At 38.0% G+C, this 57,671-nt stretch carries 53 protein-coding genes, 1 tRNA gene and 1 pseudogene (2 of these 55 cut by a window edge); 25 read left to right on the top strand and 30 right to left on the bottom strand.

The features are described 5' to 3' along the window. A protein-coding gene (locus ACLLO5_RS08420) for a hypothetical protein (RefSeq protein WP_413175011.1) crosses the window boundary here: on the bottom strand, positions 1-1,151 show its 5' portion. It extends 409 nt beyond the left edge of the window; the window shows 1,151 of its 1,560 coding nt (coding positions 1-1,151); its start codon is at positions 1,149-1,151; its stop codon lies beyond the left edge, outside the window. Positions 1,152-1,323: 172 nt separating this feature from the next. Here ACLLO5_RS08420 and ACLLO5_RS08415 point away from each other — a divergent pair, with 172 nt between their 5' ends. Beyond that, positions 1,324-1,752 (top strand): hypothetical protein, encoded by a 429-nt coding sequence (locus ACLLO5_RS08415; protein WP_413175010.1) that lies wholly within the window; start codon positions 1,324-1,326, stop codon positions 1,750-1,752. Here ACLLO5_RS08415 and ACLLO5_RS08410 read toward each other — a convergent pair. Next, positions 1,727-2,218, bottom strand: coding sequence for a hypothetical protein (locus ACLLO5_RS08410; RefSeq protein ID WP_413175009.1), 492 nt, complete (start codon positions 2,216-2,218; stop codon positions 1,727-1,729). The two genes, ACLLO5_RS08415 and ACLLO5_RS08410, sit on opposite strands and share 26 nt — an antisense overlap. 193 nt (positions 2,219-2,411) lie before the next feature. Continuing rightward, a complete protein-coding gene (locus tag ACLLO5_RS08405) occupies positions 2,412-2,636 on the bottom strand; it encodes a type II toxin-antitoxin system HicB family antitoxin (RefSeq protein ID WP_413175008.1) in 225 nt (74 codons plus the stop codon). A gap of 301 nt (positions 2,637-2,937) precedes the next feature. On the opposite strand from ACLLO5_RS08405, the gene ACLLO5_RS08400 reads away from it, so the two are divergent. Both ACLLO5_RS08400 and ACLLO5_RS08395 read left to right on the top strand, forming a co-directional pair. Then, a complete protein-coding gene (locus ACLLO5_RS08400; RefSeq protein ID WP_413175007.1) occupies positions 2,938-3,189 on the top strand; it encodes a type II toxin-antitoxin system Phd/YefM family antitoxin in 252 nt (83 codons plus the stop codon). Further along, positions 3,182-3,457: a type II toxin-antitoxin system RelE family toxin gene (locus ACLLO5_RS08395; RefSeq protein ID WP_413175006.1), complete on the top strand. Its 276-nt coding sequence runs from the start codon at positions 3,182-3,184 to the stop codon at positions 3,455-3,457. The genes ACLLO5_RS08400 and ACLLO5_RS08395 overlap by 8 nt, the downstream gene beginning before the upstream one ends. Positions 3,458-3,526: 69 nt before the next feature. On the opposite strand, the gene ACLLO5_RS08390 is transcribed toward ACLLO5_RS08395, so the two are convergent. Continuing rightward, positions 3,527-6,694: an efflux RND transporter permease subunit gene (locus ACLLO5_RS08390; RefSeq protein WP_413175005.1), complete on the bottom strand. Its 3,168-nt coding sequence runs from the start codon at positions 6,692-6,694 to the stop codon at positions 3,527-3,529. Between the two features lie 61 nt (positions 6,695-6,755). Continuing rightward, the gene (locus tag ACLLO5_RS08385) at positions 6,756-8,090 is read right to left on the bottom strand and encodes an efflux RND transporter periplasmic adaptor subunit (RefSeq protein WP_413175004.1); all 1,335 of its coding nucleotides are present in this window, start codon (positions 8,088-8,090) and stop codon (positions 6,756-6,758) included. 559 nt (positions 8,091-8,649) lie between these two features. Between ACLLO5_RS08385 and ACLLO5_RS08380 the strand changes: the two genes are divergently transcribed. Continuing rightward, the gene (locus ACLLO5_RS08380; RefSeq protein ID WP_413175003.1) at positions 8,650-11,643 is read left to right on the top strand and encodes a PAS domain S-box protein; all 2,994 of its coding nucleotides are present in this window, start codon (positions 8,650-8,652) and stop codon (positions 11,641-11,643) included. A 176-nt stretch (positions 11,644-11,819) separates the two neighbouring features. Beyond that, positions 11,820-13,298, top strand: coding sequence for a site-2 protease family protein (locus tag ACLLO5_RS08375; RefSeq protein ID WP_413175002.1), 1,479 nt, complete (start codon positions 11,820-11,822; stop codon positions 13,296-13,298). 148 nt (positions 13,299-13,446) lie between these two features. Here the strand turns inward: ACLLO5_RS08375 and ACLLO5_RS08370 are convergent, their stop codons facing one another. Then, positions 13,447-14,601, bottom strand: a complete 1,155-nt coding sequence (locus tag ACLLO5_RS08370) for a glycoside hydrolase family 10 protein (protein WP_413175001.1) — start codon at positions 14,599-14,601, stop codon at positions 13,447-13,449. 279 nt (positions 14,602-14,880) lie between these two features. Here ACLLO5_RS08370 and ACLLO5_RS08365 point away from each other — a divergent pair, with 279 nt between their 5' ends. From ACLLO5_RS08365 to ACLLO5_RS08355, 3 genes are all read left to right on the top strand, one after another. Then, positions 14,881-15,261: a hypothetical protein gene (locus ACLLO5_RS08365; RefSeq protein WP_413175000.1), complete on the top strand. Its 381-nt coding sequence runs from the start codon at positions 14,881-14,883 to the stop codon at positions 15,259-15,261. 708 nt (positions 15,262-15,969) lie between these two features. Continuing rightward, positions 15,970-16,293: a hypothetical protein gene (locus tag ACLLO5_RS08360; protein WP_413174999.1), complete on the top strand. Its 324-nt coding sequence runs from the start codon at positions 15,970-15,972 to the stop codon at positions 16,291-16,293. Positions 16,294-16,498: 205 nt separating this feature from the next. After that, on the top strand, positions 16,499-16,729 hold the full coding sequence (locus ACLLO5_RS08355) for a hypothetical protein (RefSeq protein ID WP_413174998.1): 231 nt from the start codon (positions 16,499-16,501) through the stop codon (positions 16,727-16,729). 196 nt (positions 16,730-16,925) lie between these two features. Here the strand turns inward: ACLLO5_RS08355 and ACLLO5_RS08350 are convergent, their stop codons facing one another. The 3 genes from ACLLO5_RS08350 to ACLLO5_RS08340 form a co-directional block, all read right to left on the bottom strand. Further along, positions 16,926-18,095 (bottom strand): helix-turn-helix domain-containing protein, encoded by a 1,170-nt coding sequence (locus ACLLO5_RS08350; RefSeq protein ID WP_413174997.1) that lies wholly within the window; start codon positions 18,093-18,095, stop codon positions 16,926-16,928. 361 nt (positions 18,096-18,456) lie between these two features. Continuing rightward, positions 18,457-18,672: a hypothetical protein gene (locus tag ACLLO5_RS08345; RefSeq protein WP_413174996.1), complete on the bottom strand. Its 216-nt coding sequence runs from the start codon at positions 18,670-18,672 to the stop codon at positions 18,457-18,459. Positions 18,673-18,726: 54 nt separating this feature from the next. Further along, a complete protein-coding gene (locus tag ACLLO5_RS08340; RefSeq protein WP_413174995.1) occupies positions 18,727-19,944 on the bottom strand; it encodes a glycosyltransferase family 4 protein in 1,218 nt (405 codons plus the stop codon). Positions 19,945-20,181: 237 nt separating this feature from the next. Between ACLLO5_RS08340 and ACLLO5_RS08335 the strand changes: the two genes are divergently transcribed. The 5 genes from ACLLO5_RS08335 to ACLLO5_RS08315 all read left to right on the top strand — a co-directional run bounded on the left by ACLLO5_RS08335 (position 20,182) and on the right by ACLLO5_RS08315 (position 27,858). Further along, the gene (locus ACLLO5_RS08335; protein ID WP_413174994.1) at positions 20,182-21,171 is read left to right on the top strand and encodes a glycosyltransferase family 2 protein; all 990 of its coding nucleotides are present in this window, start codon (positions 20,182-20,184) and stop codon (positions 21,169-21,171) included. A gap of 181 nt (positions 21,172-21,352) precedes the next feature. Next, entirely contained in the window at positions 21,353-22,204 is an 852-nt protein-coding gene (locus ACLLO5_RS08330) for a transcription factor RcaD (RefSeq protein ID WP_413174993.1), read from the top strand. An 11-nt stretch (positions 22,205-22,215) separates the two neighbouring features. Then, positions 22,216-24,249 carry an ATP-binding protein gene (locus ACLLO5_RS08325; protein WP_413174992.1) on the top strand — a complete coding sequence of 678 codons (2,034 nt, stop codon included), beginning with the start codon at positions 22,216-22,218 and terminating at the stop codon, positions 24,247-24,249. A gap of 29 nt (positions 24,250-24,278) precedes the next feature. Then, a complete protein-coding gene (locus ACLLO5_RS08320; RefSeq protein WP_413174991.1) occupies positions 24,279-26,816 on the top strand; it encodes a DNA translocase FtsK in 2,538 nt (845 codons plus the stop codon). A gap of 157 nt (positions 26,817-26,973) precedes the next feature. Further along, the gene (locus tag ACLLO5_RS08315; protein WP_413174990.1) at positions 26,974-27,858 is read left to right on the top strand and encodes a ParA family protein; all 885 of its coding nucleotides are present in this window, start codon (positions 26,974-26,976) and stop codon (positions 27,856-27,858) included. A gap of 186 nt (positions 27,859-28,044) precedes the next feature. On the opposite strand, the gene bioF is transcribed toward ACLLO5_RS08315, so the two are convergent. Genes bioF through ACLLO5_RS08300 form a run of 3 tightly spaced genes read right to left on the bottom strand, consistent with a single transcriptional unit; the run spans position 28,045 to position 30,635 of the window. Further along, positions 28,045-29,214 (bottom strand): 8-amino-7-oxononanoate synthase, encoded by a 1,170-nt coding sequence (bioF, locus tag ACLLO5_RS08310; RefSeq protein ID WP_413174989.1) that lies wholly within the window; start codon positions 29,212-29,214, stop codon positions 28,045-28,047. A 27-nt stretch (positions 29,215-29,241) separates the two neighbouring features. Continuing rightward, positions 29,242-29,880 carry a Holliday junction branch migration protein RuvA gene (ruvA, locus tag ACLLO5_RS08305; protein ID WP_413174988.1) on the bottom strand — a complete coding sequence of 213 codons (639 nt, stop codon included), beginning with the start codon at positions 29,878-29,880 and terminating at the stop codon, positions 29,242-29,244. After that, positions 29,877-30,635 carry a sucrose-phosphate phosphatase gene (locus tag ACLLO5_RS08300; protein ID WP_413174987.1) on the bottom strand — a complete coding sequence of 253 codons (759 nt, stop codon included), beginning with the start codon at positions 30,633-30,635 and terminating at the stop codon, positions 29,877-29,879. Before ACLLO5_RS08300 ends, ruvA begins: the two co-directional genes overlap by 4 nt. Positions 30,636-30,785: 150 nt before the next feature. Here ACLLO5_RS08300 and ACLLO5_RS08295 point away from each other — a divergent pair, with 150 nt between their 5' ends. Further along, complete coding sequence (locus tag ACLLO5_RS08295; protein ID WP_413174986.1) at positions 30,786-31,331, top strand: DUF1622 domain-containing protein; 546 nt, start codon at positions 30,786-30,788, stop codon at positions 31,329-31,331. 172 nt (positions 31,332-31,503) lie between these two features. Here ACLLO5_RS08295 and ACLLO5_RS08290 read toward each other — a convergent pair whose 3' ends face one another. From ACLLO5_RS08290 to ACLLO5_RS08270, 5 genes and pseudogenes are all read right to left on the bottom strand, one after another. Then, positions 31,504-32,121, bottom strand: a complete 618-nt coding sequence (locus ACLLO5_RS08290) for a hypothetical protein (protein ID WP_413174985.1) — start codon at positions 32,119-32,121, stop codon at positions 31,504-31,506. Between the two features lie 400 nt (positions 32,122-32,521). Next, a pseudogene (locus ACLLO5_RS08285) lies at positions 32,522-32,677 on the bottom strand (CsbD family protein); the annotation flags it as partial. Positions 32,678-33,067: 390 nt separating this feature from the next. After that, positions 33,068-33,250: a CsbD family protein gene (locus tag ACLLO5_RS08280; protein ID WP_413174984.1), complete on the bottom strand. Its 183-nt coding sequence runs from the start codon at positions 33,248-33,250 to the stop codon at positions 33,068-33,070. A 482-nt stretch (positions 33,251-33,732) separates the two neighbouring features. After that, positions 33,733-34,455 carry a dienelactone hydrolase family protein gene (locus ACLLO5_RS08275; RefSeq protein WP_413174983.1) on the bottom strand — a complete coding sequence of 241 codons (723 nt, stop codon included), beginning with the start codon at positions 34,453-34,455 and terminating at the stop codon, positions 33,733-33,735. 127 nt (positions 34,456-34,582) lie between these two features. Then, positions 34,583-35,227 (bottom strand): phosphoribosyltransferase, encoded by a 645-nt coding sequence (locus ACLLO5_RS08270; RefSeq protein ID WP_413174982.1) that lies wholly within the window; start codon positions 35,225-35,227, stop codon positions 34,583-34,585. Positions 35,228-35,550: 323 nt separating this feature from the next. On the opposite strand from ACLLO5_RS08270, the gene ACLLO5_RS08265 reads away from it, so the two are divergent. The 3 genes from ACLLO5_RS08265 to ACLLO5_RS08255 all read left to right on the top strand — a co-directional run bounded on the left by ACLLO5_RS08265 (position 35,551) and on the right by ACLLO5_RS08255 (position 37,799). After that, entirely contained in the window at positions 35,551-36,063 is a 513-nt protein-coding gene (locus tag ACLLO5_RS08265) for a universal stress protein (RefSeq protein WP_413174981.1), read from the top strand. Between the two features lie 346 nt (positions 36,064-36,409). Beyond that, the gene (locus ACLLO5_RS08260; protein ID WP_413174980.1) at positions 36,410-37,096 is read left to right on the top strand and encodes an NYN domain-containing protein; all 687 of its coding nucleotides are present in this window, start codon (positions 36,410-36,412) and stop codon (positions 37,094-37,096) included. A 427-nt stretch (positions 37,097-37,523) separates the two neighbouring features. After that, positions 37,524-37,799, top strand: coding sequence for a hypothetical protein (locus ACLLO5_RS08255; protein WP_413174979.1), 276 nt, complete (start codon positions 37,524-37,526; stop codon positions 37,797-37,799). A gap of 301 nt (positions 37,800-38,100) precedes the next feature. Here ACLLO5_RS08255 and ACLLO5_RS08250 read toward each other — a convergent pair whose 3' ends face one another. The 7 genes from ACLLO5_RS08250 to ACLLO5_RS08220 all read right to left on the bottom strand — a co-directional run bounded on the left by ACLLO5_RS08250 (position 38,101) and on the right by ACLLO5_RS08220 (position 44,835). After that, the gene (locus ACLLO5_RS08250) at positions 38,101-39,342 is read right to left on the bottom strand and encodes an HhoA/HhoB/HtrA family serine endopeptidase (protein WP_413174978.1); all 1,242 of its coding nucleotides are present in this window, start codon (positions 39,340-39,342) and stop codon (positions 38,101-38,103) included. Between the two features lie 251 nt (positions 39,343-39,593). Further along, positions 39,594-39,670: transfer RNA gene (locus ACLLO5_RS08245), tRNA-Met, on the bottom strand. Between the two features lie 53 nt (positions 39,671-39,723). Then, a complete protein-coding gene (locus ACLLO5_RS08240) occupies positions 39,724-40,677 on the bottom strand; it encodes an asparaginase (RefSeq protein ID WP_413174977.1) in 954 nt (317 codons plus the stop codon). A 159-nt stretch (positions 40,678-40,836) separates the two neighbouring features. Beyond that, positions 40,837-41,337 carry a CGLD27 family protein gene (locus tag ACLLO5_RS08235; RefSeq protein WP_413174976.1) on the bottom strand — a complete coding sequence of 167 codons (501 nt, stop codon included), beginning with the start codon at positions 41,335-41,337 and terminating at the stop codon, positions 40,837-40,839. Beyond that, positions 41,334-41,789, bottom strand: a complete 456-nt coding sequence (rsfS, locus tag ACLLO5_RS08230) for a ribosome silencing factor (RefSeq protein WP_413174975.1) — start codon at positions 41,787-41,789, stop codon at positions 41,334-41,336. The genes ACLLO5_RS08235 and rsfS overlap by 4 nt, the downstream gene beginning before the upstream one ends. A 294-nt stretch (positions 41,790-42,083) precedes the next feature. Beyond that, on the bottom strand, positions 42,084-43,373 hold the full coding sequence (locus ACLLO5_RS08225) for a glycosyltransferase family 4 protein (protein WP_413174974.1): 1,290 nt from the start codon (positions 43,371-43,373) through the stop codon (positions 42,084-42,086). Positions 43,374-43,785: 412 nt separating this feature from the next. Beyond that, the gene (locus ACLLO5_RS08220) at positions 43,786-44,835 is read right to left on the bottom strand and encodes an anti-sigma factor antagonist (protein ID WP_413174973.1); all 1,050 of its coding nucleotides are present in this window, start codon (positions 44,833-44,835) and stop codon (positions 43,786-43,788) included. 334 nt (positions 44,836-45,169) lie between these two features. Here ACLLO5_RS08220 and ACLLO5_RS08215 point away from each other — a divergent pair, with 334 nt between their 5' ends. After that, positions 45,170-45,967, top strand: a complete 798-nt coding sequence (locus tag ACLLO5_RS08215; protein ID WP_413174972.1) for a 7-carboxy-7-deazaguanine synthase QueE — start codon at positions 45,170-45,172, stop codon at positions 45,965-45,967. 246 nt (positions 45,968-46,213) lie between these two features. On the opposite strand, the gene ACLLO5_RS08210 is transcribed toward ACLLO5_RS08215, so the two are convergent. Together ACLLO5_RS08210 and ACLLO5_RS08205 are read right to left on the bottom strand one after the other, a co-directional pair. Next, a complete protein-coding gene (locus ACLLO5_RS08210; RefSeq protein ID WP_413174971.1) occupies positions 46,214-46,858 on the bottom strand; it encodes a DUF3318 domain-containing protein in 645 nt (214 codons plus the stop codon). Between the two features lie 78 nt (positions 46,859-46,936). Beyond that, positions 46,937-47,494, bottom strand: coding sequence for a hypothetical protein (locus ACLLO5_RS08205; RefSeq protein ID WP_413176037.1), 558 nt, complete (start codon positions 47,492-47,494; stop codon positions 46,937-46,939). A gap of 413 nt (positions 47,495-47,907) precedes the next feature. Here ACLLO5_RS08205 and ACLLO5_RS08200 point away from each other — a divergent pair, with 413 nt between their 5' ends. The 4 genes from ACLLO5_RS08200 (at position 47,908) to ACLLO5_RS08185 (ending at position 51,897) form a co-directional block, all read left to right on the top strand. Further along, on the top strand, positions 47,908-48,975 hold the full coding sequence (locus tag ACLLO5_RS08200; protein ID WP_413174970.1) for an amino acid ABC transporter substrate-binding protein: 1,068 nt from the start codon (positions 47,908-47,910) through the stop codon (positions 48,973-48,975). A gap of 64 nt (positions 48,976-49,039) precedes the next feature. Continuing rightward, entirely contained in the window at positions 49,040-49,966 is a 927-nt protein-coding gene (locus ACLLO5_RS08195; protein ID WP_413174969.1) for an amino acid ABC transporter permease, read from the top strand. A gap of 20 nt (positions 49,967-49,986) precedes the next feature. Further along, entirely contained in the window at positions 49,987-51,009 is a 1,023-nt protein-coding gene (locus tag ACLLO5_RS08190; protein WP_413174968.1) for an amino acid ABC transporter permease, read from the top strand. 147 nt (positions 51,010-51,156) lie between these two features. After that, positions 51,157-51,897, top strand: a complete 741-nt coding sequence (locus ACLLO5_RS08185) for an amino acid ABC transporter ATP-binding protein (RefSeq protein ID WP_413174967.1) — start codon at positions 51,157-51,159, stop codon at positions 51,895-51,897. Between the two features lie 54 nt (positions 51,898-51,951). Here ACLLO5_RS08185 and ACLLO5_RS08180 read toward each other — a convergent pair whose 3' ends face one another. Continuing rightward, the gene (locus ACLLO5_RS08180) at positions 51,952-52,464 is read right to left on the bottom strand and encodes a hypothetical protein (RefSeq protein ID WP_413174966.1); all 513 of its coding nucleotides are present in this window, start codon (positions 52,462-52,464) and stop codon (positions 51,952-51,954) included. Between the two features lie 209 nt (positions 52,465-52,673). On the opposite strand from ACLLO5_RS08180, the gene ACLLO5_RS08175 reads away from it, so the two are divergent. Further along, on the top strand, positions 52,674-54,044 hold the full coding sequence (locus ACLLO5_RS08175) for a YcjF family protein (protein ID WP_413176036.1): 1,371 nt from the start codon (positions 52,674-52,676) through the stop codon (positions 54,042-54,044). A gap of 179 nt (positions 54,045-54,223) precedes the next feature. Continuing rightward, positions 54,224-54,430 carry a hypothetical protein gene (locus ACLLO5_RS08170; protein ID WP_413174965.1) on the top strand — a complete coding sequence of 69 codons (207 nt, stop codon included), beginning with the start codon at positions 54,224-54,226 and terminating at the stop codon, positions 54,428-54,430. A 195-nt stretch (positions 54,431-54,625) separates the two neighbouring features. On the opposite strand, the gene ACLLO5_RS08165 is transcribed toward ACLLO5_RS08170, so the two are convergent. Genes ACLLO5_RS08165 through ACLLO5_RS08155 form a run of 3 tightly spaced genes read right to left on the bottom strand, consistent with a single transcriptional unit; the run spans position 54,626 to position 57,256 of the window. Next, complete coding sequence (locus ACLLO5_RS08165; RefSeq protein ID WP_413174964.1) at positions 54,626-56,317, bottom strand: KGGVGR-motif variant AAA ATPase; 1,692 nt, start codon at positions 56,315-56,317, stop codon at positions 54,626-54,628. Beyond that, positions 56,314-56,829 carry a helix-turn-helix domain-containing protein gene (locus ACLLO5_RS08160; RefSeq protein ID WP_413174963.1) on the bottom strand — a complete coding sequence of 172 codons (516 nt, stop codon included), beginning with the start codon at positions 56,827-56,829 and terminating at the stop codon, positions 56,314-56,316. The genes ACLLO5_RS08165 and ACLLO5_RS08160 overlap by 4 nt, the downstream gene beginning before the upstream one ends. Further along, entirely contained in the window at positions 56,819-57,256 is a 438-nt protein-coding gene (locus tag ACLLO5_RS08155) for a type II toxin-antitoxin system RelE/ParE family toxin (protein ID WP_413174962.1), read from the bottom strand. Before ACLLO5_RS08155 ends, ACLLO5_RS08160 begins: the two co-directional genes overlap by 11 nt. A gap of 328 nt (positions 57,257-57,584) precedes the next feature. Between ACLLO5_RS08155 and ACLLO5_RS08150 the strand changes: the two genes are divergently transcribed. Continuing rightward, positions 57,585-57,671 carry the 5' end (the start) of a DNA cytosine methyltransferase gene (locus tag ACLLO5_RS08150; RefSeq protein WP_413174961.1) on the top strand. 1,095 nt of this gene lie beyond the right edge of the window, so 87 of the gene's 1,182 nt are visible here — the first part of the coding sequence; its start codon is at positions 57,585-57,587; its stop codon lies off the right edge, out of view.

The raw sequence follows: 57,671 nt of genomic DNA, 5'->3' as shown, positions 1-57,671 counted from the left end.
TTTGGATTTTGTTCTGATATTTTTTTAATTTTTCTGATTGACTCTTCTCGTACACATTCCGAAAATCTTAGAAAGACACTAAGAAATCTTAGTGAAACAGAAAGTGATTCTTCATAAATTGATTCTAGAGAGTTTCGGTCTAGTGAGCCAAGTCTATTCCTTAAAATCTGTCCACATACTTCAATTGCTCGGAATACTTTGTTCACCTTCACCATGAAGTTTTCTAAATCTTCATCATTATATATAGGACTATTATCATCTTCATGTTGATCAATAATATCTTTCTGCTTATCACTTTTTAATCGTTCTTGTTTTGCATCACGATTCTCTAAAACAAGGTCAGGTATTTCTTTAACAAAATCTTGCAAAAAAGATAGAGAACCTGCTTCTAATGTTACTTCTAGTTCATCAGAAAAAATATCCATGACAGAAAGTAAAATCTCGTCAAGAATCCACGGATCTTTGGAATGGTGCGTAAGAAACAGAACTATGTTGGATGCCTTCTCAAGATGAATTGTATTTACTAGATGTTTGATTTTATTTTTAGCTTCCTCTCCTCGGTGAAGAAAGTCTGCCAATTTTTTTGCTGCAAAGAAGTAAAATAGATAACGATCACGAAACTTGATACCACTCTCTGATCTTTGCAGAATACGTGAATTGACCAAATCAGTAATTATTTTTTCTTGATCAACTGGAAGAAATTTCTTTGAGTATTCTTTAAAAAATGCCTCTAAGCCTGAATCATCAAGACTTTCGGAGGGAGATTCTAAAATTGCCCCTCCAAGTTCTGATAAAACATTAAGGTATCTTTCAATATCAGATTGTTTTACATGAACACGCTCTAGGTGTTGATATATTAAATACTGATAACAGTGACCGTAAGCAGTTAGTTCCAGTCTTTGTGTGGTCATTAGCTCGAAAGACTGAAGAAGCATCAAGATGTGGAATGGTTTTGCTGGAACAACATTTTTGCGTACCAAGGAGTCCACATGAAGCCTTAATTCATCTGTCTTTGCCCAAATCTGCTGATCGTCTGTTTCTTCAGTTAACTCTAATGCGACCCATTTCTCAATTAATTTAGCACGATGAACATTACCGAAAGGGAGAATTTCCAACTTCTTATAATCATCAAGCTCCGGAAAATCCGGCAAAATAAATCTAAAGGAATCAACTGTAATTAGAATAGTACGAGAAAAAATCGAATCAAGATTTGTTATGAGTTTACTTTTTCCTTTCTTATTAATTGTGCTTGCTGATATATCATCTACAATACATACAAGATTATCTCTTTGAAGGAATTCTTCCGGAGATAGAGATTTATATGTGGACGAAACTAGCTTTGGAATTTGTTCCTTGATACTAGAACTTTTTATATTTGCTCCATCAAGAAATAACGGTAAAAATCCAGCAGAAAGAGCATCTTGGAATATTTTTTTGCCAAGAGTAGTTTTGCCTGACTGCTCATCTCCTAAAATAAGGATATGGCTATCATCTTTTAATAATTTTTCAGAGGAAAAACTAGATGGTAATTTTTCTAACGATTCGTTTATGACTTTTAATGTGGGGAAGACAAATAAATCATTTAGAGAAATACATTCACGACCTCGATGTGCAAACTTTATTCCAGTGTCGTCAAGAAACTCTTTGAATCCATTTGTTAATTCTATATTTGGACTAGAAAGACTACTTAGCTTACTAAATTCTTGCTCAGGAAAAGTTAAGGAAGTTATTTTTTTTTTATTCCTGGAATGAGTTTAATAAAAGTCGGGAAATTTTTACGCAAGAATTCTTCTGTATCTAGTTCCGCTTCGTAAGAAATTCCTACAAAAGGGGGGATTGAAGAAATTACTCCTTTGAGTTTTGCTGCTGCTGATTTACCTGGTTGATTCAGTTTATCTCTAATTTCTATCAAAAGATTAAGAACTGCATCGGGATAAGTAGATGCGCCTACCTCAATTTTACCAACTTGGTTCACAATTTCTGCAACTACAACCTGTGCTTCTTGTTCTGAAATTTCAATAGATTCTGATTGCTGTGATATAAGTTCCCAGTATTCTCGCTCGTATGGCTGCATATCTGATTTCAAGTCGGCGATCTGCAACTTAATTCTCTCCTTGTCTTCACGGGGAGTCGTTGTTAAAGTCAATTCTTTATCTGAAAGCTGTTGACGATAACGGGTCAGCATTTTTTCAACGTGGCTCAGGCGATCGCTTGACATCTCTAAACTCCAAAACTTTAAAGACAAATTTTCAGTCTCTAATTATACCATATTTAGTTCATGATGCGTGTAGGATTTTTATAGAAATTGCAATAATTTTTACAGGAAGGTTTAGATTCAATTTGATCAGAACAATCTAAGTATATACTTAGAAAATCCTTGAAGCGCAACCCAACCTACATCAATGTAAAAATTACGCCACTTTCAAAGACTTTCCTAAAACTTGCGGTTCGGGAAGCGGTTCACCATCTGCTAAACATGACTCAATCAGCATTTCTAACACTTCCTGACCATTTTTTAAAGCTTCTTCGTAAGTTTCCCCATGAGTACAAGGCTGCATTACATTAGTAAAATCAGGCAATAAAACTACATAACATTGATCTTCTTCAGACCATTGAATAATGATTGTATATTTCATTCTTTTGGTTTCTCCTGTTCGTCTGCTTCGATCTTCTTTAGTTCTTTCAGTGCTTCCGTTACCTTTTTGTTGTAGCATTTTTAACGCTTTTAACGCGATCGCCCTTCTTTTCTCTTCTTCTTTGTATCTTTGCTCCTTTGCGCCTACTCTTCAAGATAGCGAAATGCGATCGCACGAAACAAAAGCAACAGACACTCACCCATCAAAATGCAATATCTAAAAATTTAAATTTTGTACAATTTGCGTAAAATAGACAAAAAATATATAATTTGATCTAACCCTATCAACTTTGTGAGGCACTATGTCTGTCATCAGTGCAAGTGAAGCGCGTGCTAACTTTCCCGATATTATGAACCGTGCTGAATATCGCGGGGAAAGAATATTAATTCAGCGTCATGGTAAACCTGCGGTAGCAATAATTAGCATTGAGGATTTAAAACTACTAGAAGCAATAGAAGATGCTATTGATTCTGCTAAATTGCGCCGTGCAATTGAAGAAAACGAAGGATTTACCACCATAGAAGAAATCATAGCCAAATGTCCCAATGAGTGAACGTTATACTTTGAGAATTGCGAAAACAGCAGAAAAAGACTTATTAGACTTACAAGCAAAACAGTATAAACAAGTTGTATCGAAAATTCTCTCACTCCAGGGTAATCCTCGTCCTCAAGACTATGCAGCTTTAAAAGGTTATCAAGGGGGTTATCGTATTGATCAAGGCGAGTACAGAATTTTGTACACCATTGATGACGATAATAAATTAGTTGATGTTTTTCGGGTGGGTAAACGCAATGATGATGAAGTTTATAAAAACCTGTAACTTCATCAAGCGAAACTTACCCCCCTATTCTACCTTGTAACCCTTTTTTTCTCCTTTGCGTTGTCAATCTTATTTATACAAAACCTGCTCATCCTCACTAACATCCAAAAGCGGATACTTCCGAACAGGTTGGAAACGCTCACGAATTTTGCCAATAATAATATACAGAATTGGCACAATAAACAAACTTAAAAAAGTCGCCACAAACATCCCACCAAACACCGCCGTACCCAGAGATTGACGACTACCAGCACCTGCACCAGTAGCAACAGCTAAAGGAAAAATACCCAACAGAGTAGAAATAGCCGTCATCAAAATTGGACGTAAACGACCTTGTGCAGCTTCCACAGCGGCTTTAGTAATTGATAAACCCTGTTGTTCTCGTAATTGGTTCGCAAATTCCACAATCAAAATCGCGTTTTTACTTGCCAAACCAATCAACATTACTAACCCAACTTGGCAAAAAACATCATTACTTAAACCCCGTAAAGATTGCGATGCTAAAGCCCCCATAATAGCTAAAGGAACTGACAGCATAATAATCAAAGGATCAACATAATTTTCATACTGAGCAGCTAACACCAAGAATACAAAAATCAAACCCAAACCAAAAATGATTGGTGCTTGTCCACCTGATTCTTTTTCTTCCGCCACAATACCCGACCATTCATAACCCATACTTGTGGGTAAAATCTCCTTAGCTAGTTTTTCCATAGCCATGCTTGCTTGTCCAGAACTAAAACCAGAAGCAGGAGAACCGTTAATTTCAATGGAACGGAATAAATTGTAATGATTAATAGTTTGCGCTCCCGTAGTCGAGGTCAATTTCACCAAACTACTCAAAGGAATCATCTGATCATTTTCCGAACGCACATACAAGGAATTGATATCATTTGGATTAGCACGAAATTGAGAATCTGCTTGAATATATACCCGGTAAGTGCGAGAGAGAAAATTAAAATCATTGACATATCTTGAACCCACATAAGTTTGTAGAGTTCTAAAAATATCGTCAATTTTAACTTGTAGAGATTTAGCTTTATTGCGGTCTACTTCAATGAGAATTTGCGGTGTGTTAGCTTTAAAAGTGCTAAATACAGCCTGTAATCCAGGAGTTTGATTACCCCGCATCATAAATTGACCGACGACTTCCAGCATGGAATTTAAACTATTTGTTCCCGCTACATCTTGTAACTGAAACTGAAAACCACTAAAACTACCTAAACCGCGAATTGTAGGGGGATTAACTGGGAAAACACTAGCTTCAGTAATGCTGGAAAATGTTTGTCTTAATTGACCAATTATGGCTTGGACAGACTGATTAGGTTTTTTCCGTTCATCCCAAGATTTGAGGGTACTGAAAATTACGCCGCTATTAGCACTATTACCACTAAAACTAAAACCACCAATGGCAAAAGTTCCTGTAACTTCTGGTATGTTCAGAATTTTCTTTTCCACCTCACTCATGACATTACTAGTGTATTTAAGTGAAGAACCTTCTGGTGCTTGAATAATGGTGATGAAATAACCTTGGTCTTCGTCAGGTAGAAAAGATGTTGGGACGTTTAAATAAAGCCAACCTGTGAACCCAATTAAAGCAATAAATACAACTAAGACAATAGCTTTAACTCTTGTTAATAATCTTAAACTGCTTGCATATCCCCGCCGCATGGCTTCTAAAAAGCCGTTGATGATACCGAAAACAAAACCAAAAATACCTCTAGGTGGAGGACTTTGACGTAACAATAAAGCAGCAAGAGAAGGTGTGAGAGTTAGGGCTAAAAAAGTGGAAATAGCAATAGAAAAAGCAATGGTCAGAGCAAATTGTTTATAAATTTGTCCTGTTGAACCAGGGAAAAAAGCCACAGGTACAAACACAGCCATTAATACCAAGGACGTGGCAATTACCGCCCCAGTGAGTTCAGTCATGGCTAAATAGGAAGCCTTACGGGGATGAATACCTTTTTCTTGAATTAAACGGGAGATATTTTCTACTACAATAATTGCGTCATCAACTACCATTCCTGTTGCTAGGGTTAATCCAAACATCGTTAAAGTGTTGATGGAAAAATTAAAGACTTTAACGAATGCGAAAGTACCAATTAAGGATAGGGGAATAGTGATGACAGGAATTAAAGTGGTACGCCAATCTTGTAAGAAAATAAAAATTACGAGAATAACTAGACCAATGGCTTCTAAAAGAGTCTTAATAACTTCTTTTAAAGACCCTTCTACAATACTAGTGGTATCAAATGCCACATCATATTTCATTCCTGGTGGAAAGCTTTGGGAAAGTCGCATCATTTCCTTTTTCACAGATCTAGCAACGTTCAAAACATTGCTTCCAGGTGTAGCTAATATCCCTATACCTACACCTTCTTCACCCTTAAATCTCAGAAATGAACTATAGTTTTGAGCGCCCAGTTCTGCTCTACCCACATCTTTCAATTTAATCAAACTACCATCAGTCGCAGTTTTAATCACTAAATTGTCAAATTCCTGCGGTTCTGTCAGCCGACTAATTGCCCTCAAGTCAATTTGATACATTTGACCTTCTGGGGCTGGTTGTTGTCCAATTTGCCCCACACCCACCTGTAAATTTTGCTCATTGAGAGCATCAACAACATCATTGGTGGTTAAATTGCGACTAGCCAATTTATTTGGATCAAGCCATAAACGCATCGCATAACGACGTTCTCCAAAAATTCGCGCCTCACTGACACCTTTAATCCGTTTGAGGGCATCAGCTATATATAAATCAGCGTAATTACTTAAGAAGACGTTATCAAATTCTTTGTTTTCACTGTACAAACCCATGCCCAACAGGATGTTGTTAGACTGCTTGTTGACTGTCACTCCCGTTTGCTTAACTGCATCTGGTAACTGAGGTTCAGCCAAAGAAACACGGTTTTGGACATCAACTGCGGCAATATCTTTATCACGTGAAGCATCAAATGTAACTGTAATGGTGCTAGTGCCATCATTACTACTGCTCGAAGTCATATACTTAATGCCTTCGATGCCATTAATTTGCCGTTCAAGAATAGAGGTGACAGTGCTTTCTACCACTTCTGCACTAGCACCAACATAGTTAGAAGTGACAATAATTTGAGTCGGACTAATTTCTGGATATTGTGCTGTAGGTAAGGTGGGAATACTAATTACTCCTACCAGCAAAATGATAATAGCGCAGACACTGGTAAATACCGGTCGCTTAATAAAGAAATTAACAAACATAAATAGGGAATAGGGTATGGAGAATACGGAATAAGGTATAGGATATAGGGTCTGTTACCTGTCACCTATCACCTGTCACCTCATTTTCAGGAATTATTGGTAGCCCATTTCGGAGGTTTTGTATTCCTGAAGTTATGAGTTTTTCATCTGCTTTCAATCCTGCAATTACTTGGTAATTATTACCTTTAATATCCCCTAACTTCACTTGCTTTTGTTTAGCTATTAATTGGGAATTGCCTTGAGGGGATTTTTCTGTTTGGGCTACAAATACAAAATTTTCTCCTGCTATTCTAGATACGGCTGTAGTAGGAATAAGAATCCCTGAACGCTGATCCCAAATCACTTTTGCTCGAATTAATTGATCTGCTCGCAACTGACCTGCGGAATTATCATAAAGTGCTTTAACGAGTATAGATTGAGAGTTATTGTTGATATTTGGAGAGATAAAAAATATTTTGGTAGTAGCCAAGGTTTGACCTTGGGCATTCATTAGTTCTACTGGTAGTCCCTGACGTAATTGGGGTCCTTTTTCCAATGGAATAGGGATTTTTACTTCTAAAGGTCGATTTTGGGTAATAGTAGCTAATGGTGTAGAAATATTGACTACATCACCTATTTTCACAGGAATATCGCCAACTGTACCACTAAAGGGCGCAATTATTTTATAATACTGAAGTTGAACTTGTTGTTGTCTAATATTTGCATCAGCTTGTTCTAAGGATTTTTCCGCTTGAGATATGCTGGCTTTTTGGGCTTGAATCCGAGAATTTATGGCATTGAGTTCGGCTTTAGCTGTTTCTAGTTTATTTGAATACAAATCTTTTGTTTGACGAGCTACAGCCCCTTGATTAGCTAATTCAGAATAGCGATTGTAATCTTGTTGGTTTAAGCGTAGATCAGCAACTTTACCGAGTTTTTCTGCTTCCAAAGATTGGAGGGTAGCACGGGTATTTTCTAGTTGTGCTTTTGCTATTTGAGCAGCAGCAGATAAACTATTAACTGCGGCTTGTTGCTGTCTAGCATCTATTTGCATTATGGCGGCACCATTTGATACTGAATCGCCTGATCTTACAAATATCTGGGTTACTTGACCTTGAATTCTGGGTTGGAGATTAACTGATTGCCTGGATTCTAAATTAGCAATATACTCTGTAGTATCTTCGACTGTACCTGTTTGTACTGTTGATAATTTGACTTTTATCGCTAGGGGTTGAGTATTAGCTAATGCTGGACTTGGTTTTTCAGGTGTCAGTAAACGCCAAGTTATAGCTCCTCCGCCCCCAATGATTAGGACGATAGCTATCAATAATCTCATCCACCGTTGTGATTTGGGGGGTGGCTCAAATGATGGCTGGGGAATATCTGGAAAATCAGTTTTAGACTCAGGGGATGTCATGGTTGATAGGAAGGAATTTACAGGGATGAATAGTTAAAATTCTATCTGAATATGTTGATTTTGATTTGGAAATTACCCATTGAGCATGAGGCATTTAAAACCATTATGTGTTAGTATATCTAAATATACAGATTTTATCATTTTTACCAATCTATCAAAAGGTCAATTATACATAATTTTTTATACATTTTAATCACAGGATGATATGTAAATTAGTTGAGATCATCCGAAATGTGTAAGAATATAGATAATTACTTAAAAATCTGACTTATTAAGATTGGTATTCTTTGCCTTTTTTGCATTAGTGGCGATTAGCAAAAATAAATATTCAGTTGAAAAAGATTCAAAAGCCGATGCAATAAGCTTTTTTAGTTTCAGCCTTAATGGTTTGGTGCGATCGCACAAATATTACTCTATTATTACCCTATTAATCGGCTAACCTTATAAAAGGATCTTGATTGAGTTTCTCCATGAAATAATTCTGAGTAGCATACTTATGGAGAAAAAGTAATTCTGCATCCTGCATCCTGTCTTCTGAACTCCCGAACTTATCAAGACTATGACTTGTGAGCTTATCACCGTAAATAAAGACACTTATGACTGTCTACAACAGGAACTAGTCACACTACGTCAAGCTGTAGACAGTTTGAGTCAGGCTCAGTTATCAACTCCTGTGAGGTATAATTATGAACAAATGGGTTTATTTCTGGAATATACACCAGCTGCGATCGCAATATTTGATCGCCAGATGCATTATCTACTAGCAAGTCGTCGCTGGCGAGAAGACTATGGATTAGGAGATCAAGAAATTATAGGCCGTAGTCATTATGAAATTTTGCCCCATCTTCCCCAACATTGGCGAGAAATTCACCAACGCTGTTTAAAAGGTGCATTTGAACAATGCCAAGAAGATAAATTTTTTCGTACTGATGGAACAATTGAATGGGTGAAATGGGAAATACATCCTTGGTATCAAGATACCAATCAAATTGGTGGAATTATCATGTTTACAGAGGTAATTACCACACGCAAAAGAGCAGAAATAGCTTTAGCAGAAAGTGAAAGACGTTTACGAGATATTGCTACTAATCTTCCAGGGGCAATTTTTCAATTCACCAACCGCAATGACATTTGGACAGTAGACTATATTAGTGATTTTATCTGGGAACTGGCAGGAATTACAGCTAGTGAAATGATGCAAAATCTTGATACTTTTATTGCTCTTATCCACCCAGAAGATTTTAATAATTATGTTAATTCGGTAATTGAAGCTATCCAAAACTCTACTCCTTGGCACTATAAAGGAAGACTAGTAAAATCTAATGGAGAAATACGTTGGTGGCAAGGAGATTCAACACCAACCAAAAATGAACAAGGGGAAATTATTTTTTGTGGAGTCCTTTTAGATATCACTGCTCGTCAACAGGCAGAAGAAGCATTAAAAAAACTAAATGAAGAGTTAGAAACTAAAATCGAAGAACGTACAGTTGCTTTATATCAAAGCGAAGCTCGGTTACAAAGATTAGCAGACAATGTACCAGGCATGATGTATGAATTTCGTTTATCAACCAATGGCGAAATGTCCTTTCCATACGTATCATCAGGATGTCGAGAACTTTTAGAATTAGAACCAGAACAAATTCAACAAGATGGATTAATAATATTTAATTCGGTTCATTCTCATGATATTAGCGACATCAATTCCACATTTTTTCACTCTGCTCAAACCCTAGATAATTATGAATCTGAGTGGCGAATTAAAACATCTTCCATTCATCAAAAATGGGTGAAAGCTATTGCTAGACCAGAGCGTCAAACCGATAATTCAGTCCTTTGGTATGGCTGTTTATTTGACATTAGCGAACGCAAACAAGCAGAAGCACAATTACAGGAAAAAGAAGAATTTCTCCGCAGTATTTATGAAGGCGTTGCCCAAATCATATTTGTAATTGATATTGTAGAAAATGGCGATTTTTCTTTTGCAGGTTGGAATTCTTCAGGAGAAAAATTAACAGGTATAAGTCAAGCAGAAATTATTGGCAAAAAGCCAGAATATTTATATGGAGAAGTAGAAGGAGCAGCAGTACGTCAACGCTATCAAACTTGTATCGAATCTGGTACAAGTATGAGCTATGAAGAATTTCTGACGATTAACAATGAACCGAATTGGTGGCTAACCACACTCAATCCCCTCACAGATAGTTGCGGTAATACTTATCGCATCGTGGGAACAAGCATAAATATTACCGAGCGCAAAAAAGCAGAAGCAGCACTCCGAGAAAGCCAGAACTTTGTTCAACGTATTGCTCAATCTTCTCCCAATATTCTATATATTTTTGATTTAGAAAAACAATGCAATGTTTACGCAAATAAAGAAATTACTAATTTACTTGGCTACTCCCAGCAAGAAATTCTAGAAATGGGAGAAAATTTAATTTCTATTATTACTCATCCAGAAGATAAACCAAAGATATTAGAGCATTTTCAAAAATTCATCAATGCTCAAGATGGAGAAATTTTAGAGATTGAATATCGGGTTAGACAAGCAAATGGTCAATGGTGTTGGTTATATAGTCGAGACACAGTTTTTAATCGTAGTCCCGATGGTCAAGTCAAGCAAATTTTAGGCGTATCTACAAATATTACAGAACTCAAAAATTCAAAAATCATTTTACAACAACAAACCAAAAACCTAGAAAATGCTCTTAGGGATCTTAAGCAGACACAAATCAAACTGATTCATAGTGAAAAAATGTCATGTCTTGGTAATATGGTAGCGGGTATTGCTCATGAAATTAACAATCCCGTTAACTTTATTCATGGAAATATTGCACCAGCCAATGAATATGTTACAGATTTGTTAAGCCTGGTTGAATTATATCAAGAATACTTGCCTGAACCACCAGAGGAAATTCAAGACAAAATTGCAGATATCGAATTAGATTTTTTAAAATTAGATTTAGTAAAACTCCTGAATTCTATGAATTTGGGAACTGAGCGGATTCGAGAAATTGTTCTATCATTACGAAATTTCTCTCGCTTGGATGAAGCAGAAATCAAATTAGCTAATATTCATGAAGGCATAGATAGTACCTTAATGATTTTGCATAATCGTCTGAAAGCAAAGCCAAATTTCTTAGAAATTGCAGTAATTAAAAATTATTGTGACTTGCCATTAATTGAATGTTATCCTGGTCAACTAAATCAAGTATTTATGAACATTTTGAGTAATGCTATTGATGCTTTAGAAGATGTAAGTCTAGTTAATCGAAAAAGAGAAATTCATATTATTACTGAAAAGAGTAATAATGACCGATTAGCTATTCGCATCAGGGATAACGGTTCAGGAATCTCCCCAGAAATTATGCCCAAGTTATTTGAACCATTTTTTACAACTAAAGATGTAGGTAAAGGTACAGGTTTGGGACTGTCTATTAGTTACCAAATTATAGTAGAGAAACATCACGGTAATTTATGTTGTCACTCGACCCTGGGAGAAGGAACGGAATTTGTGATGGAAATTCCCATGACTCAGCCAGCAGCAAGTAAATAATTTGCTAATTTGACCGCTTATTATACCATAAAACATTATATTTGTCAATTTAGGTCAATAACTCCCAATAAAAGCATTATTTTGGATAGACTACAACCTGCGTTATAGATTAGTTATTAACTATATCTAAAAAACCGGACTTGTTCTGGCTTGATCTCAATAGCAAAGGTTTGGAGATGTTTACTTCATCAGAAACTCCTATAATTGCAGCAGTTGTGCTGGTAGCGTTCGGAATTTTGGGTTGGGGCTTTTACCGCGCCAGACCTTTTGGTAAACTGGGAATCTTAGCCTGGTTACAGTCAGTAGTATTGATGACTCCTTGGCTGTTGTTTTTTGGCTTGTTTGCCACCGGAATTTATATCAATATAGCGGGTATATTGTTATTGGTAGTGACTTCTGCTGGTGTGTATATCTTCTTAGGTAGACAGTTACGCCAAGCTGGTCAAGATGCCATTCTCAAACAACGAGCAACAGAAAGACTTGCAGATGCAGCTACAGCAAATACCAATAATCCAGTAGTGATTGCAGAAGTGAAACTGCAACCAATGACAATACCAGAGGAAGATTTGAATACCATTAAAGGTATTTTCGGTATTGACACATTTTTCGCTACAGAAACCATCCCCTATCAAGAAGGTGCGATTTTTAAAGGAAATTTGCGGGGAGAACCAGAGGAAGTTCACAACCGTCTCATGAAAAGTTTGCAGGAACGGTTAGGTGATAAATACCGCCTGTTTTTAGTGGAAAATACAGACGGTAAACCGGTGATGATTGTTTTACCTAGTCGTACTGACCCAAAGCCGATCCAGTTACCACAAAAAGTCTTTGCGGTGATTCTCTTGGTAGCAACGATCGCCACCAATTTAGAAGCGGCAGGATTATTGCTGAATTTCGATTTATTTTCTAATCCAGGCAGGTTTTCCGAGGCTTTGCCTATCGGGTTGGGAATATTTACAATATTGATAGCTCACGAAATTGGTCATTGGTTTCTGGCACGAAAGCATCAGGTCAAATTGAGTTGGCCTTTTTTCCTACCAGCTGTGCAGATTGGTTCTTTTGGGGCAATTACCCGCTTTGAGTCTCTATTACCTAATCGTAAGGCATTATTTGATATTGCTTTGGCAGGGCCAGCTTTTGGCGGTATTGTTTCTTTGATCATGCTGGTGACAGGTTTGTTACTTTCCCACCCTGGTAGTTTATTTCAATTACCAAATAAGTTTTTCCAAGGCTCAATTTTAGTAGGTAGCTTGGCGCGGGTTGTGCTGGGTTCGGCTGTACAAGAGCCGTTTGTAAATGTTCATCCTCTAGTCATCATTGGTTGGCTGGGATTGGTGATTACGGCTTTAAATCTAATGCCCGCTGGACAATTAGATGGTGGGCGCATTGTCCAGGCGATTTATGGACGCAAAACCGCAGGAAGGGCGACTGTTGCGACTTTAATTTTGCTGGCGTTGGTATCTTTGGGTAATACGCTGGCTATGTATTGGGCGATCGTGATTTTCTTCTTACAACGGGATGCAGAACGCCCTAGTTTGAATGAAGTCTCTGAACCTGATGATGCTAGGGCTGCTTTATGTCTTTTAGCTCTATTTTTGATGATTGCTACTCTCTTACCTTTAACACCTGCTTTAGCTGGAAGGCTGGGAATAGGGTAATGAGGCAGGGGAGCAGGGGAGCAGGGGAGCAGAGGGGCAGAGGGGCAGAGGGGCAGAGGGGCAGGGGGAGCAGGGGAAGCAGGGGAAGCAGGGGAGGCAGATAGAAAGTAATTCACCCCATCACCCCATCACCCCATCACCCAATCTCCTACGGTTTCCACCCTGCTAGTAAATTGGGATAGGTTGCTGGTTTGGGGAAGATTTGCTGGAAATCCGCTTGACGTTCTGGGGCTTTTTCTTGGCTGATGTTCCAGAGGGTTTCATAGAAGAAGAAGGAAACTCCGGCAAATTTACGTTCGCGCACTTTTTGAACTTGGGTTTTAATCTGTTGCATGGAAACTGAGCGATTTTTTAACCCGCTCAAAATGCCAATACTCACAGGTATATGTTTCCGTGCAGCTTTCACTTCTGGGTATTCTAATTCGCTGACAAAGACATTTAAATCATCACGATATATCTGCAAAACTAAGTCTTCTATTAATCCCATCCGTTCCCATTTCTGCCAGTCTGCTAAAAAGTATTCATAAGAAAAGCGTTGTGGATTGGGAGCTACGGAAACTAGACAATTCTTTTTATTAGCTTTAATAGCTGTAAATACCCGCTTCATGAAGTCGGTGATTTTGTTGGCTCTCCAGCGCACCCATTCTGGATCTTTGGGATTTTTTGATGGTGCTTGACCACGGTGTTCTTTTTTGTATAGTGCCACGGTGTAGGCATCATAACCCAGTTCTGATGGTAAGCCGAAATGGTCATCAAATTGAATACCGTCAATATCGTAATTTTTGACGATTTCCACAATTAGATCTTGGATAAATTGCTGGACATCAGGACGAAAAGGACTCAGCCATACGCGATCGTGTGTTCCTTCTTTGACAATTTTTGTACCGTCACGCCGATTAGTAAGCCATTGGGGGCGATTTTTGGCCAGAAGGGAATCCGCAGGAGCCATAAAACCAAATTCAAACCAGGGAATGACGGTTAAGCCTTGTTTATGTCCTTCTGTCACAATTTCTTGGAGCATATCTCGTCCTTGTAATCCCGGTGTGGGATCTAGAGATTTGCCAATGACTTGCGCTGCAACTTTGCTAGGATAGAGGGTATAACCCCAGTTCCACACGGCGGGGTAGACAGTATTGAAATTGAAGGTATCTAAATTTTTCAGGGCTGTTTGCAAGCGATCGCGCTCAAACAAAACATCACTATCAATATTGGTTAACCACACCCCTCGTAACTCTGAGGTTTGCTGTTGAGCGATCGGCGTTTGAGCTTTTAGAGGTGACGATAATATTATCACAGCTAACATACTCAAGATAAATACAGCTGAAAATAACCCTGATTTTAGACTTTGACGCACATTTCACCTCAGAAATTTTCCCAAGATTGCCTATATATCAAACAAAAGCTCAATGTAGAGACTCAGATCACAGCCGAGAAGTTGCCTTGTAGTTTAACATTCGGCAAACATATCTATGACTGGCTCAATCACTACGGTTTTACTACTAGAAAGTAAAAAAATTGGCTTAAATTTTCCGGATATACAAAAAATTTTGAGTTTATTGTTACACATAATTATGTAAGCACTATGAATATCAAACTCGACAAGTACACCCCAGACAGCCTGGCATCTTTATTTGTCCTTCTGATGGAAGAAGGCATGACTCCAAATCAAATTATGGTGGGTATTGTCCGTCTGGCAACGGATTCTAAAGAATTAGAAGGCACTATTGTATCAGCTGATTGCATCCGTTTTCTGCTGGCAACAATGCCAGTAGATACCACTGCACCAGGGGTTACAGAATTTATCTTGTCTTTATCACAAGAAGGCGTTACTACTTTGATGTTGTTGGATGCTTTAGGTTTTGCTTGCTATGTTCGTGGCTTATTTGATTCCGCCAATATCATTCGCTTGACTTATCAGCGATTACAAGCAGACAGAATTATTTCTCAAATGCTGCGTGACTAAAAACTAATGAACAATCAATGTTTTCTAGACAGTATATGCAAAATCAAAAAACGCCCAACCACAAAATGGATGAACTGCTCAAAGATTTATATTTTTTCTGTGAGATTTTTAGCCAGTTGCAGTGAAGTGACGACAAGTTTAACAAACTGCTACAACATTTAGGGGTGTTGTTCAGTGCTTCATCAACAACTGGCGAGTGGGTATTCGTTCTCAGGGTTGGCTGCAATCCTTCCCTATGAACAATTCTTACTGATTTTGTCTTCTTTGTTGATATTTCCATTAAAACGGCAACGGAAAAATTTTGTCTGCCAAATTGCCAAAACCACGGATTATTTGGCTAACGGCTGAATTGATTGCATAGAAGGGGCGTTGAGGAGCGTCCCTTTTCCTGTTTTGGATTTTGGATTGCAGGGGGCAAGGGCAGAGGGGCAGGGGAGCAGAGGGGTAGGGGGGCTGAGGAGCAGAGGAGAAATATACAGTAGATTGAGGGTTAAAAGCTGTTTAAGATGATGATTGTTTTGATATAGCTGTAGCCAGGATAATTAGGACATGATTAATCCTTGAAACGTAGATATAACAAGGCTTTTCCTCCTGCCTCCTGCCCTCTGCCTCCTGCCTCCTGCTATAATTACGCCTCAAGGGTCATTCTAAATAGAATTTGTTTAATTTATTCTGGGAACATGGCTAATAAAAATAAGTGAGAAATAAATGTTCACTAGTCCAGAAAACTCATTAATAGCTAATACGTTAGTCAACGAAATTAACGATACTCTAGCTGAACAGTTATGTGGTGGGACTATTGCTACTCCTCAAACTACACAGGAAAATGGCCTTAGCACCATGCCCAGAACAGGTAATCAAACAAGTATGCCATCTCTTCAAGCCTCTGGTGCGCTTGGTGTAACACCCTTTGTTCCTAATTTGCCGACCACAAAATTGCCTCGTTTGGGTCCACTTGACCCTACCAAAAGAACGACTAATACCCCCAAAAATGCTGTCACCATAACCATACCGCTACCTGTTTGGAGTTGAATCTATCTCTGTGGATTTATGAATTTATCATTAATAATCCTTATAGTTGACAAATAAGGCAGATACCCACCCTATATGACTTGGTTAAGATCCTGAAAATTGTCACTTAGGAAAGGTTTAAGGGTAAAGGTTTTTCTTTGTCTTTTCCCCTTATCACTTAACCGATAAGTATTGGATGATACCTAAGTAAGTGAGGCGATAATTTATGTTTAAGCAAATCATTAAATCCGAGCATTTAGTTGACTTATCCACTGTGGAACAACAGCTTTTCTGTGGTGGACAATCCAATCCTATGGTATTGGCTAAAAGACCTGTTGTATCAGGTAATGGTTTTCCCAATGTAGCTGCTTTTAACCCTTTTGGAAGTACGGGAACGAGCAATAAGGACGAGAAGATCACTGCTTACAACAATAACGTTGGGACAATTCTTTACTAACAAACACATTCTTTTACAGCAGGAGTCAGGAGTCAGGAGTCAGGAGGAAGAATTAGAAGAAGAGAAGAATAGTCTTGAATCAGATCCAGTGATAGATTTTTGGTAGTTTCAACGCTTATTCCTTGCACCTGATTCACCTTTTTAACCTTCTAACTCTTGATATATCTAAGTTTTAGCTTTATTAACCAAGCCCTAATTACGGCATATTTTTACAAATAATATGCTTTTTTTCATCAAAACTGATCACACCTTGTTTTTGTAATTGAGTAAGCAAGCGTGTAATAGTAGCTCTGGTGGTGTAGCAAGCATCGGCAATATCTTGATGTGTGAGACGAAAGGTGAGCCGAGTTCCTCCTGGTATTGGTTCACCAATTTGCTGTTTTAAAATTTCCAATAAATACAGTAATCGATCTTCTACTTTTTTTCTGGCTGCAATTACTAACAAAGATTCTGTTTGTTTTAATCGCTGTTGGATTTTTGGTAATAGGGTATGGCTGAGTGATGGTAAAACTGTCAGTTCTGATATATAAATGGAGACTAATTCTATATCTGTAATGCCTGTTGCTTGGTAAATAGGTAAGGATGTCATACTAGAGCTAAACAGCATTCCTGATGTTACTAATCCTGTTAGTATTTCTTCACCTGTGTCGCAAAAGGTACTAAGTTTAACTACACCGTGAACTACATAGTAAATTAATAACGGATTCAGAAGTATATTTTCTCCTTTGGAATATTTATTGATGGGGCGATCGCCAATCAAGTCTTTTTGATCCTGACTAGCAGTTGATTTTACTGGCTGAAGCCCAGAAATTTTACGTATTAACCAATACAAGGTAGCAGATTGCTGTTCATTTTTTACCAAAGATGTTACTTTCAAAGAAGCATTAAAATAATGGCCATGACGTGGCTTTAAGGGTAATAATATTTCTTTGGTTTGCGGAGATTGAGATATCTTGATGAGTTCACTGTAAAAGTGCTGGTATTGTTCCCGTGGAATGAAGTTAATTATGGGTTTACCAACCAGAAAATTTTGAGCTATGTTGAGTAACTGTGCTGCTGTATAGTTAGCTTTTTGGATGATACCTTGTTGATTGGTGACTAAATAACCATCTGGTGCAAACTCAAATAATTCTTGGTATTGCTGGCGTTCTGTTTCCAGTAAGTTGCGTGTTTGAATCAGTTCTTCATTTTGCTGATACAGTTCTTCAGCTGCTATTCGTAGCTTATCTGATGTATGGTGAAGTTCCTTAAAAGCTTCTGGTACTAAATCAGAAGGAATCCAAGGTAATACAATCGCAGTCTGGTACAAATCTGCTAAATACTGATGTAGTAGTTCTGCACGTTGACAAAATAATTCGATGTTCACCGGGAATTCGCACTTTTTAGTTGCAGGGGTTGATGGAAAAATTACACTATTTTAAATTTGGGAAAACTGTTGGCTAATTGAAACTTTTAAAAATTACATTGTCTATAATATTGAATTTTAAGCACTAATGGATGCTGTAAATATATATATACAAATAAATTTACGTTAAGTAATCAATATAAGTGTAAATAATTGTGTTGATTCAATCAGTAATTTTGTGTACACTGAGTTGAAAATGATAAAAACTGGTAACAAATGTAGAGACGCTACATACAACATCTCTACAGTTATGTGATTCAATTGAGCAAAAACGATGCTAATTTTTATTTGTATTTAAATATGTGTATGTAGATAGTTAATTTTAAGATTGGCGATCGCCTGGTTTTTTATGCAACTTTTGGTGATCATGCTGTGTTTGCATCTCATACCACTCATTCATGCAATATTCTGACCAACAAAAGCAGTATTCATACCAACAAAAATCGCACAAACTAGAATCTGGTATTTGTTCACTACTTACATCACTATTTCGATGGGGTGTGACGCTGTTGCGAGGACAATGGATGTAACTACTCATGAATTTTGACTCCTTAAATTTTGGCAGATTCTTCTAATAATGTAATTATAATCACTAATCTTCTAAGCAAACTTCCTCATAACGCTGACCGGCGATTTCCCAAGTAAATTGAGTTTCTACCAGTTGTCTAGCGTGAGTTGAGAGTTGATATCTGAGTTCTGGCTGTTCAAAGAGTTGAGAAATAGCAGCGATATATTCTGCGGGTTGATTTGCTCTTAATGCCCTTAGTGGTGTGTTTATTCCATCTACAGCTAATCCTTCCAAACCGCGATCGCTCCCCACCACCGGTATACCCGCAGCCATCGCTTCTAGGGTTTTATTTTTGATACCAAAACCTGTTCTCATTGGTACGACACATATAGTAGAATTATGTAGATATTCTGCCATCGAAGGTACACGACCAATCACATTAATTCCGGGTTTTTCTCCAAGTAATAAAACTGCTGGATCTGGACGAGAACCAACGATATCAAAGGTGGTATCAGGATAAATTTTTTGAATTTCTGGTAATACTTCATTGCTAAAAAAACAAACAGCATCAATATTAGCTAAATTATCCATTGCACCGATAAAAATTATCCGATGTCCACCTGGATCTGTAGGACGGTTGGGAAAAGAAACTAAATCTACACCATTGGGAATGACAGCGATTTCAGCTTGAGAATTAAACTGTTGTAGTTGTTGTTTATCTTCGGCTGTAGTAACTACAATATTTGAGAATTTAGAACAATAAACTTGTTCATAACGACGTAATAATGGCAGATTAATTTTATCTCTAAATTGATTTTCTGATGTGCCAGTTGCTAACTGATTCAAACAAGTACCATAAACAGAACTATGAATATTAACGATAGTTTTTACCTGATTTTGAAAATAGGGACGTATATAAATTTCATTAACGCTGTGTTCACAGGTAATTACATCACATTTACCTGATTTCACAAAGTTGTCAATCCATGCTTGCATTTCCAGTGAGTAGCGGTTTAAGACGCTTGGTGGTGTTCCTGTGAAGATAAATTTACCTAATCGCTGAATTTTTTTGAGTATTCCTGCTGATGTTCGCTGATCTGAAGGACGGTCAAAAACAACTAAGTTATCTACGCAATCTCGTAAACCAGCTATTTCCAAGTCTGTGACATCAGATTCACGTTGAGTCACCAGGGTAATATTATGGTTTTGGCTGAGATACTTAAGTAAATTAAATGTCCTGACTTGAGTTCCTCCCCTGGTTGGTGGATAGGGAAAGGTTGAAGATAGCATGAAGATATTCATAAATCTGATAATCTTAGGGTAAAAATTGTTTACTTTGTATATAGACTAGATTTACCACAATATAATAACATTATGTCACTTAATATACTTAATCCAATACGAATTTTTGCGTAAGAATTTATGGACAGCAAGTTACTAATATGAAAATTCAAAGTGATTAGCAAGAGATTTTCAGCAAAATCAAAGTTTAGCAATTCTAGTTAAAAAAGTAAATTTACATCAGCAATTTTTTCTATTATGCCTACAGTTAGTGTTTGCATTCCCACTTACAACCGCGCAAATTTACTTCCTTATGCAGTCAATAGTGTGTTAGCTCAAAGTTACACAGATTTTGAATTAATTATTTGTGATGATGGTTCTACGGATAATACTGCGGAAATAGTCAGTAAATGGGATGATCCACGAATTCGCTATATCAGACAACCTGTTAATGGTGGTCGTAGTCGAAATATGCGTTCTGGTTTTGAAGCTGCTTGTGGTAGTTATTTTATTAAATTTGATGATGATGATGCGATTACTCCTGAATTTTTAGAGAAAACTGTGGCTGTTTTGGATGCAGAAACGAATGTAGATTTTGTTTGTACAAATCATTGGATTATTAATCAAAATAATGAAAGAGTTGAATCTGCTACTCAGGAAAATTCGAGGAAGTGGGGAAAGGATAAGCTCAAACAGGGTGTAATTCCTGATTTAATTAGGGAAACTTTTATCAATCAAAGCTTACAAGTTGGTTCTACTTTATTTCGTCGAGATTGTTTATTAGAAGTGGATTTTATGCGTCCACAAGCTGACGGATGTGAGGATTTTGACTTGTTGGTGAGGTTGGCTATTGCTGGTAAGCAAGGGTATTTTTTACCTGAATTTTTGATGGAATATCGGTTTCATGGTGGACAGACTAGTTTAAAACAAAATCTGCATTTTCTAGCCGCTAAGGTTTTTTGTATTAATAGTTACAAATTTGTTGATGAAGAGTTGGAAAAATTGCGATCGCACAAATTAGCGGTTACTCAGCAAGTTTGGGGTTTAAGATTAATTGAAAACGGTGATTCTGTCGAGGGAAGGAGACTTTTACAAGCATCAACTCAGGTTTTAGGAAGCGATAAAAAAATCATGTTTGGTTTGATGCTATCTTATTTACCGCTCGGTTTACGGAAGTTAGCTTTACAGGTTTTTCGTCGGCTTCGTCCCAAGGATTATACTGAGCAAGTGCGGGAAGCAGGTGTTTAATGATGGGGGTGGTGTTTCGCGCAAAGGGTAGAAGTTTAATTTCCTGATTACTCATCAATGATGCTTAGAGTTGTATCTAATAGCCAATGGTACTTATATAGAGTTACTATAAGAATCGTGTGTCAATTTTGTTTCATTCAGGCTAGAGTAGTCAGGCTTCAAATACAACTAGATTTTTCCTATGGATACAAATGAGTTAAAGTTCCTCCTAAAGCTGTTAGGATGTCCTAACTATCGTGCTGGCTTGAGTTCTAGCACTTTTAGTTCTTTTAAGGGTAAGGACAAAATTTGTCGAGATTTAGGCGATCGCGAACTGGTAGACTATTCCCGTGAGATTGCTACAGTTAAAATTTTACCCCCTGGTCAGGCTCTGTTGAAACTAGACCCAGCGGAGTTACCCATCACTGACAAAGAGCGTAAAGTGTTGGATAAACTCGGTAAAGCTACTGCTAAAATCGCCCCCAGTGAAATCACTTCTCTCAAAGCTGCGGAACGCGCCGAGATATTGAAAAATTTGAGTGAACGGGGTTTAATTTCAGCAGAAATCAAAATTCAAAGACTCAAAGCTGAAGTTTGGCTGACTGAAAGAGGGATTGAGTTTTTGCGGGATGAATATATTTCCGAAGGAAAAGCAAATATAGACTTTAATTTGCTGGGTAATTATGTGCGGTTTTTACGGAAGAATTTGCGGGTTAAGTCAGAACAAGTTTCTACTTTAGTTTCTGATAATGTAGAATCACATTCTGATATTACTAGCAATATCAGTGATGAAGAAATTTTAGAGACTATTAAGAAATTAGATCGGGAATTAGGTACAGAGAATTATTTACCAATTTTCCATTTACGGCAAAAGTTACAACCGCCTTTATTACGAGATGATTTAGATCGGGCTTTGTATAGATTGCAAAAAAGTGACAAAATTGAACTGAGGGGGCTTATTCACGCTGAAGAATACACCCCAGAGCAATATAAAGCCGGAATTAGCCAGCGTTCAGGAAGTCCATTATTTTTTATTCAACTTACAGAGAATTAAAGAGCAAACTTATGACATCTATTGATGAGATTATTCTCAGGAGTATTAACCCCTTTGGTAACGTTAGGTCAGTCAACTTTTGGAATAAACAACAACCAGAACCTACGATTGATTCTATTCACCAAGAAGCGATCACTAAAATTGAAACAACACTTGATCAAGTTGTTCAAGATCATCAGACACGCACTATAATACTTGATGGTGAGGCTGGTTGTGGCAAAACTTATTTATTGGGTAGACTCAAAAAGAAATTCAATCATAAGGCATTTTTTGTCTACATTCCGCCATTTCCTGAAACTGATAGAATTTGGCGGCATATTTTGCGATGTACGGTTGATAGTTTGGTACAAGTTCCAGAGGGACAAAAAGATTCTCAATTATTACTTTGGGTAGAAAATGTATTAACCTCTATCAAGGAACGCAGTGTTAAAGACCGTATTTTCAAAGATGATGTACTTGATTTGCTGCGAAATGAGCGAGGAAAATTTATTAATAAACTCAGGGATATCTACAAAAAAGCAGGTATCTCTATCTACAATGCGGATGTTTTTTTTGGTGTCTTGCATGATTTGACTAATACGGAACTCTATCCATTGGCTTGCGAGTGGTTACGAGGTGATGACTTAAGTGAAGATTCTCTAAAAACTTTAGGGATTAAAAAATCAATTGATACAGAAGAATCTGCAACAGAAAATCTAAGAAATTTTAGCAGAATCGCTGGTGATACTCAACCAATTGTCCTGTGTTTCGACCAATTAGAAAGTATTGCTCTTTTACCTGACGGAAGACAAAATTTGCAAGCGTTATTCAACGTCAATACTATAATTAGTGGACAAAATAGTAACCTGCTGATCATTATCAGCATAGCAACTGATACTTGGAAACAAAATAAATCTCGAATTAATGAAAGTCACAAAGATCGTATTGATGAAAAAATTGATTTAAAAAGTATTGATTTGAAGCAAGCAGAATCACTGTTATCATCTCGTCTTTGTTCTCTACACCATCAAGCACACCCTCAACCATCATCTCCTATCTACCCTTTAACTCGCCAATATCTAGAGGAAGAATTTCCAGGAGGAAAAACTAAACCTAGAGAGATAATAATATTTGGTAAAGATGTAATTCAACAATATAAGCAATGGTTAGCTGGTGGTAGGAAAGGTGAGTTTAAACCTGACTTAAAGTGTGGTGGAAAAAGAGATGACTCTTCAGAATTAATTGCAGATTTTAAATTGAAATGGCGCGATGAATTTAATAAAGTTCAGTACCAAATTACTAAAATTCGCCATTTTTCTGCACCGGATTTAATTAAGATGCTACAAGAAGCTTTAGAAACTTTGCAAGTAGAGGGAGTTAAATATCCACTGTTTACAGGTACAAAGTATGCTAGTTATTCACTAGAATACAAATTGTCAGATAAATCTAGACCTTTAGGAGTTGTCTGGACAGAAGATGGTAATATGACTACTTTTTTTCATGTTATGGAAGCGTGCAAAAAAGCAGCTAAAAAAGATTCAACCTTAACCCTATACCTCATTCGTGCAGAAGTATTAGGTAATACCAAGAACCAAGGCTATCAAAGCTATACAGCGTTTTTTACAGGTTCTCCCCATCGTCACATCACCCCACATATTAATTCTGTTCATTACTTGGTTACATATCACAACTTAGTCAAAGATGCTCGTGAGGGAGACTTGGTAATAGGAAGTAAAAACCTCAACTTCAAGAGTTTACAAGAACTAATTCGTGAGTCTAATATCTTAGAAGGTTGTTCTCTATTACAAGATTTGGGAATCTTTAAAAAGATCATACCGCCACCAGAATTAACAGAATGTAAAGATTACTTATTCAATCTAGTTACAACTCATCATTTTTTAGGAAGACAAACTTTAATTGACAATGCTATTAGCAGTTTTCCCACAGTTAACGAAGATCAAATTAATGTATTGATTAAACAACTATGTGAGGAAAATAAAATTCAAATTCTTGACCCCAAAGCCAAGCCAAAATCTCAATTAATTTGTTTAGTTCCTCACAAGTAATCTATCCAGCACATTTTTTATATCAGCCAATGCACTACCTGACAGAAGCTTCTGAAATCCACAATCAAATATCTCAACTAGCAAGTTATAAAACCCTTTGGCTAGATACAGAAATTGCTGATTGGTACACTGATAATCCCAAACTATCGCTAATTCAGGTATTGGCTGATCCTACAGACTTAACTGGTGAATCTTCTTACATTTTTGATGTGTTAGATAAACCTGATTTGAGAGATTATTTTATCAACCAAATCATGGTTAAACCAGAAATTGAAAAAGTCTTTCATAATGCTGGCTTTGATTTAAAATATTTAGGAAGAGAACTAGCACAAAATGTTACCTGTACTTTAAAAATAGCTCAAAAAATTAAGCGCAAAGTCTTACAAACTACCGACTTAAAACTAAAAACTTTAGCTGCTGAACTCTGCCACTTTTCTAATGTAGATGCAGAAGAAGGAAAAAGTGACTGGGGAAAACGTCCTCTCACTCAAAAACAACTAAACTATGCAGCAATGGATACAGTATATTTAGCTGCTGTTCATCGTCATTTACTTGAAATATCCAACCCTGATGCTATCAGTAATATATTTAATATGGTAAACAATAAATCTGAAAACTCATCTTTAACTCCTACAAAAGTCAGAGTAGCTTTTGAATGTCCACGATTATTTTATCTCAACCATAATTTTGGTGATAAAGCCATATTTTTTCCTAAAAATGTAGTATCTGGAATTGGTAATGCTTTTCATAAATTAGCAGATGATTTCATTAATTTACTTCTTGTTGAACCCAAAGTTAAATCTTTATTCAATCCAGAAGCAAGCAGTATAAATGTAGATGAAATAGCCTTGGAAATTCAACAAATATTCTATCAAATTAAATTTTTCCCTTATTTACAAGATACTATCAGTCAAGATTCTAGTAAAGCATCAGCATTACTTCAAGTTTGGCAAGGAATACAAGGACTTATTAAACAATTTACAGAATTACTGGTAATTAATCGCCGCTATTGTAGTGCTGATACAGTTATTAAAAATACTTTTATTAATGAAGAACGCAATTTAGAGCATTATTTTAATTTGCCTGATGGCACAAAACAATTAGTAAGAGGTGAATTTGATTGTTTAGTTTTTAATTTTGAACTCAAACGCCTTTGTATGGTGGAGTTTAAAACTTATCAATCTGTAGATCCAGCAGCACAATTGGCTCAAGTTTCTCTCTATAGTTATATGTTATGGGAGAAGAAAAAAGTGCCTGTTGATTCTGCTGTTTATTGTGTTTTACCAGAATTTAAAGAGTATAAATATTCTTGGGAACAGCTAGAAAATACGGTTCATCAATTGATTCCCTATAAATTATTACAGATGCAACAGTGGTTAAGCTGGGAATCTCCAAATCCTAATCCACCACCTGTTACAACTCAACCTTATTTATGTGAAATTTGTCCTCAACAGCAAAAATGTCAAACTTTTTTTAATGTGGAATCTGATCCTTCCCACTTAAAAAGGGAGGAGAGTTCAACAAGTATTAACGCTGATGAAATAGGAGAGGCTTTAGTTGCAACTCTGCAATCTTTTGGTGTTGGTGTTGATTATCATGGTGCTGCTGTTAGTCCAGCGTTTATTCGTGTGAAACTTAAGCCTAATTTGGGTGTAAAGGTTAATTCACTTCTGAGATTGTCTGCTGATTTACAAGTGCAGTTGGGGTTAGAAAATCCACCTTTTATTGCTCCCCAAGCTGGTTATGTGAGTGTTGATTTACCCCGTAAAGATAGGCAAATTGCAAAATTTGAAGATTATATTCAAAAACAATTTTTACCAGCAACCACACCTATAAAAATCGCAATTGGAATAGGTATTGATGGTAATTTGTTAGAAGCTGATTTATCTGATCCTAATACTTGTCATTTTTTGGTGGGTGGAACAACTGGAAGCGGAAAGAGTGAGTTTTTGCGATCCTTACTTCTCAGTTTACTATACCGTCATTCTCCCCAACACCTCAAAATCGCCCTAGTTGACCCCAAACGGGTAACATTTCCAGAGTTTGAACAAATGTCGTGGTTATATTCACCGATTGTCAAAGATAGCGATCGCGCGATAGAACTAATGGAAGAATTAGTTATAGAAATGGAATCTCGGTATCAAAAATTTGAAAAAGCTAAATGTGCAGACTTAAAAAACTATAATCAACGTTACTCCCAACCTTTACCCCGTATAGTCTGCATTTTTGATGAATATGCCGATTTTATGGCAGAAAAAGACATTCGTACAGCATTAGAACAAAGTATCAAACGTTTAGGTGCAATGGCAAGGGCAGCCGGAATACATCTCATTATTGCCACCCAACGTCCAGAAGCTGGTATTGTCACACCAATTATTCGCTCAAATTTACCCGGAAGAATCGCTTTACGTACCTCCAGCGAAGCCGATTCTAGCATTGTCTTAGGAGGAAAGCAAACAAAAGCAGCTTATTTGCTAGGTAAAGGTGATTTAATTTACCAAGCTGGCGCACAATCCCATCGCTTACAAAGCTTATTAGCGCAAACAATTCGGATACCTTCAGTTTAGATGGAATATCTCCAGAAAATAATGTAGAGACGTTGCATGCAACGTCTCTACAAAACACATTTCCGCATCCTCCCAAAGACTAAATTAGCCAAAGTTTCAATCTATTGGATAATATGTACGCTACCTTAATGGGAATGCGTCAGCAGAGGAAGTAAAAATGGGATATGTAATTGCAACCGCAAATATGAAGGGTGGTGTGGGTAAAACTACACTCACCGTTAACTTAGCTACTTGTTTGGCGAAAAATTATGGCAAAAAGGTACTGGTCTTAGATTTAGATAGTCAAATTAGTGCCACACTCAGCCTCATGTCACCAGTAGAGTTTGCGAAACGTCGTAAACAAAGAAAGACTTTTAGATATTTGATAGATGAAATTATTAACCCAGACCCAGATGCTAAATTAACAATTAATGACATCATTTATCCTGAAGTATGTAAGCTGCCAGGATTGGATATGTTGCCGGGAGATATCGACTTATATGATGAATTTGTCGTTTCAGAAATGCTGCATAATCAATCTGTAGCTTTGGGAGAAAATGATTTTGAAACAATTTGGAATCGCTTTGAAAGAGTCCTGGTTAGAGACATTTTAAAACCTGTACGTGATGAATATGATTTTATTCTTTTAGATTGCGCCCCTGGTTATAATCTCATGACTCGCAGCGCCTTAGCCACAAGTGATTTTTACATTCTTCCGGCTAAACCAGAACCTTTATCTGTGGTGGGTATTCAATTATTAGAAAGACGCATTGCCCAATTAAAAGATAGTCATGAACATGAGGCAAAAATTAATATCCAAATGTTGGGAATTGTCTTTAGCATGTCCAGTGCTAATCTTTTAAATGGCAGATACTATAAACAAGTAATGCACCGAGTAGTTGAAGATTTTGGTGTTGATAAAATATGTAAAGCCCAAATTCCTGTTGATGTAAATGTTGCTAAAGCGGTTGATAGTTTTATGCCTGTTTCTTTACTCAGTCCTAATACAGCCGGTTCTAAGGCATTTATGCAATTAACTCAGGAGTTGTTGCAGAAGTTGTGAAGATAGATAGGCTATTGTGAAGAGATATCTTGTATATCTCGTTCCCAGTCTCTGACTGGGAATGCCATTATAGAGGTTCTACCTCTAATTTAACAGAAGGCAGAGCCTTCTAGAATTCATTCCCATACAGAGGGAACGAGAAAACGAAAAAATTTCTTCTTCTTCTTCTGAACTCCTGAACTCCTCCTATACTTGCATTGCTTTTAAAGCATCCACTAATTGATCAATATGTCCTCTTTCATGGTTTGCCATGATTGATATTCTAATCCGACTGGTACTCACTGTGGGAGGACGAATTGCTGGGGCGAAAATTCCCGCTTCTTTAAGATGTTGTGCTGCTGTTAATGCTGTGGCTGCGTCAGGTAATTGCAAACATAATATTGGTGATTCTGTAGGTAATAATTTTAAATGAGGTAAATGTTCTTTGATTAATTGTTTTAAATAATTGACATTCTGCCACAATTGCTGACGACGTTCTGGTTCTTGTTGGACTATTTTCAAAGCTGCTAAAGCTGCGGCTGTGTCTGCTGGTGAAAGGGCAGTGGTGTAAATCCAACTGGGGGCGCGATTTCGCAAAAAGTCAATGAGGGCATTACTTCCGGCTACATATCCCCCTAAACTTCCCAAGGCTTTACTCAATGTACCAATTTGAATTAATTCTCTACCTGTACAACTGAAATATTCTGCACAACCTGCACCAGTTTTACCCATAACTCCGGTGGCGTGTGCTTCATCAATTAATAGCATACAGCTAAATTCTTCAGCTATATCTAATAATTCTGGTAAAGGACATAAATCACCATCCATGCTAAAGACGCTATCGGTAATTATTAAACAGCGACGATAATTTTGCCGTTGTTGATATAGTTTTTCTGTTAATTGGGCTATGTCACAATGGGGATATTCAATAACTTTCGCACCGCTGAGAATTGCCCCGTTTTTTAAGCTGGAATGATTATAGTGATCTGATAATATTAAGTCTCGCTTACCAACTATGGCGGTAATTGCACCTAAGTTAGCTAAATATCCTGAACTAAATACTACTGCATCTTCGGTTTGTTTGGTAGATGAGAGCATTTGCTCTAATTCCCTGTGTAATTCTCGATGCCCACTGAGTAATCTAGAACCTGTGCTACCAGTTCCATGTTCTTGAATAGCGTTGATTGCGGCTTGTTTTAAGCGTTCATCGGCTGCTAATCCTAAGTAATCATTACTGGCAAAGTTAATCACCTCATGCCCAGATAATATCACTTTTGCACCGGGACTACTGTGAATGGTTTTTACGGAACGATACCAGTCAGCCCGATGTATAGTTTGTAAAGATTCTTCTATCCAAGCATAGGGGTTATTATTCATCACTCAAAACTCTATGTATTAAGATTTCTACACTCCTGCTTCGGTACTACTAAGATGAGCGATCGCTTGTTTGATCCAATCTTCCACGTATGCATCTTTGGGTAAACCAATATTTTCGCTAACTACGTGCAAGGCATGACTGACTTCATGGGCAGTATATCCCAAGGCGAAGAGTGTCATTTGCACTTCTTCTAGAATTCCTGGTGCTGGTCCACCTGTAGCCACGAAGAAGCCCGCTGATTTGCGCCATTCAATCAACTTGCTTTTTAGTTCTAAACAGATGCGTTCAGCGGTCTTTTTGCCCACACCAGGGGCTTGAATTAATATTTGGGTGTTAGCAGCAATAATCGCTTGGACTAACTCTGGTAATTCCAAAGTGTCCAACAGTGCGATCGCTAAAGCTGCACCAATACCACTCACAGATAGCAAGTGTCGAAATAAATCCCGTTCTGATGGTGAAGAAAAACCATAGAGTAAAGGAACTTCTTCCCGAATCTGGTAATGGGTAAAAATTTGTACCACATCTCCAGTATTTGTTAATTGGTTGGCGAGACGTTGCGGAATTTGCAAATCGTAACCCATCCCGTTTACCTCTAAGGTCAAGATGACACGATTAGAGCTAATTGCTTGGACACCAGCGACTATACCTTTAAGATAGCTAATCATTTCAGGAAACCAAAATAATATAATCCTTCCATAATCCCCGCAGCATAAAAGTTTTGTGCGAGGTAACGGTGTGTAGCAGGATTCTGTTTGTGCCACTGGAGTAACTCTTTTTGAGCATTCCCGACAATGATTCCCCTTTCGTTACCTACAGCGAATAAAGCAATATCATTACCTGAATCGCCACAAACAACTGTTTGCTCGGCTGCAAATTTCCACTTGCGTCGTAGAAACTGCATTGCTTGACCTTTATCGCTGGTAAGAGGTAAAATGTCAAGGTCTATACCGCCACTATAAATTAACTTTATATTTAAATTACGATTTTCCAACTCTGTCTGAAGTTGTGGTAATATGTCCAAAGCTTTTTCTTCAACGAAAAAACTCACTTTAAAGGGACGCTGTTCGGAGTTTGGTTGCGGCTTTAATTGAGGAAACTTTTCTGTGACAGATAATATTTTATCTCGTTCCCATCCAGGAGAGAGGATACTGTTCCATTCTGGATCGGTGGTTGGACTACCATCAAGATAGATTTCCGTTCCCACAGACAGAACCAGCGCATCTGGTGAAAAGAGATTTTTTTCCTGTTGGAGTTCTTGATACAGAGTAGGCGATCGCCCGGTGGAGTAAACTATCTTTGTACCATGTTGTTGACGATGACTTTTGAGGCGAGCGCTTAACTCTCTCAGTGCTTTATCATCTGTAACGGTATGATCAACAAAGGTATGATCCAAATCTGTCACGAATAAAAATTTAGTCACAGCACACTCCTTTTCAAGCAGCAAAAATCAGGTTGGGTTAGCGACAGTAGCAAGTAATAAAAGCGTCATCATCTTTTTCTATCAAGAGAAAGATGTAACTTATATACAGAAACTATTAAAAGTATACTAATATACTAAACAGATGATGATATGAAACGAGAGTCTCAAGACAATTCTTTCGTTAATATTCTACTGCCTGTGGCATTGATTTTTGGTTTGGTTCTCCTGTTAAGCCTCAACGTTGAACAAAATCACACAGAAGTCATATCAAAGAGTCCGCTAGAATCATGGCTGAAGCTGATTGTCGGCTATTTAGCAGCAGGTACAGAAATTGCTGCCGCAGTAGTTATTGGTAGTACAGTAATTCAAAGTATTTTTACTTATATTCAACAGTTATTTTCCCGTTCCCGACAAAGTTTTAATGCTACGGAATCAATCCGGCTCAAATTGGGGCGAGTTTTAGTTTTAGGATTAGAATTTACCGTGGCTAGTGACATACTCAGGACAGCAGTTGCGCCAACACGCCAGGATATTTTAAACTTGGGAGCGATCGTACTTTTAAGAACTTTACTAAATTTCTTTCTAGAAAACGAGATTAGACAAGCAGAGCAAAGCCGTTTACAACAGAGAGAACCTATAGATAACTCTTACATAGCAACAGACCATGATTCTAATGATTATAGAAGGAAAAATTAAGTACAAAAAATAGAGCGATCGCTAAACTATTCAAACCGTTAAAATTAGTAATATTAAGAAGATTATGGCAAAACAATCCACCATATAGTAGTTCCGCTACCAAATAAGGCTTGAGCAACGGAACTTTCCTGCGTGGGAGGGTTTTTAAACACCAGCCGAAAGACTCGCGTTACTATGGGTTTGAATTTGTTTTATTATCAGTATTTGAATCTGCTTTGGGCGTATTAGGAGATGTTTGCGTTTTTGAACTCGTATCTGGACTAGAGGTCGGTGTTGGAGTCTTGGTAGAAGATTCAGCAGGAGCTACATTAATTTTCGTGTTCTGTGGAGCCGTAGCAGGCTGTGAATTATTAGGGACAATTACATTAACATCTGTTTTCCCTTGTCTAGGTTCTTGTGACCGTGGAACGTCAACTTTAACGCTGACATTAGGCGCACTTTGTGGAGGAACAGGAACAACGGCTGGTACTGGAACACGCTCAACAGTATTCGTCTTTTCGATGATAGTTGTCTGTTTAGCTGGCTCTTGAGAGGCCACAGGAACAGGTACAACAATTACCGAGTTGGTAGCTGGTGGCCGCCCCCAGAAGTAGTAAGCAAGTCCACTCAGTCCTAAAAAAGCGGTAATACCCAGACCAATTAATAAACTACCAGCAGCATTGTTTTGATTCCGTACTTCTAATGCTTCGTTCTTGAGGTTTGTTCCAGAGACACGACCATGAGAGGACGTTTTTTCCTCTGTTAAATTATCTTCATGGTTATTTGAATTAGGATTTTTGGGGTTATTCATAATTGTTACCAGAAATAATTGGTGGAATTAGGACACAAACAAATTTAAAAAATCTGCCTCTAATATCATGAAAAGGGAACGGTTAAATCCCTAGCGGTCAGCCGACAGATAATACCTAAAGGCAGACTACATCAACAGCGTTCAAGGCTGAAGTAGAGGGAATTAAAATTAATTAGGGTTCGCTGATAGCTGACGACTGAATGCTTACAATTTTTATCCCTTAATTGAGGATATTTTGAATATTATCTTTCACGTCTTCTATTGTGTTAAGAACTTGACTTTCTACTTGTTTGGCTTTTCCAGCAGCTTGGTCTTTCAAATCGCCTCTAATATTGCCTACTCTTTCTTGAGTTTTGCCTTCAATGTTCCTAGCAACTGCCTTAACTCTTCCTGATAAACTCACATTGCTTTTCACGTTTTCTACGGAGTTACGAAGGTGGCTTTCTGCTTGTTTAATTTTGCCAACAACTTGGTCTTTTGGATCACCAGTAATATTGCCGATTGCTTCTTGAGTTTTACCTTCAATGTTCCTAGCAACTGCCTTTGCTCTATCCATTGTTGCTATTTGAATAGGCATTTGACCAATTAGATGCGTGTGTGAAAAAGTCGTAGCCCAATTATCTCCAGAAACTAAACCAAATCCTATAGAAGTTGAAATTAATAAAACCAGGCTAATGGTTAGCAATACTTGACAATTTTTTTGAATTAAACTCATTCTAAATCCTAAAATTTTTTATTTTTCAAAAGATTGATTTGACTATTAATTAAGGGCGCGAGACTAGAAAGTATAAATGTAGCAGATTGTAGATCAATGAGGTACAGCATCAAAATTGAAACCTATACACAAAGCCAGTTTTACTCCTGAATCCTGATAGCGTAGCGTAAACAATATTCTGCTGTAATTGGATTGCTATTTATACTTTCTAGAAAAATGACTATCTTCTTCTTAGTCAATAATGTTTTTAATTTCATCTTTCACGTTTTCAACAACGTGAATAGTGCTTGCTTCGACTTGTTTTGCCTTACCTTCCGCTTGAGCTTGGGGATCTCCCGTAACATTAGCTACAGCTTCTTGAACTTTACCTTCAATATTTTTGGCAGTTGCTTTAACCCGATTTTCTAAGCTCATAATATTCTCCGTATTAATTTTCCAGATCAAGTGAATTTAAAATCGCATCATTGTTACAGTCAATAAGAATATATTTACGATGATTTATACTCGATTTGCTATTAGCTAACCCTGTTTAAGTCCACTAAACGGAATTCTCTATTAGCGTCAAGTTACTGCAATTTAACCCAGTCACCGTAAGTCAAGGATGCTATTCCCTGAAATGTGGGTTATGTATGCCTTCGCTCCTATAGCTCCCAGGGAGGGAATTAAATCCTGATGATTACGGAGTTTTTAAGGTTATACCTTGCTATTGATCCTCATTATTTCTACTCTTGCAACTGAACAAGTTGCTTTTTCTTCACTCCTGTAATTTAACACAATTGAACAGTTTATTTTTATACCTAAAGACATAGTTAAGCTGCTACCCAGTCCGAATTTCTCACCAAACTTCTCAAAGCCTGATCAAATTTAGAGTTTTGAGTTTCATGCTACATCAAAAATCAATTCCTTAAAGATATAGTATGCAAATGCAATTTATTTTTCTCACTTGGTGTCAGATAATATTTAAACCATTTACTTGCTAATCTGGCTACTTCTTCCATTGCTCCCGGTTCGCTAAACTTGTGACTTGCTCCAGGAATAATCTCTAATTGTTTATGCTGGGTGGGAATTTCTGTCAGTGCATCCTCATTCATAGCAATTATCGAACAATCATTACCACCAACAATGAGCAAAGTTGGAGTCTGCACAGAGGAAAGACTTTCACTGACTAAATCAGTATACCCGCTGCGGCAAACTATCGCTCCCACATTCATAGGACAAGCTAATGCAGCTAAAAATGCTGCACAACTACCTCTATCAACACCAAAGTAACCGACTTTTAAATGACGGGTAATGCGGTTTTCAAACAGCCATTCTGTAACAGAAATTAACCTAGAACCAAGAAAGCTAATATCACAACGAAAATGCTGGGTACGCTGATCAATTGCATCTTCTTCTTCTGTTAGTAAATCTATCAACAGTGTCGCTAGTCCTTCCTGCTGACGCAACAGATGGGCTAAGTAATGGTTGCGGTTACTATAGCGGCCACTACCACTGCAATGGGTAAATACAACAATTCCCTGAGCTTCGGGTGGTATTACTAATTCTCCTTTTAGTCGCACGAGTCCTAGCTCAACGGTAACTATTTGTTCTAAAACATTCCATGATTCTTTCGTATTCATTGATTTAGCCTTTTAGGGAATAGGTGATAGGTGACAGGTGACAGGGAATAATCAAGATACAACAGCAATTTAAAATCTATAAAATCCAAAATCCAAAATCCAAAATCTAAAATCCAAAATTTAAAATTTAAAATTTAAAATGGGCTAAAAGTTCGCGAACTTCTTCGTCCGTAGTTTGGGAAAAGTCTTCATACCACACTCCAATAGCAGACATTACTTCTGGGGTTTGCAAGCATACTATTTCATTTACTTCTGACTGCAATTCTTTGTAAGTGCTGGCTGGTGCAACTGGAACTGCTACAATAATGCTTGCAGGTTGTTGTTGTTTCAGAAGGGCGATCGCAGCACGGATGGTTGACCCAGTGGCAATACCGTCATCTATTAAAATTATGGCTTTATTTTTGACTTCTATGGGTGGTGCATCTCCCCGGTAAGTGCGATCGCGTCGCTGTAATTCTTGCAATTCTTCAGCCGCAACTACCTGAATTATCTCTTTGTTTATTCCCAAAGTATTGATAACATCGTAATTGAGTACCCCTATTCCCCCAGAAGCTATGGCACCCATGGCCAATTCTTTATGTCCAGGTACACCGAGTTTTCTCACAATACACACATCCAAAGGCGCATTTAAGGCTGTGGCTACTTCAAAAGCCACCGGCACACCCCCACGAGGTAAGGCCAATACTAATAAATTTTCTCGGTTAGTATAGGCTGTCAGGTGCTGCGCTAATATCTGTCCTGCTTCAGTGCGGTTACGAAATCTGCTCACCATCGCCATCACCTTCTTTACTAATTGGGGATTTTAGATTTCGGGTTGGGAATTACTTACCATCCATTTGAGATGTGGAGAAAATACTTATTTCTCTATGAAATGCTGGTGATTTTTTTCTATTGGCGCTAACACTAGCTTCTCTGTCTTGGACTCTACTTCTAGAGTAGCTCTCATTCACAACTGCATTCAGATTTATGGCCAAAGTTAGAATAAAATTACAATTCTCAAAAAATTCGATTAATATGGCCAATATAGGTCAGTCCATTCCATATTGAAACCACAATAGGTAATAAATTTTAATTATTTCTTAAGGAATAATAATTATGTTTCACAAAATTTTAGTGGCTTTAGACAACTCCCAAGCGAGTGAGTGTATTTTTCAAGAAGCCTCATTTTTAGCAAAAGCAAATGATGCAGAAATGATGCTGCTCCACGTTTTATCTCCCTTAGAAGATCCTTATATCAACCCTATATTTTTGCAACCAGAAACAATCTATCCATCTTTGCATACTGACACCATTAATCAATATATGCAAGCATGGGATCAACTCAAGCAAGAAAGACTAGATTGGATGCGCTCGCTCGCTCAAACAGCATTAAATACAGGTGTCAAAACGGAATTTACCCAAAGTATAGGTGATGCAGGCCGCATCATCTGTGAATTAGCTCTCACTTGGGAAGCTGACTTAATTATAGTTGGTCGTAGAGGACGTTCTGGCATCAGTGAAGTTTTATTAGGTAGTGTCAGCAATTACGTTTTGCATCATGCTCATTGTTCCGTTCTTACTTTGCAAGGCTTAATTCCTGTTACCATACAAAACAACCACAGCACATAAGTAACTAGTAACTGAAAATCTCACAATTTTTTAACATTTAAAAACAAACAGATTCAGCCAGTTTGAATTTTTGCCTTTCTGCAAGCAAAAGGCTAGAATAATGATAAAGTCTTGGTTTTAACCTCAATATCAACGACTGCTTTAATAAAATTGTGTTATTTACTCTCATACGTTACTTTAATTTAAGATATGGCGCAGTCCAAATGGGTTAAGTTTATTTGCAACCAATGAATGTCTGTAAATAACTTCTGGCTAAGTTTATTACTAGGGTTATCAAATTAACACAGACTATAGTAGTATTAGAAATTTATCAAATACATCCAAAATTTAAAATCTAGAGGTATCAATGAGTTTTACTAATCTTAGCAAAAAAACAAACGAATATAAAGAACTTAAAGAAAAGCCACTTTGGCAAGGGCCACCCACTATAAAAACTACTGCCAAAGGTCGAGAAATCAAGCCCCAAGAGACTAGCAACGACATGAACATTGGAGATGATATCAATCGCGGTCGAGTCGCAATTTTTATTGATGGCTTAAACCTTTTTCACGCTGCTTTGCAACTAGGCATTGAAATCGACTATGTGAAACTGCTTTGTCGTTTAACACAAAGTTCTCGTCTATTGCGTGCTTTCTTTTATACAGGAGTTGATGCCAGCAAAGAGAAACAACAAGGGTTTCTGTTATGGATGCGTCGCAATGGTTATCGTGTAGTTACAAAAGATATAGTTGCAGTTGCAGAAAACGGCAAAAAACCTAATCTGAATGTAGAAATTGCCGTTGATATGATTACTTTAGCGCCCTACTATGATACTGCTGTTTTAGTCAGCGGAGATGGCGATTTAGCTTATGCTGTCAATGCTGTTAGCAGCTTGGGATCTAGGGTAGAAGTAATCGGTTTGCAAACAATGACGAGCGATACTCTGATTGATGTGGCTGATTACTTCATAGATTTTGACAGCATTAAACAACATATTCAAAAGGATTCTCATGTAGGTTATAGTTATCGCACTTCCTCCAGTTCTCAGCTTTAAAATTCCATTGCGGCAGTAATTTAACCCTTTGACAAGCTCGACATTTCGTAGGCTCACCAACCAGGAAAGAGCAATTAATAACCAATGACTAATCACCAACGCAATAGAGAAAGCAGGAAATGTAGCATTTTATTTGCCACTTCTCTGTGATGTGTGCTATACCAATGTGAGAATAGTTAATTAACATCTATATGTATAATTACTATCCTTATTATTTGGGTATTAAATTTCAGTAATAATCCTGTTTAAAGAGTTTTTAGTATGTGATTAATATTGGTTTTAGGGAGAAATTTTGTATAGTTAGCATCAAAGTGATTAAAAAACAAAGTCTATTTGCAAACTTATGCATCTCCACTGCTTAAACTATACTAATAACCTTAATACAGAAATTGTTGCTGGATCTCACACAATCTAAGGAGTAGAACAAGTGAATCAGATCCAATTGACTTTAGTGATTAGTTATTTGTTAATGACTTGTTATTTTTTTACCAATTGGTTACGTTTTTCCCTGCGTCATCCAGCATCTACTGCCGAAGATAAATTTTTATCTTTTGTTATGTCTTTAATAACTACTATTTTTTGGCCTTTAATTATTCCTATATCTTGCTTTAAAATCCTGAAAAATCGCAAATTAGATTTAATTACAGCGATCCCTGTAATGTTGGCAATGTTTGCAATTACTATTTCTTATTGTCTCAGTTAATAGGGAATAGGGGAGCAGAGGAGCAGGGGAGCGGGGGAGCAGGGGAGCAGGGGAGCAGGGGAGCAGAGGAGCAGAGGAGCAGAGGAGCAGGGGGGAAGTTTCTTCTTATTCTTCTTATTTTTCTGAACTCCTGAACTCCTGAACTCCTGAACTCCTGACTCCTGACTCCTGAATTCCTGAACTCCTGAACTCCTGACTCCTGCCTCCTGCCTTCTGCCTCCTGCCTTCTGCCTTCTGCCTTCTGCCTTCTGCCTTCTGCCTCCTGACTCCTGCCTCCTGACTCCTGACTCCTGACTCCTGACTAATTTTGCTCTTGAGTGGGAAAAGTCCCAGTTTTAACAGATAGATTCATACTGTTGCCATTACGACGTATATCTAGGCGCAAATCTGCGCCAACTTGAGTTTTTTCCACTGCTCTTTGTATATCAGCCGCATCTGTAACTGTTTGATTATTCACTTTTTGGACAACATCTCCTGCACGTATTCCCGCTTTAGCTGCTGGTGAATTAGCCACCACTTTGACTATCAATACACCATTATTTTCATTTACAGTTAAACCACTGTTGGGATCTGAGTTAATACGTTGCTTCAACTCAGGTGTTAAAGCTACCATTTGAATTCCCAAATATGGATGTTGCGCTTTACCTGTTGTAATCAGTTGATTAGAAATTCGTTGTGCTGTGTTGATGGGAATGGAAAATCCCAAGCCTTGCGCTCCTTGAATGATAGCTGTATTCATACCAACTACTTCCCCTCGCGCATTCAGCAAAGGCCCGCCTGAGTTACCAGGATTAATTGCTGCGTCGGTTTGAATAAATTCTACTCGCTTATCGGGAACACCAACTTGATTGCTAGATCGTCCGGTGGCACTGATAATGCCTGTAGTTACTGTATTATCTAAGCCAAGGGGATTACCGATGGCGATCGCCCATTGTCCAGGTTGTAATTGATCAGAATTACCCAAAGTCACTGTTGGTAAATTATTCGCCTTAATTTTCACCACCGCCACATCAGTTAATTCATCTTTCCCCACTACTTTACCTTCAAAGGTGCGTCCATCTTTAAGGGTGACACTCACCGTATCCGCACCATCAACCACATGAGCATTGGTAATAATGCGACCATCAGCACTGAGAATAAAACCTGAACCAGTACCCCGCTCTACCCGATTTCTACCCTGTGATGGTAGTTGTGACCCAAAAAAGCGGCGGAAAAATGGGTCATTAAATTCTTCCGGTAAGTTGCTTTGAACTGTGCGAGATGAGTTAATTCGCACTACCGCAGGTCCAACTTTTTGGACAACCTGAGTAATAAAATTAGGATCAGTATTTGCTGGTAACGGGGGAGCCGCATTGACTCGATTCACTGCTAGTTTTGATGCAGTGTCAGATATCTGCTGTTGGTTTCCAGCTAAATAACCACCTGCTAAGGTCATACCTGATCCCAGCAACACCAAGGATAAAGAGGCCGTTGCTTTTTTCCAAGGTGCATGATCATGGCTTTTTGGTACAAGGTGATCTTGGTCTTTTTTCTGGTTTGACATTTGCTTTCTGGAAGGATATTTACAGCTATTACTAATGTAGATATTTTTTTTGATACTTTTGTTGCAAAACTGTAATCGTATTTTAAGATTACCGGCTCTCATTGTAAGATACACTTATCCAATTAATTTTTCCAATCCAGCCTATTTGGGGGTGATGAAGAGTGAGGGTAGGGACTGCCGCGTTTTGTTCATGTAGCGCCTAAAACAAAACCCCGCAATCAATAAAGATTACAGGGTTTCATTTTTCAATTTGGTGGCGGGAAGTGGATTTGAACCACTGACCTTCGGGTTATGAGCCCGACGAGCTACCAGGCTGCTCTATCCCGCGTCGCTTTCGTCTCTCGACTTCCTTAATATAACGCGAAGTCAAAAGTTTGTCAACTACAAAAGCGATAATTCTCCAATTACTTCCAAACGTTTGTATTTTCCCAGGTTCATAAACTTCTCTGATAGTCTCTGGGCAACGCTGGGAGTAATCCAGCCCATTTGTTGCAGCAGGTGAATGGCTACGGCATATTTTGCCCGTTTGGCTCCATCCATGACTTTAATTGCCAATCCCATGCCTTCACCCAGTCGGCCGATGCACTGTATGCCTTCTGCACCAGCTTTGCTGACAAGTTCACTGGGAGCTAGGCGCATCAATTCCGTGTCAAATTCACCATCTCCAGCCACCATAGTGGGATGATGATTCATGGCGCGGACAATGCGCTCCATATCCAAGCTATTGCTAGAGGCAAGAACAGCATATAGAGAGGCCATTTGACTGAGTTGCATTAAATATGTGGGTGCGCCACAGTCATCATGGGCGGTGAGAAATTCTTCTGCTGGCATTCGCAGCAATTCTGCGACTTTGGTGATAATTAACTGCTGAATTGGGTGTTTACGATCCAAATAGCTGGTTAAAGGCCAATGGCGTTGCTGACAAACAGCTAACATTCCTGCGTGTTTGCCAGAGCAGTTATATTCTAAAGCACTGCGCTTACCTTGGGGAATGGGACAGTGTAGGGCTGTGGGATCAAGGTCTGCTCGCCACAGGATGTTAAATACCTGTCGCACCTGTTCCATGCTGCCTTTGTGGGAACTGGTGATAATTGCTAAGTCGCGATCGCTCAAATCATACCGTTCCAATGTGCCTGTGCTGGTGACAGCCAGGGCTTGAAATGGTTTCAGGGCAGAACGGACAAATGCAGCGGTTTCGGCGTTGCCAGCAACAGACAGAACTCGTCCCCGTTCGTCGCTAACTACAGCCTGGACTATATGCCGAGATTCGATAATTCCTTCGCGCAGCAACCGGACTTCCAGTGCTGTGGCTTGTGTTCGTTTTCCCATTGTCATGGGTTTATATCTATTTTGTAGGTTGTCAGTGGTCAGTGGTCAGTGGTCTGTTGTCAGTGGTCAGTGGTCTGTTGTCCAGTAGTCAGTGGTTATTCTCCGCTGTTCCCTGTTCCCTGTTCCCCGTTCCCTGTGCCTAATGACTAGTGACTGATGACTAATTTATAACAAATGCCACACTATAGTACCAATAAGATACATTAAAGCCAAACCTGCAAAGGTAATTTGCAAGCGTTGCAGGATGGGTTTGATTTCATAGGTGACAATTAAGCGATCGCGACTAATGACTTCCTGGGGTTTTGTCCAGGTTTGTCCATCGTACCAACCAGATTCTTCATAGAATACGGTGGGACTGTAGAGGCGATCGCGCACGTAGAACCAACCCAAATACAACCGCACTAATAGCAGCACCACTCCCACACTAGCGGCAGCAGATCCACAAAGAATAAAATAAACAATATGCTTTTGTGGAGGAAAGCTGGCCGCTGCTACTGGGCCTGCCACCAGCCACGACCAACCCCAAATCCAAAAAATTTTCTTGGTGTAATTACCCCAGCTTAAGGTTGTATCCCGAAATAGCCAGGAATTTTTTAATTCTTCGTACTCATTAAGCGGTTGTTGTTCTGTAGGAACTGGGCAATCAAAAACCGAGGATCTCATCATCTTGGCTTACCGTCATCAGAGTTTGGTAGCGAAATGCGTTCGGCATGAACCCAAAACGCTTCTAAATTATAAAACTCCCGTTCTTTAGGCATCATGATGTGAACAATCACGTCACCATAGTCTTGTAATACCCAACTTCCCTCAGCTTTTCCTTCTGTCCTTAAGGGACGACGTTGCCAATCAGTTTCGACTTTTGCTTCTATTGCTGAGGCGATCGCTCTCACTTGTACCCTAGAATAGCCAGTCATCATCACAAAGTAATCAGATAGGTAAGACACATCTGCTACTCTGAGCAATAAAATCTCACCAGCTTTGCGTTCTGATCCTGCTTCAGCAATGGTTATCGCTAATTTTCCGCTCACATCATCAGTCGTAGCCATTGGGCTTTTCACTGTAGTTCTTGTCAGCGGGACAGATTCTAATGGGAAATTTCCTTGGAAATAATCAGTCATTCAACCTCAGGTGCGTTTTTCCTTTTGTCACAATTTGTCTGATATGTGGCAGTCAACATCATGATTAACAAAACTCAGCCAACAGTTTTTGACAAATTTTGAATCATCAAAAGTTGAGAATGTGAGCTTGTGTTAACTATGCTGGCAACTACTACACCTACAAACAACTTGCGATTGTGTGAATAGGTTTTTTTGAATACTAACAAAAAAATAGGTGTTTATGTGGCTGGCTTCACAATTAGCTAGGAAGCAGAGGGTACAGGAGAAGACCATTCTCCCCCACACCCTACACCCTTAAACTTCTACACCCTTCTTATTAGCTGCTGTTGTGACAACTGGGGGCTGAATGGTTTTACCATCGGTGGTCAATGAATAACACAATGTCTCATACTGATTTAAGGCTTGTTCAAAGGCGTATTGCTCAACAGCATATTGACGGCTATTGCAGCCCAGCATTTTTACTTTTGCTGGGTTTTGGTACAATTCCAAAATCGCTGTTGCTAAGGCTTGAGGATCTTCTGGAGGAACTATCACTCCACCACCACTTTGTTTAATTGCTCTGGCAGCTGTGCCATTGTCAGGTACGGAGCCAATCAACGCCCTACCGCTGGCAAGTAAAACCTGAATCTTTGATGGCATATTGAAGGAGATCACATTTTTCTTTTGGATCACCAAACCTACATCCGCTGCTGCCAACATTTGCGGCAAGTCTTGACGGGGTTGAAATGGTAATAACAAAACGTTGTCTGCACCTTCGTCCAAACATTTCTGTTGCAGTCTTTGCAGGCCTTTGGCTTCACCAACAATCACAAAAGCAATTTCTGTGATCTGGCGTAATTTGGCGGCAGCTTTAATTACTGTTTCTAGACCTTGGGTTAAGGCGATGTTACCAGAGTACAAAGCCACAAATTTACCGTTCAGGTTATGCGTAGCGCGAAAAGGGTTATTTTCTTTTGCTAAGGGGCTAATAAAATTGACATCAACCCAGTTAGGAATTTGCACAATTTTGTTAGCTGGTACATCTTTGGAAAGTAAGTTTTCTACAAACCCATCAGCAATTACACTAATTTTAGTGGCGGAGGCGTAGGCAAATTTTTCTAGTGCTGTGAATATCTTGATTAGTAATTTATTTTTCAGTAAACCGACGTGGATAGCTGCTTCGGGTAATATATCTTGTAAATTTAAGATAACTGGACAGGCGCGTAACCATCCTAAAAGGGCTGCTGGTAAACAAACTGGGAGAGATGGGGAGGTCAAAAGAATTACATCTGGTCGCCAGCCCATAATTGCAGGTAAAAAACTGGTGACTACAAAACTAGCATCCAACATTACCCGATCAAATAGGTTGGGTTGGGGGCGAATCCAAACATAACTGCGTTGGATATGAACACCATTTTTATATTCTGTTAAATACAATTTACCGCGATAGTCCTCATAAATTTGACGTTCAGGATAGTTGGGCATAGCTGTAACTACCCGCACTTGATGTCCACGTTTGACCAGTCCTTCTGCTAATTCAGTCATTAGCGGGGCAATACCAATAGGCTCTGGGTGATAATTGTATGAGTAAATTAGAATCCGCATAACAAATTAGTCGGAGTTTCCTGGTTGTTGTTAACTGACAATCAGTATCTGTCCTCAAAGTCACTTAGGAGTATACTATCTCTTGGATCACTTCATTATCTCTTTATACTGCCGGGTTGTCAGTAAGTTTTCGTTGAAGATTGTGTAAAATTTGATATTTTTTGTTAAAGAAGATTCAGATTTTTCAGTGATTATACATTAAGACTACTTCCAGTTTCTGTGTAGTTGTATTTAAATATAGTAAAAAATATTTTTTAATACTCATTTATTTACTGAGATTTGGCTGGAAGCTGCTATAAACACTGAGCTTACAGCAAAATTTACCCAGAACCACTTTGACAGGTCTGGGTAAACTCAGAAATGATATTTGGTAGTTTTTCGCTTCAGCAGGGGTACTGTTAAATGTTAACTGTTAAACAGCGCCACTGTTTTTGTTAAACAATATGGTTATGGTTTTGAGAATCAGTCTTAAATCGTAAACTAAAGTCCAATTTTTCTGATACTGCAAATCCAAGCGAATTACATCTTCAAAACTGCGTACTGTGGAGCGTCCGTTTACTTGCCATTCGCCTGTCATGCCTGGTTTGACATCGAAACGTTGCCATTCTGGTACTTCGTATCTTTCTACTTCGTCTGGGGTAGGTGGCCTAGTACCTACCAAACTCATTTCACCTTTGAGGACGTTCCAGAATTGTGGTAGTTCGTCTAAACTTGTACGACGCAAAAAGCGTCCGATTTTTGTAATCCTGGGATCGTTTTCATTTTTAAAGAAAGCACCTTCTACTTGGTTTTTGACTTGAGATTTTTTAGCTTCTGCATCAACACACATAGAACGAAATTTCCAAATATAAAAACGCTTACCCATCCAGCCGCAACGAATTTGACTAAAGAAAATAGGGCCAGGATCGTCTATTTGAATAGCGATCGCAATGGGAATAAGTAAAACACCTGTAATAACTAAACCTACTAATGATCCAACTATATCAATCAGTCTTTTCATCCAAGAAGCCACAGAAGGATGAGTTTGAGGTAACGGCTCTACTTTTCGAGCTATGTTTCTCTGACTATCTCCCAGGCTACTGGATTCTATGGGTTCGATGCTGTTAATAGACTCAATAGAAAATACCTGATCTAATCCGGTCAAGTTTAGCACTGCCATAACTTGAGGAGTAACATTACGAAGTGTGAATGCGATTCCTTTTTGTTGAGCGTATTTAAAATTACTTACCAAAGCCCCTAAACCACTACTATCCATAAAAATAGTATTTTGGAAGTCAAGGACAACTTGCTGGGGATGTGAATCAGCTTGGATTAAGTTTTGGCAGGTTTGCTTAAAGCCAACAGCCTCAAGCACGCTTAAACGCATAGACACCTGCACTATAGCTGTATCGTTCAGGTAAGTAACTGGGAAATCTGCCTCTGTGGGTTGGCTACTCATGAAGCTATGCACTTTAGTTGCCATCTAAATCTAATCTGCCAAACATTATTTTGTCCTGGAAAATTACTTAACCTAAATTTTAAAAAGTAGGATTAAGGAGAGGTAGCAATACTGCACGGGGTTTTGTACCTTCAACTTTCAATTGGTTAAAGAGAAAACTTTAAAGGTGAAAGAACGGTTTTTTCTTTTTCTTTCTCCAATCCTTTTTCCTTGTTAACCGACAAGTATTGGTACAAATAACCAGTTTTTCGCTCAGAGATTGGGGATCGCTAAATAAAGTTCACAATGGAACAAGAAACTGTAAATATTCCTGTTGTTGTGCCTACGGTGCGATCATCGCGCTGCTATCTATCATCTCATGATTGCTAAAACTACGGTTAAACCTACTGCACGCCTGGTTGAAGTTTTTTCTGCTATTCAAGGGGAAGGACTCAATGTCGGGACGCGCCAAATTTTTATTCGCTTTGGTCTTTGTGACTTGCGTTGTCACTTTTGCGATAGCGCCCATACATGGGATGCACCCTCGCTATGTAAAATAGAGCGTTCCCCTGGATTGAGAGATTTTGAAATGCACTCTAATCCTATTCCTCCAGCCACGTTGATAAAATGGGTGGAAAGGCAAAATTTACCTTTTCTACACGATAGCATTAGCTTAACTGGAGGCGAACCACTTCTTCATGCCCCATTTTTGGCGCAATTTTTACCCGAAGTGCGATCGCAGACCAATTTACCTATCTACCTGGAAACTGGAGGACATCGCCCTGAACAGTTGGCCATGATTCTCCCCTACCTAGATTCTGTGGGTATGGATTTAAAATTGCCTAGTGTGAGTGGCGAAACTCATTGGACAGAACATAAAAAATTTCTCCAAATATGCTTTGATGCAAATTTAAATATTTTTGTCAAGATAATTGTCTCTCAAAGGACAGATCCTGGCGAATTGGAACGCTCGGCTTTATTAGTTGCTGATGTTAGTCAGAATATTCCCATTTTTCTGCAACCTGTGACACCTTTAGCAGAGTCTCAACAATTTAGTCCAGTACCTGTAGAAGCTCCTGCTCCAGACCAAGTTTTAGAATGGCAAGCGTTGATGAAGAAGTTTGTTAAACAAGTGCGGGTGATTCCCCAGACTCATAAAATGTTGAATCAGATGTAGGTGGGAAGGAGGCAGAAGGCAGGAGTCAGGAGTCAGAAGTCAGGAGTCAGAAGTCAGGAGGCAGGAGGCAGGAGGCAGGAGGCAGGAGGCAGGAGGCAGGAGGCAGGAGGCAGGAAGGAGGAAGGAGGATAAGAATAAAATATTTCCCCCATCTCCCCCATCTCCCCTGCTCCCCTGCTCCCCTGCTCCCCTGCTCCCCTGCTCCTCTGCTCCCCTGCTCCCCTGCTCCTCTGCTCCTCTGCTCCCCTACAGTCTGTCTTCATCTGTAGGTCTAGATTTGGCTTTGGCTTTGTTGGCGCTGCGTTTAAGGGCGGAAAGCCTGGCTTCGTAGCGAGAACGCTGACGCTTACCGGGGGTGGTGTCAATTAAGGTTTTTAAGGCACTACCTAAACTCTTGTAGGCGTTGGGGAGACTATAACCAAAACGGGTTGCTAGTGCGATCGCTTTTTCGTCAGCATCAACTAATTCTTTGAGTTGCTTGTCACCATTATTTTTTTGATACAGTCGCCACCCGGAAACGCCACACAAAGCTAAAGCTAAGACCAGTAACAAGCCATCCTGTACCCATAACTCTCCCACAGCACCACCTAAACCAATAGCCAGTGCTGCCATTTCCCAGCCATCTTTAGGAATTGTGTCATTCTGCACACGAGCTACTTCGTGCCAGAATAGGAGATTACGCTGATCCATTGCCAAAGCATCCCATTTCACCAAGTCGATTTGAATTTCTACCTGGTCTTTACCAATTTCTTCGCAACGCACTAGGGGTGGATTGACCTCAGTTGTGCCTTCAACCGTTACCCAACTTTGCAATTCTGGCGGTAGCAAGCTTTTTAACCGCCGGAGTTCACTCATTTCCGCTTTGGCTGAGGAAGTTGTATAGGATGTCATAAAATCCAGCCTTAAAAAATTTCTGTATATTAGTGAGGTTATCACTTTGGAGTATAGCTATTTCAGTGATGTTCCGCCTCACTCATTGGGAAAACTTCCCCGCTTTTTCCGAGCTTCCATTGCTTTTTCTAGCAAATCCAGTAATCCTGGGGCTTCTTCTTGGATACTGAGTAAAAGTCTTTCTCCAAGTTCTATATTACCTGGATCTTCTCCTGTGGCCATAACCTGTTGTAGTCGCGGTAAGGCTATGCTGTCAACCACCTGAATTAATCCACTCAAACAACGGTGAAATTGTCTTTCAGTGAGAATTGAGTCTTCGAGGGGAAACTCAATAATGGCACGGATTTCACCATCGGAGGGGTCATATTCCCATTGCAGCATTTTGGTCTCCCAGGAAATGGCCAACATGGTTTGCAAAATAGAAGCTTTGTAAGGATGCTCTTTCACTCCTGCGAGAACTTGAGGTGCAAAGACTCGGAAAAATTTTCCATCTTCATCCAACTGAACGACTATCAGAAAATCTTCTAGGTGATCAGCTTCTACACCTGTAATAATCCTGTCTTCGTCTTCATCAAAACGGTATTCCCAGCCAAGGTTGTCTAAGTAATTGGCTATCTGTTTCAGATTAGCTCCCATAAAAGCCTCATTAAGGAACGGTGGAGCGGCTGTCACCACACCTAGTTTAACCTGCTATGGACATTGATTTAGATTGATGCAGCTACTTTTTGACAGAGTTGTGTAGAATTTATGCAGATTCCACAACTTAAGCCAAAAAAGTGACAGTGAGTACCAAATCTTTGGTAAACTCATGTTTGAGCGTAGTCGATTAATTAATAATTATTTGTTCATTAATTCTAATCGGAGATGATTTGCACATTAGTATGCAATTTCTGAAAAAATTAACTAATGCAGCAACGTTCAGTATTCAACATCCATAAATCAAAAATAAAATTACTTTCAAGAAGATGTTGTGAATTTAAATTCTGTTATGAAGTTGACATAAATTAGATTATTTCATATATACATTGTGTTAAACAAATTTCAAATTTATGCGTAAATCTGCTTTTCTATTAGCGATCGCTCCTCTATTCTTTACTCTTGCTGCCTGTAGTGGTGAGTCAGGAACACAGGTCAATACAGCCAGCACACCCGCAACCCAGGTAACTCGTAATATTGCTAATACAGTTAAAAACCGTGGCAAGTTGATTTGTGGTGTTAGCGGTGAATTACCAGGATTTAGCTTTGTGGGAACTGACGGTAAATACAGCGGTATTGATGTGGATGTTTGTCGTGCTGTAGCTGCGGCTTTATTTGATAATCCAGATGCGGTGGAATTTCGCAACCTGAATACTAAAGAAAGATTTACAGCTTTACAAACTGGAGAAATAGATTTACTCAGCCGCAATACTACCTGGACAATGAGTAGAGATACTTCAGTTGGTTTGCAATTTGCACCTGTGATTTTTTACGATGGTCAAGCAATTATGGTTCGTAAAAATAGTGGCATTAAATCTTTAGCAGATTTGAAAAATAAAGCAATTTGCACTCAAACTGGCACAACTACAGAACAAAATTTAGCAGACCAAATGCGAAAACGTTCTATTACTTATAAACCAGTTGTTTTTGAAGACGTTAATATTACATTTGCAACATACAGTGAAGGACGTTGTGATGCTGTAACCACTGATCGTTCGGCTTTGATTTCTCGACGCACGACTTTACCCAAACCAGAAGATAATATTATTTTGGATGAATTGCTGTCTTCAGAACCTCTAGCACCAGCAGTTGCTAAAGGAGATCCTCAGTGGCATGATATCGTTAAATGGGTTGTTTATTCATTAGTAAAGGCTGAAGAATTGGGAATTAATTCTCAGAACATCGCACAATTTGCTAATAGTAATGACCCAGATATTAAGCGTTTTTTGGGAACAGAAGGAACTTTAGGTGAAGGACTTGGTTTAACAAATGATTTCGCAGCCAGGATAGTCAAGCACGTTGGTAACTATGGTGAAGTTTACGATCGCAACCTGGGTACCAAAACAAAACTCAATCTCCCCCGTGGTCAAAACCAACTTGGTATCAAAGGCGGATTACTTTATTCTCCCCCATTTCGGTGATTGGGGATAAAATTCTTTCCCTGTTCCCTGTTCCCTGTTCCCTGTTCCCTGTTCCCTATTTCTAATGACTAATTCCAAACCACCGATATGGCGTGATTATCGCTTTTGGCAAATTGCAGTACAATGTATGGCTGTAATTTTAGCAATAGCTATAATTGCTATTTTATGGATGAATTTGAATCGGAATTTACAGCAATTAGGGATTAAATTCGGATTTGATTTTCTTCAACAACAAGCATCTTTTGATATCGGCGAAACTCTGGTTAATTATAAACCAACTGACACCTATATTCTGGCTTTATGGGTAGGTTTAATTAACTCTTTGCGTGTGGCAATAGCTGGAATTATTCTAACAACAATTGTAGGGATAACTGCGGGAATAGCGCGTTTATCTGATAATTGGCTAGTGCGAAATATCAGTCTAGTTTATGTAGAAATTTTTCGGAATACACCATTATTATTACAATTACTGTTTTGGTACTTTGCTGTTTTTCTTGGGTTTCCGAAAGCCGAAAATAAATTTTCTGTGTGGGGGTTAATTTATCTTAGTCAAAATGGGATAGAACTTGCTGGTTTTACCTTTTCTCCAGAATTTTCCACTTTACTCCTGGGGTTAACATTTTACACAGGTGCGTTTATTGCCGAAATCGTGAGAGGAGGAATTAAATCAGTAGCTAAGGGACAATGGGAAGCAGGGTTATCTCTAGGACTAAAGCCAACATTGCTGATGCGGTTGGTGATTTTTCCCCAAGCTTTGCGGGTAATTATTCCCCCGCTGACCAGTCAATATTTGAATTTAACCAAAAATTCTAGTTTAGCGATCGCTATCGGTTATCCTGATATTTATTTTGTTGCGTCTACAACCTTTAATCAAACTGGAAAAGCCGTAGAAGTGATGATATTAATTATGCTCACCTATCTTACTCTCAGTTTAATTATTTCATTAATAATGAATTTATTAAATCGCAGCGTCCAAATCAAAGAAAGATAGTTTCAGGAAATAAATTACAAATGAATAAAGTGACTTGGTTACACAAAAATCTATTTAGTACCTGGTACAATACATTATTAACTATTATTTGCCTATTCTTTTTATTTTGGATAGTTAAAGGATGCTTTATTTGGGTATTTTATCAAGCACAATGGCAAGTCATTCAACTTAACTTACATTTATTTTTAGTTGGTAGATTTCCCCAAAGTTTATATTGGCGAATTTGGATTGTTCTGGGAATAATTACAACTTTAAGTGTAATAAACTGGAGTCTATTCACCAAAAAACCAAATATCATCAAGCGAAGATTGTCTTCATTTATCACTCCTTGGATTGCACCAATATGGTTATTATCTTTTGCCATTAATATATGGTTGATTGGAGGAGGATTTGGCTTACAATCTGTATCCACAAATCTATGGAATGGACTATTACTTACACTATTAATGGCAATAGTGAGTATTATACTGTCTTTTCCTATTGGTGTGATATTAGCTTTAGGACGTACAAGTAATTTATTTATAATTCGTTGGTTTTCTATCCTCTATATTGAAATAGTTAGAGGATTACCACTCATAGGCATTTTGTTTATTGCTCAAGTCATGTTACCTTTATTTTTACCAACAGAATTACGTTTAGATCGCTTAATTAGAGGAATAGCTGGACTCGTGCTGTTTAGTGCTGCTTATATGGCGGAAAACGTGCGTGGTGGATTACAATCAATACCTAGAGGACAAACTGAAGCTGCAAAAGCACTAGGATTGAATACACCTTTAGTAGTAATATTAATTATCTTACCTCAAGCTCTACGTGCCGTCATTCCCGTAATTGTCGGACAGTTTATAGGCTTATTTAAAGATACTTCCCTTTTATCCCTAGTTGGATTAGTGGAATTAACAGGAATGGCTCGTTCTATTTTAGCCCAACCGCAGTTTCTTGGTAGATATGCAGAAGTATATATATTTATTGGCTTAATTTATTGGTTATTTTGTTACTCCATGTCATTGGCTTCTCGTAAGTTAGAAAAGCAGTTAGGTAATTAAGATTTAAATAATTTATAGCAGGAGTCAGGAGTTAGGAGTCAGGAATAAAACTCTCTTGCTGTCTAGGTTTCAATTTAGATGCTGTACCTGGTTAATCTGCAATCTGCTGTAAAACAATTAATATTTATTAATTTGAGGTTTAAATTTATGCAATCACAAACACCAATTATTATTGCGGAAGATGTTCACAAATGGTATGGTAAATTTCACGTTCTCAAGGGAGTAAGCTTAACAATCAATCGAGGAGAAGTTGTTGTTTTAATGGGTCCTTCCGGTTCAGGAAAATCAACTTTTATTCGTACATTTAACGCTTTAGAAGAATATCAAAAAGGAAGTATTAGTATTGATGGAATTACCCTCAGTCGTGATTTGCGAAATATTGAAAAAATTCGTAAGGAAGCAGGAATGGTATTTCAGCAGTTTAATTTATTTCCCCATTTAACGGTTTTAAAAAATATCACCTTAGCACCAATTTGGGTACGTAAATTACCAAAAGCTAAAGCCGAAGAATTAGCTATGCAACTCTTAGAAAGAGTAGGGATTTTGGAACAAGCAAATAAATATCCGGGACAGTTATCTGGTGGACAACAGCAACGAGTAGCTATAGCACGTGCGTTAGCTATGCAACCAAAAATTATGTTATTTGATGAACCAACTTCTGCTTTAGATCCGGAAATGGTGCGAGAAGTTTTAGATGTGATGAAAAATCTTGCCCGTGAGGGGATGACAATGGTCGTTGTGACTCACGAAGTAGGATTTGCGAGGGAAGTTGCTGATAGAGTGATTCTTATGGATGCTGGTTCTTTAGTTGAGGAAGCTACCCCTGATACCTTCTTTACTGAACCAAAGGAGGAAAGAACAAGAAAGTTTTTATCACAAATTCTTTAGGTAATTAACCAATTACTCAAACATTCTGACTCCCGACTCATGAATTATTACGATTTAGCCATTTATCCAATCTTCACCACCTGGTAATTTAGCAAGATAATTATCTATGATGTCTGGTAATTCTCTATTTGCATAGTTATATGTCATTGTTAATAACTCCGTTGTATTTAATAATAATTGCTCTTGATTAAGCATTTGCGAAATTTGTTGTCTTTTTAAATTACCATTCAAAACCTCCAAGCTTGCATCTCCTATCGCTAGTGTAAGTTGATCTTCGATCAAAATTTGCCATTCATTTTCATTGACGTAATAAGATTTTTTAGTATCTTTGAGATTTACATCTTGAATTTCTAAGATTGCATAACGCATAGAAGCAGCCCAAGAATTTGTTAATCGCTGTTCTATTTGATTCTTGATTAAATGTATCAACAGAATCTTTATAAAAGATTTAATTTGCCTTATAATTGCTTTTTTACTTATTCCTTCTAATTCATCCACAATTGCTAAAGCATCTGTGTAACGTCCTTCTGTAATGCTATTTCTGAGGTCTATTAATTCTTGTGTCATCTGTATTAACCTCAAGTTATAAATAAGAAAATATTTAGTCAGCTAGTGCATAATTATATTTTATCGTTAAATCTGTTCATCTATTTCACTCGGATTAGCCGGTTTTGATCTATTCTGAATGTAAAGCTATCCAAGCGTGGAGAATCAGAATTGTGAAGTTACATAAACCAATATTGGTGGGAGGACTGGGATTGTCCTTCTCCTTGTGGATGTTAGACACTTGGCATGATTCCATAGTACAAGTGGGAGAATTCGGACTTCTGAGTGCTTTAGCTGTCGGTGGCGGTTTCTGGTTATTGCAGAAAAATCGCCCTGGTGAACAGCTAAATGATATGGTTGTAGATAGGGCATCTGTGGAAAGAGGAATTTCTCAAACAGAAGTTATAATTAATCAACTCGCACAAGAAGCAGTCAATCATCCAAGCTTAATAACCCTACGCGAACAACTAGCTAAGTTAAGTTTGGAGTTAGATAGACGAGAAATTCAAGTTGCTGTTACTGGTGGTAAGTCTGTAGGTAAAAGTACAGTTATTCAAATTCTCAAAAATGTAGAAACTTTATCTACAACATCTCTACAATATACAGAAACAGTACCTTTATTTGCAGGATTAGGTGAAAATTCTGATGCAGTCACTCTATCAGAATTACAGAAATCTGATTTTGTTTTATTCCTCACAAATGGTGATTTGACAGATTCTGAATTTCAAGTTTTGCAACAATTAAAAGCCGCAAAACAGTCAACATTACTAGTTTTTAATAAACAAGACCAGTATCAAGTAGATGAACGTGCTACCGTTTTGCAATCTTTGAAACAAAGAATGCAAGGAAATGTGGTGGCTACTGCTGCTTCTCCATTACCTGTGAAAGTGAGAAAACATGAAGCTGATGGTTCTGTGCAAGAATGGATGGAAAAACCAGCAGCAGACATTCAACAGTTGACACAGCAGTTAGGGGAAGTTTTAGGACAGCAAGGACAGCAGCTAGTTTGTACAACGACGATGCGAAAAGTGCTGTTATTGAAAGCTGAAGCCAAAGATTGTTTAAATAGAGTTCGGTGCGATCGCTCTACACCCATCATAGAACAAAATCAGTGGATTGCCGCTGCTGCTGCCTTTGCAAACCCAATCCCCGCTTTGGACATTTTAGCAACTGCGGCTATTAACGCCCAAATGGTCATGGATTTGGGTAATATTTATCAACAAAAAATTTCCCTAGAACAGGCGCAACAAGTAGCCGGAACTATGGGAAGCTTAATGTTGAAATTAGGTTTAGTAGAATTATCTACAAGGGCTGTTACAGGTATTCTTAAAACTAACGCTGTCACCTTCATTGCTGGGGGAATGGTCGAAGGAGTGAGTGCTGCTTATCTAACCAGAATTGCTGGGTTAAGTTTAATTGAGTATTTTGAACAGCAAGAAATAGCATTAGAAACAGGAAATGCTTTAAACCTGGAAAAATTACGCCAAGTTCTACAAACAGTATTCCAGCAGAATCAAAAATTGGCTGTTTTGGAAGCATTTGTTAAACAAGGTGTGAAGCGGTTGTTACCGGAAGCGAAACCAGTTGAAGTTGTCGGATAGTTTTGCACCAAATCAGAAATTTAAAACCCGCTTTCAACGGAGTAATTCCCAAACAAAAAGCGGGTTTTATTTTTAAATTTTGACAAAATTAAGGCAATTTTGAACAGATTAATTGTGGTTTAGCAGTTATTGTCATAACATCTCAGAATTTTTCAGATGTTTCCATTCTTCGCAAACCCATGACACCTCAAGAATTTTTGGAAAATTTAGCTACAGCTGTAACAGATTCGGAAAAATTGATCGTTTTTGCACGATATATAGATACAACCGCATTAGACCATGCAACAACTCCAAAATGGAGAAGTATTCCTCACAGCACAGAAATTCAGTTTGCACTCAATAATCTTGCTTTTCATTTAGAAGCACTTGCTGAAAAAAGCAATTAATGACTGAAAACAAAACTCGATAGGTTGTCTTTAGAGATACCTATCAAGTAATAATATCTTTTTGGATTAATTCGAGCAAATACCTATTACGGAACTTATAAAATAAGTATGCAATATTGTTAATACAAATGCGGTGAATATTCTTATCAGTATATTCATTCTTTGAATGTAACTGAATTAGAAAACTTTAAGGTTTTAGAATTCCAAATCATCGGCAACTATGGATGTAATATCAGCAGCTAATTTGTGTAACCCAAGTTGGTTGATTTCTCTAATAAAATTAGGATTTCTACGAACACGCAAATTAATTTCTCTAGAAGAAGACAATGCTTCTTCTAATTCTTCAATGCGATCAAGCTGACGAGCAATAGAAACTGTTGATTTTAATAGTGATAGACTAAAATCTTGTGTCAATACCTGTTTACCAATTTCAAATGCTCCATCTAAATCGTCAGATTCTTTACGTAATTCCATTGCTACAAGAGCCAGTGATCTATCTAACTGTTCTTGAGGAATATCATCCACCAACTTAGCTGCGATTTCATTTTGACCTAATTTAATTGCACTTCTCGCAGCAATTGAACGAGCTTGAATTTGTACTTTACTATCGACTTGATTATCCTGACACAACGATAAAGCGACTTCCAGACTTTGGGAGAATAGCTCTAACTCTTCCAAGATACCTGCATATATTACAACTGATTTAGAATTTAATTTACCTTTCTGCCATAAAGGTTCTAGCACCCTGAGAGCATTTCTTTTTTCAGAATTTTTCATTCTGAAACTTAAGCTTGCTTCCGTCAGATAACTATTTGCCAACACAGCTAACGCATCTTCATCATTTGGCATCAAGTCAAGTAACTTCCAGCCAAAGATTTTCATATCTTCTTGTTTTTTCGATAACTGGAAGAAACGCATTGCTGTTCTATAAGCTTCTGGGTGTGGGTAGAGAGCAACTAGTCCTAAAATCTTCTTCTCAGCTTCTTGAGGAGAGACAGAAAGTATACTACTAACCGTGCGCTCAATCTCTGTCCGAATATTTTGATCTGCTAATTCAATTTTTAAACCATAAAATAGCCTAATATAATTACTAACAAGCTCTTCACTTTTATCCGTATTAGTAATAGCAAGGAATTCTTCTAACTCTAAATCAGGACAAGAAAATAAAAAAAATAGTTTACTTTCTTCTATCTCGAACAGTTTGCAGCACCTTTCTTTAAATGCTTCTAAGTCTTCTGGTTTTGGAACTCGTGAAACAACAACTTTGACATCAACTGACTTTCCTAATGATTTCGCTACTTTACTTTGTTTAATTATCTGCTTAATATGTTTTGTGACATTGATACTTTCTGAACTTAGAGAAGATATCATCACAACTTCATCAGCTAACTGCTGAGTACATAATCCTGCACTTTCCGTAATACCTGTACGTGAATCTATAATAATAAAATCTGGTTTTAATTCTTCCTTAATTCTAGCAATTAAATTTTGAAAAAAAGCAACTCCGTTCCGTTGTTCTGAGAAAATAAAACTCCAGTCTAGTAAGTTTAATTTTCTATAGTATTCTTCAGCAAGATATTGTCCAGCAGGAATTAACCACAATGGCAAATTATAATTATTAGAGGTAATAGGAACATGAAGACATATCTCGTTAACAGATCCTGGATCTTGATTATTTAATTGATATTCTAGGATATAATCAAGAATACCCTTTTGATTAACAGGCAACTTTAACATTGAGAATTTTGCATCTATTCCTGGTGCTTCTATATCAAAATCTATAACAACTGTTTTCAATCCTAACTTTGCTAAATAAACGGCAAAATTGGCAGCAGAAAGGGTTCTACCTACTCCTCCTTTATATGAATAAAATGTAATAGTTCTCATGCGGCTATTCCCCATAAACCACAACTTACAATTGCTTGCTGTGCCTCATTGCACTTGCTTTTCTGCTCAGGTGTAATGAGTGCAAATTCTGTACTGGTATTTTTTTCTGTATGTTCTAATTCGTTAATATTATCCCAGATTGGCTCAATAGCTGCATCTATTTCTTCTTGATTTGCTCCTAATTTAGCTGCAACTACTTTAATTTTTTGATTTTTTAGAATAATTGTTGCTTCAAAATCAACCCCTAAAGCATTTAAATAAGCAAGAACAGATTCAAATGTATGGTCATTATTTGCACTTTCTAATTTAGAAATCCAACTTTGACCAACATCTAGTTTTTGGGATAGTTCTTTTTGAGTTAATCCTACCCGCTTACGAACATCTCGCATTGCCTGAGTTAAAGCAATACGAAAAATTTCTTGTCGTTCTACAAGGCGAGTTTCTGGCGTATCGGGAATAATTGAATCAAGAAAAGCCAGTACGTCGCCACCTAAATGTGGATTATTTATCATAATTGCCTTTCTCCTTTTTTGCCTCTTGTGCTAGTATCAAGTCTCGGCGTTTGGCTGCAAGGTTAATTTCATTCTGTGGAGTTTTTCGCCCTTTTTTCTTAAAAGCGTGTAATATAACTAGACGTTTACCTGTCAAAGCACAGAGAAAAAAACGGGGATTATTGGGAGTATTGTCTAACCGTAACTCATACAGATTTTTTTCGGTCTCTATTTTGTCTAAAATGTCCGAACGTTCGACTAATAAGGACAAACCTTTATTTTTTAACAGGAATAGGCGCACCTGTAGCTGTTTGAGTTCGCCAGGTGTCAATGAAAGGTCTTTAAGTAGCTCTTGAATTGGTTGAGTTTGATCTGTTTCTTGATTTTCATCTGTTTTCTGAGTTACGTCTACTTCTTTGTAGCAGATAATATGCCATTCTTCACTCACCCCTTTGTCTCCTCTTCTATAATATTATATATTTGGAATAATAAACACAACCTTAGCTGTTAAAAAAGCAAAATAAATGTGAATTCAGATTTATTAGTATAATAAAATACACAAAATTAGTTTTTACGTAGTATCATATTCTTGTTGTGATAAAGCTAATAGTGCAATTAAACAGCTAGTGAACTGTTAGTGACTTATAATATTCTAAAAATAGAATAATTTTCATAAACGAGGACGTAGAAAAATAAAATTTTGAATTTCTATTCGTGGTGCTGCTGAAAGATACTAGTAAATTTACTATACACTAATACTAAATATAATTAAGTTAGTGACTGATATTTTTCCCACCATCTTCTCCTTTTTCTCCGGTTCAGGATTCCTCGACTTAGGTTTTGAAACCACAGGCTATAACATC

Origin of the sequence: Anabaena azotica SJ-1 (genome assembly GCF_047275885.1) — a bacterium.
GTDB lineage: Bacteria > Cyanobacteriota > Cyanobacteriia > Cyanobacteriales > Nostocaceae > Trichormus_B > Trichormus_B azotica_A.
The sequence above is the reverse complement of the archived record's forward strand: the minus strand, read 5'-3'. Positions and strand labels throughout refer to the sequence as shown.

Bases quoted from the DNA above. Each gene is read 5' to 3' on its own strand.
- ACLLO5_RS08410 (WP_413175009.1), bottom strand. From the start codon at position 2,218: ATGTCAAGCGATCGCCTGAGCCACGTTGAAAAAATGCTGACCCGTTAT.
- ACLLO5_RS08405 (WP_413175008.1), bottom strand. From the start codon at position 2,636: ATGAAATATACAATCATTATTCAATGGTCTGAAGAAGATCAATGTTAT.
- ACLLO5_RS08400 (WP_413175007.1), top strand. From the start codon at position 2,938: ATGTCTGTCATCAGTGCAAGTGAAGCGCGTGCTAACTTTCCCGATATT.
- ACLLO5_RS08395 (WP_413175006.1), top strand. From the start codon at position 3,182: ATGAGTGAACGTTATACTTTGAGAATTGCGAAAACAGCAGAAAAAGAC.
- ACLLO5_RS08390 (WP_413175005.1), bottom strand. From the start codon at position 6,694: ATGTTTGTTAATTTCTTTATTAAGCGACCGGTATTTACCAGTGTCTGC.
- ACLLO5_RS08385 (WP_413175004.1), bottom strand. From the start codon at position 8,090: ATGACATCCCCTGAGTCTAAAACTGATTTTCCAGATATTCCCCAGCCA.
- ACLLO5_RS08380 (WP_413175003.1), top strand. From the start codon at position 8,650: ATGACTTGTGAGCTTATCACCGTAAATAAAGACACTTATGACTGTCTA.
- ACLLO5_RS08375 (WP_413175002.1), top strand. From the start codon at position 11,820: ATGTTTACTTCATCAGAAACTCCTATAATTGCAGCAGTTGTGCTGGTA.
- ACLLO5_RS08370 (WP_413175001.1), bottom strand. From the start codon at position 14,601: ATGTTAGCTGTGATAATATTATCGTCACCTCTAAAAGCTCAAACGCCG.
- ACLLO5_RS08365 (WP_413175000.1), top strand. From the start codon at position 14,881: ATGAATATCAAACTCGACAAGTACACCCCAGACAGCCTGGCATCTTTA.
- ACLLO5_RS08360 (WP_413174999.1), top strand. From the start codon at position 15,970: ATGTTCACTAGTCCAGAAAACTCATTAATAGCTAATACGTTAGTCAAC.
- ACLLO5_RS08355 (WP_413174998.1), top strand. From the start codon at position 16,499: ATGTTTAAGCAAATCATTAAATCCGAGCATTTAGTTGACTTATCCACT.
- ACLLO5_RS08345 (WP_413174996.1), bottom strand. From the start codon at position 18,672: ATGAGTAGTTACATCCATTGTCCTCGCAACAGCGTCACACCCCATCGA.
- ACLLO5_RS08340 (WP_413174995.1), bottom strand. From the start codon at position 19,944: ATGAATATCTTCATGCTATCTTCAACCTTTCCCTATCCACCAACCAGG.
- ACLLO5_RS08335 (WP_413174994.1), top strand. From the start codon at position 20,182: ATGCCTACAGTTAGTGTTTGCATTCCCACTTACAACCGCGCAAATTTA.
- ACLLO5_RS08330 (WP_413174993.1), top strand. From the start codon at position 21,353: ATGGATACAAATGAGTTAAAGTTCCTCCTAAAGCTGTTAGGATGTCCT.
- ACLLO5_RS08325 (WP_413174992.1), top strand. From the start codon at position 22,216: ATGACATCTATTGATGAGATTATTCTCAGGAGTATTAACCCCTTTGGT.
- ACLLO5_RS08320 (WP_413174991.1), top strand. From the start codon at position 24,279: ATGCACTACCTGACAGAAGCTTCTGAAATCCACAATCAAATATCTCAA.
- ACLLO5_RS08315 (WP_413174990.1), top strand. From the start codon at position 26,974: ATGGGATATGTAATTGCAACCGCAAATATGAAGGGTGGTGTGGGTAAA.
- bioF (WP_413174989.1), bottom strand. From the start codon at position 29,214: ATGAATAATAACCCCTATGCTTGGATAGAAGAATCTTTACAAACTATA.
- ruvA (WP_413174988.1), bottom strand. From the start codon at position 29,880: ATGATTAGCTATCTTAAAGGTATAGTCGCTGGTGTCCAAGCAATTAGC.
- ACLLO5_RS08295 (WP_413174986.1), top strand. From the start codon at position 30,786: ATGAAACGAGAGTCTCAAGACAATTCTTTCGTTAATATTCTACTGCCT.
- ACLLO5_RS08290 (WP_413174985.1), bottom strand. From the start codon at position 32,121: ATGAATAACCCCAAAAATCCTAATTCAAATAACCATGAAGATAATTTA.
- ACLLO5_RS08280 (WP_413174984.1), bottom strand. From the start codon at position 33,250: ATGAGCTTAGAAAATCGGGTTAAAGCAACTGCCAAAAATATTGAAGGT.
- ACLLO5_RS08275 (WP_413174983.1), bottom strand. From the start codon at position 34,455: ATGAATACGAAAGAATCATGGAATGTTTTAGAACAAATAGTTACCGTT.
- ACLLO5_RS08270 (WP_413174982.1), bottom strand. From the start codon at position 35,227: ATGGTGAGCAGATTTCGTAACCGCACTGAAGCAGGACAGATATTAGCG.
- ACLLO5_RS08265 (WP_413174981.1), top strand. From the start codon at position 35,551: ATGTTTCACAAAATTTTAGTGGCTTTAGACAACTCCCAAGCGAGTGAG.
- ACLLO5_RS08260 (WP_413174980.1), top strand. From the start codon at position 36,410: ATGAGTTTTACTAATCTTAGCAAAAAAACAAACGAATATAAAGAACTT.
- ACLLO5_RS08250 (WP_413174978.1), bottom strand. From the start codon at position 39,342: ATGTCAAACCAGAAAAAAGACCAAGATCACCTTGTACCAAAAAGCCAT.
- ACLLO5_RS08240 (WP_413174977.1), bottom strand. From the start codon at position 40,677: ATGACAATGGGAAAACGAACACAAGCCACAGCACTGGAAGTCCGGTTG.
- ACLLO5_RS08235 (WP_413174976.1), bottom strand. From the start codon at position 41,337: ATGATGAGATCCTCGGTTTTTGATTGCCCAGTTCCTACAGAACAACAA.
- rsfS (WP_413174975.1), bottom strand. From the start codon at position 41,789: ATGACTGATTATTTCCAAGGAAATTTCCCATTAGAATCTGTCCCGCTG.
- ACLLO5_RS08225 (WP_413174974.1), bottom strand. From the start codon at position 43,373: ATGCGGATTCTAATTTACTCATACAATTATCACCCAGAGCCTATTGGT.
- ACLLO5_RS08220 (WP_413174973.1), bottom strand. From the start codon at position 44,835: ATGGCAACTAAAGTGCATAGCTTCATGAGTAGCCAACCCACAGAGGCA.
- ACLLO5_RS08215 (WP_413174972.1), top strand. From the start codon at position 45,170: ATGATTGCTAAAACTACGGTTAAACCTACTGCACGCCTGGTTGAAGTT.
- ACLLO5_RS08210 (WP_413174971.1), bottom strand. From the start codon at position 46,858: ATGACATCCTATACAACTTCCTCAGCCAAAGCGGAAATGAGTGAACTC.
- ACLLO5_RS08205 (WP_413176037.1), bottom strand. From the start codon at position 47,494: ATGGGAGCTAATCTGAAACAGATAGCCAATTACTTAGACAACCTTGGC.
- ACLLO5_RS08200 (WP_413174970.1), top strand. From the start codon at position 47,908: ATGCGTAAATCTGCTTTTCTATTAGCGATCGCTCCTCTATTCTTTACT.
- ACLLO5_RS08195 (WP_413174969.1), top strand. From the start codon at position 49,040: ATGACTAATTCCAAACCACCGATATGGCGTGATTATCGCTTTTGGCAA.
- ACLLO5_RS08190 (WP_413174968.1), top strand. From the start codon at position 49,987: ATGAATAAAGTGACTTGGTTACACAAAAATCTATTTAGTACCTGGTAC.
- ACLLO5_RS08185 (WP_413174967.1), top strand. From the start codon at position 51,157: ATGCAATCACAAACACCAATTATTATTGCGGAAGATGTTCACAAATGG.
- ACLLO5_RS08180 (WP_413174966.1), bottom strand. From the start codon at position 52,464: ATGACACAAGAATTAATAGACCTCAGAAATAGCATTACAGAAGGACGT.
- ACLLO5_RS08175 (WP_413176036.1), top strand. From the start codon at position 52,674: ATGTTAGACACTTGGCATGATTCCATAGTACAAGTGGGAGAATTCGGA.
- ACLLO5_RS08170 (WP_413174965.1), top strand. From the start codon at position 54,224: ATGACACCTCAAGAATTTTTGGAAAATTTAGCTACAGCTGTAACAGAT.
- ACLLO5_RS08165 (WP_413174964.1), bottom strand. From the start codon at position 56,317: ATGAGAACTATTACATTTTATTCATATAAAGGAGGAGTAGGTAGAACC.
- ACLLO5_RS08160 (WP_413174963.1), bottom strand. From the start codon at position 56,829: ATGATAAATAATCCACATTTAGGTGGCGACGTACTGGCTTTTCTTGAT.